Origin of the sequence: Rahnella bonaserana, assembly GCF_019049675.1 — a bacterium.
Lineage (GTDB): Bacteria > Pseudomonadota > Gammaproteobacteria > Enterobacterales > Enterobacteriaceae > Rahnella > Rahnella bonaserana.
Genome location: NZ_JAFMOW010000063.1, coordinates 230,687 through 287,697, shown reverse-complemented (window position 1 = coordinate 287,697; position 57,011 = coordinate 230,687). Strand labels below are relative to the sequence as shown.

The window sequence follows — 57,011 nt, the reverse complement described above, 5'->3', positions numbered from 1 at the left end:
TTTGCTGATGCATTCAGCCAGGATCCTGACTTCTACGCATTCATCCGTAGCCTGCGTGCTTACGAGGCCAGCTTCAAGAGCGGTAACGACGTCATGGTGTTGAGCCCTGACAGCGATTTCTTCCGCTTCATGAAGTCTCCTGACCAAAAGACCAAATAATTGCTGATGCAATTTCCAAAAGGCCCTTCAGGGGCCTTTTGTCTTTTCTGAAACCGGTATAATTTTCCGCAAAGGAAGCACTGAGACACTCAACATGAATTCGACAATTTGGCTGGCACTGGCGTTAGTTTTGGTTCTTGAAGGTCTGGGGCCGATGCTTTATCCAAAAACATGGAGAAAAATGATCCTCTCACTGGCGAATCTTCCTGACCACATTTTACGGCGTTTTGGCGGGGGACTTGTGGTGGCGGGCTTCGTTATTTACTACATGTTGCGTAGTCGTCTGGGTGGCTGAGGTTTTGTTACAACCCTGGTGTCACGTCTTGCTGCGACGCGTAGCACGCAATTAAAATTTTTCCCGCAAACGTGTGCTAAAAGTGCTGGAAAGCACAGAATGAGATGTTAGAATCCTTTTTTAAGCAACCTGGTGATTCTTGAGATGGGTAAGAACGTCGTCGTACTCGGCACTCAATGGGGTGATGAAGGGAAAGGCAAGGTCGTAGACCTGCTTACTGAACGGGCTAAATATGTTGTGCGCTATCAGGGCGGTCACAACGCCGGTCACACTCTGGTTATCAACGGTGAAAAAACCGTTCTTCATTTAATTCCTTCTGGCATTCTGCGTGAAAACGTGACCAGCATCATCGGCAACGGTGTTGTTCTGGCGCCTGACGCGTTGATGAAAGAAATGGGCGAACTTGAAGCTCGTGGCATCCCTGTACGCGAACGTCTGTTACTGTCTGAAGCTTGCCCGCTGATCCTGCCTTACCATGTCGCTCTCGACATGGCGCGCGAAAAAGCGCGTGGTGATAAAGCCATTGGCACTACCGGTCGTGGTATCGGCCCGGCTTATGAAGATAAAGTTGCCCGCCGCGGTCTGCGCGTCGGCGATCTCTTCAACAAAGAAACTTTCGCTATCAAGCTGAAAGAAATCATCGATTACCATAACTTCCAGCTGGTTAACTACTACAAAGTAGAAGCCGTTGATTTCCAGAAAACGTTGGATGATGTCATGGCTATCGCCGACATCCTGACGGCTATGGTTGTTGACGTCTCTGAGCTGCTGGATGGCGCGCGCAAGCGTGGCGACCTGATCATGTTCGAAGGCGCACAAGGTACGCTTCTGGACATCGACCACGGGACTTATCCGTACGTGACCTCTTCCAACACCACTGCTGGCGGCGTCGCTACCGGTTCAGGTATTGGCCCACGTTATGTTGATTATGTTCTGGGTATCGTCAAAGCCTACTCTACCCGCGTGGGTGCAGGTCCGTTCCCGACTGAACTGTTCGACGAAACTGGCGAGTTCCTGCGTAAGCAAGGTAACGAGTTCGGCGCGACCACTGGCCGTAGCCGTCGTTGTGGCTGGCTGGATATCGTGGCTGTACGTCGTTCTGTGCAGATCAACTCCCTGTCTGGTTTCTGTCTGACCAAGCTGGACGTGCTGGACGGTCTGAAAGAAGTGAAGCTGTGTGTCGGTTACCGTATGCCTGATGGCCGCGAAATGACTACCACTCCGCTGGCTGCTGAAGGCTGGGAAGGTATCGAGCCAATCTACGAAATCATGCCTGGCTGGACCGAAACCACTTTCGGCGTGAAAGAAGTAGAAAACCTGCCACAGGCAGCGTTGAACTACATCAAGCGTATTGAAGAGCTGACAGAAGTGCCGGTTGATATTATCTCGACTGGCCCGGATCGTAGCGAAACCATGATCCTGCGCGACCCGTTTGACGCATAACAGCCTGAGCTGATTGCGTAAAACGTCATGACCGGGCAAAACTGCCCGGTTTATTTTTTTCTGAATCCCTTCTCTTGTTTACTTTCCATAAACCATCCACTATCTAAATGATTAGCTGCAAAGTTCGCGGCTGGTTTATCATCAAAGTGTCATAATAAACAATCATCTTCACCCTGTTGGCATTGCTGACGTGGAAAGACCGGGTAATAGCTACCCAGAGGTATGTGTGCAGTTAACGAGTTTTACTGATTATGGTTTAAGAGCGTTGATTTATATGGCTTCGTTGCCGGACGATCAGATGACCAACATTTCGCAGGTCACCGAGGTTTACGGTGTATCGCGTAACCACATGGTGAAAATCATTAATCAGTTGAGCCGTGCTGGCCTGGTGACTGCCGTTCGCGGAAAGAACGGAGGGATCAAACTGGGCAAGCCCGCAGAGACCATTCGCATTGGCGACGTGGTGCGCGAACTGGAACCTCTTTCGCTGGTCAATTGCGCCAGCGACTTTTGTCATATCACGCCTGCATGCCGGCTAAAACAAGTCCTGCACACTGCTGTAGAACATTTTCTTGATGAGCTGAATCAGTACACTCTGGCCGATATGGTTAAAGACAACTCAACGCTCTACAAATTATTGCTTGTTGAATGAAAGACTCTCAACAAACTGCTGATGACAACGGAGGAACCGCTATGTCACAAGATCCATTCCTGGAACGAGAAGCAGAGAAATACGAATCACCTATTCCCAGCCGTGAATTCATTCTGGAACACCTCGCGAAACGTGAAACCCCAGCCAGCCGGGAAGAAATCGGTAACGAACTGAATCTGTCCGGAGAAGAAGCGCTGGAAGCCCTGCGCCGTCGTCTGCGCGCGATGGAACGTGATGGCCAGTTAGTCTTCACCCGCCGCCAGTGCTACGCGCTGCCGGAGCGTCTGGACTTGCTGAAAGGCACGGTTATCGGCCATCGCGATGGTTATGGTTTCCTGCGTCTTGAAGGCGTGAAGAAAGACGATGTCTATCTTTCTGCTGAACAAATGAAAATGTGCATCCACGGTGACGTGGTACTGGCACAGCCGGTCGGCACCGATCGTAAGGGCCGCCGTGAAGCGCGCATCGTGCGTGTTCTGGTGCCGAAAACCAGCCAGATCGTTGGCCGTTACTTCACCGATGCCGGTGCGGGTTTCGTGGTGCCTGATGACAGCCGTCTGAGCTTTGACATCCTGATCCCGGCCGATGCCATTAACGGCGCGCGCATGGGCTACATGGTCGTTGTTGAACTGACTCAGCGTCCGACGCGCCGCACGAAAGCCGTCGGTAAAATTGTTGAAGTTCTCGGCGATAAAATGGGTACCAGCATGGCGGTGGACATCGCGCTGCGCACCCATGAAATCCCGCACGTCTGGCCGCCACAGGTTCTGAAACAGGTCGAAGACCTGAGCGAACAGGTGCCGGAAGAAGCGAAAAAAGGCCGTGTCGATTTACGCAGCCTGCCCCTGGTCACCATTGATGGTGAGGATGCACGCGACTTCGATGATGCCGTGTACTGCGAGAAAAAACGCGGTGGTGGCTGGCGCCTGTGGGTCGCCATTGCCGACGTCAGTTATTACGTCCGTCACGGCACTGCGCTGGATGATGAAGCACGCAGCCGTGCAACGTCAGTTTACTTCCCGTCGCAGGTTGTCCCAATGCTGCCTGAAGTGCTGTCCAATGGCTTGTGTTCCCTGAACCCGCAGGTAGACCGCCTGTGTATGGTCTGTGAGATGACTATCTCCGCGCAGGGCAAACTGACCAGCTCTAAATTCTACGAAGCGGTGATGAGCTCCCACGCGCGTCTGACGTACAACAAAGTCTGGCGCATCATCGAAGGCGATCCGGAACTGCGCGAGCAGTATTCGCCGCTGGTTAAGCATTTGCTTGAACTGCACACCATGTACAAAGTGCTGGATCAGGCGCGCGCCGAACGTGGCGGTATCGCGTTCGAAACCGAAGAAGCTAAATTTATCTTCAATGCCGAGCGCCGTATCGAACGTGTCGAACCGACCGTGCGTAACGACGCTCACAAACTGATTGAAGAGTGCATGATCCTGGCGAACATCGCTGCGGCGCGTTTTGTTGAAAAACATAACGAACCGGCGCTGTTCCGCGTGCATGACCGTCCAAGCGATGACCATATCTCTGCGCTGAAAAGCGTGCTGGGTGAACTGGGTCTGGTGATGGGCGGCGGCATGAAACCTGAGCCAAAAGATTACGCTCAGATTATGGATGAACTGGCCGATCGTCCTGACCGCGAAATGCTGCAAACTATGCTGCTGCGTTCGATGAAACAGGCGATTTACGATCCGGAAAACCGCGGCCACTTTGGTCTGGCGTTACAGTCTTACGGTCACTTTACCTCACCAATCCGCCGCTATCCGGATCTGGCGTTGCACCGTGCGATCAAGTACCTGCTGGCGAAAGAGCACGGCACGCTGAAAGATCGCTGGACGCCAACCGGTGGCTGGCACAGTGATTACGAAGACATGTTGCAGTTAGGCGAGCATTGTTCGATGGCAGAACGCCGTGCGGACGAAGCTACCCGTAACGTCGCTGACTGGCTGAAGTGCGACTTCATGCAGGATCACGTGGGTGAAGTCTTCACCGGCATCATCGCCAGCGTGACCGGCTTCGGCTTCTTCGTGCGCCTCAACGATCTGTTCATCGACGGGCTGGTGCATGTGTCCTCGCTCGACAACGATTATTACCGTTACGATAACATCGGCCAGCGTCTGGTCGGCGAGTCTTCCGGTGCGGTCTACCGCCTCGGCGATACCGTCGAAATCCGCGTTGAAGCCGTGCATATGGACGAGCGTAAAATCGATTTCGCGCTGGTTTCCAGCACCCGCAAAGCGCGTGGTGAAGGTAAAACCGCACGTGATCGCGCAAAAAAAGGCGGCGAGCGTACAATGCGTTCCGCAGCGCCGGCCAACGCCGGCCGTCGTCGCACCGGTAAGAAAAACGTGAACTTTGAGCCGGACAGCGCCTTCCGCAAAGATGACGCGAAACCCGCCAAGCCGAAGAAAGAGAAAGCGGTAAGCGCGGTCGGTAAAGACGGCAAGCCGAAGAAAGCTAAAAAGCCTTCTGATAAAACAGCAAAAATTGCTGCGGCCACCAGAGCCAAACGCGCGAAGAAAAAGTCAGCAGAAAGCTAAGTCAGACGGGCTGGTATTCTACCCGAAAGCATTCAGGTTGCAGGAAGGCGGCAAACGAAGGAATCCCGATGAGCTTACTCAGGTAAGTGATTCGGGTGACTGAGTGCCGCCAACGCATCTGCAGCATGAATGATGAAGGGTATGATAGAATCGCCCGCAATCCCTGTTAAATTGCGGACAGCTTGCTGTCCGCAAGTCTATTTTAAAGAGCATCATGAGCGAAATTATCTACGGTATTCATTCCGTTAAAGCCTTACTCGATAACGATCCGCAACGCTTTCTGGAAGTCTTCATCCTGAAAGGCCGCGACGATAAACGTCTGAAACCGCTGATCGACGAGCTGGAAGCCAGCGGCATCGTGATCCAGGTGGCGAGCCGCCAGTGGCTGGATGATAAATCCGAAGGCGCTGTGCATCAGGGCATTATTGCGCGTGTGCGTGAAGGCCGTCAGTATCAGGAAAATGACCTGCCTGCGTTGCTGGAAAGCCTCGAATGTCCGTTCCTGCTGGTGCTGGACGGCGTCACCGATCCGCATAACCTGGGCGCTTGTCTGCGTACTGCTGATGCAGCCGGTGTTCACGCGGTGATCGTTCCCCGCGACCGTTCTGCCAAACTGAATGCGACCGCCAAAAAAGTCGCCAGCGGCGCTGCTGAAAATGTGCCGTTGATCAACGTGACCAATCTGGCGCGTACATTGCGTGTATTGCAGGAACACAATGTCTGGATCGTTGGTACGGCAGGTGAAGCCGATCACGACCTGTTCCAGAGTAAAATGACCGGCCCGATGGCGCTGGTGATGGGCGCAGAAGGCGAAGGTATGCGCCGTCTGACCCGCGAACATTGCGACGAGCTGATCAGCATCCCGATGGCGGGCAGCGTGTCTTCCCTGAACGTTTCCGTCGCGACCGGCGTTTGCCTTTTCGAAGCGGTACGCCAGCGTGGTCTGAAGAAAAGCTGATTTCTGCTTTCTCTACTGTTGATTAAACGGGAGCCTTTGGGCTCCCGTTTGCATTTCTGCCTTTGTGATCTGTCTGCCTGTTAATTCCCCGATTTTTACCATACTTAGGCCATGTCCTTTTAACAGGGAGCAGGCGATGAACTGGGAAACACATCGGGTTTTTAATCAACCCAATCCACTGAGTAACAGTAACTTATTCCTTTCTGACACACCGCTGCGCGAAGCGGTTTCCCGCCAGCAGGCTGGCTGGGATGCCGATGTGCTGGCGTCGCTCGGGCAACAGTTAGGCTCTGCAGAATCGCTGGAGCTGGGAAGGCTGGCGAATACTAATCCACCCGAGCTTTTGCGCTATGACCCTTGCGGCGAACGCCTCGACGATGTGCGTTTTCATCCGGCGTGGCATCTGCTGATGCAGGGGCTGATCGCTAACCGTGTGCATAATTTGCCGTGGCAGGAAGATGCGCGTATCGGTTCGGCAGTGGCGCGAGCGGCACGTTTTATTCTTCACGGTCAGGTCGAAGCAGGAACGCTATGCCCGGTGACCATGACCTTTGGCGCGATCCCCTTGCTGCAAAAAACGCTGCCGCCGGAATTCAGCGGCTGGCTGAAACCTCTGTTATCCGACCGTTATGACCCCCATCTGCAATCCGGCGACCAGAAGAAAGGCGTGCTGATCGGCATGGGCATGACCGAGAAGCAGGGCGGCTCTGATGTGCTCAGTAACACCACCCGGGCGACGGCGCTGGAAGGGCGTGGCAGCGGAAAGCCTTATCATCTGGTCGGGCATAAATGGTTTTTCTCTGTACCACAAAGCGATGCACATCTGGTGCTGGCGCAGACTGACGGCGGGCTTTCTTGCTTCTTTATGCCGAGGGTTTTACCTGATGGTACCCGTAATGCCATCCGCATCGAGCGGCTGAAAGACAAACTGGGTAACCGTTCTAACGCCAGCAGCGAAGTGGAGTTTCACAATGCTACCGGCTGGCTGCTGGGCGAAGAAGGCGAGGGCGTCCGCCATATCCTGAAAATGGGCGGTCATACGCGCTTTGACTGCGCGCTGGGCAGCCACGCTATGATGCGCCGGGCGCTGTCGGTTGCACTTTACCACGCCTTCCAGCGGCAGGTTTTTGGTAAACCTCTTATCGAACAACCGCTGATGCGTCAGACACTGAGCCGCATGGCGCTGTTGCTGGAAGGGCAGACGATGCTGCTGATGCGTATGGCTGCGGCATCCGGTGCACAGGATAATCCTGCGGAACAATTGCTGTGCCGTCTGCTGACACCCGCTGCCAAGTTTGAAGTGTGCCGCCGGGGGATGCCTTTTGTGGCTGAGGCGATGGAAGTGCTGGGCGGTATTGGATATTGCGAAGACAGTGAATTGCCACGTTTGTACCGGGAAATGCCGGTCAACAGCATCTGGGAAGGCTCAGGGAATGTGATGTGTCTGGATGTGCTGCGCACGCTCAAAAAACTGCCCGCCAGCGGAGAAATGCTGCAACAAGTCTTGTATCAGGCGCGCGGCCAAAATCGCATATTCGACCGCGCCTTCCGTCAGTTTTTACAACGGCTGCGTACAACGGAAGAAGCGCACGGACGCTGGCTGACAGGTCAGCTGTTCAACCTGATGACGGCAATGCAGATGCTGGAATTTGCTTCGCCACCGGTGGCGGATGCCTGGTGCAGAATGGTGCTCGATCCGCGCGGCGAAACGCTGTTGCCGGAACGTTTGTGCCAGCTGTTGCTTAACCGCGCGATTGGGGCTGAATAATCAGCGGTAAAGTGTCGCCTGGGAATACCAGCGGCCGGGAATGATGGTTTCGCTGTTAAACATGATCACGTAGTAATGCGCCCCCGCAGCATCGGCGCGGCGCTGAACTTCTGCTTCTGCGTCCATCGGACTGCCAATCACATCCACCGAGATACTGCCAATTTTGGTGAGTGTGGAAGTCTGCGCACGGGTAATTTCCTGCGCTTTGACTGTCACGGATGGCGGCGGAACTGGCGTGGTGTGCATCAGATTACTGCAACCGCTTAGTGCAGCGAGTAACAATAGGGCAGCGGAGATTCGGAGGGATTTCATCGTGATATCCGGTAAAAGGGCGATACCCTGAAGTGTAGCCCTTTCACCGGCCTGCTGGCGAGTCCGCGCGGTGTTTATTGCCGCGCGAACCGCATCCTATCGTTCGGAAATTTTAAAGACGCTGACCAGCTGTGAGAGATGCCGCCCTTGCTCGCTGAGCGCCGCTGCGGTTTGCTGTGAGTTTTCCACCAGCGTGGCGTTTTCCTGCGTTGCTTTCCCAATCTGCATAATGGCGATATTCACCTGCGAAATGCCGGAAGATTGTTCGTGTGACGCCACGTCGATATCGCTCATCAGCACTTTCACCTGACGGATCCCCTGCAAAATACCGCTCATATTCGCCTGCGTTTTGGCGGCACTCTGATGGCCGTCTTCGACTTTGCTCAGAGAATCTGCGACCAGATTTTCAATCTCTTTGACCGCATTAGAACTACGCTGCGCCAGCGCGCGGACTTCCGAGGCGACCACCGCAAAGCCACGGCCATGTTCCCCGGCTCTGGCTGCTTCTACGGCGGCGTTAAGCGCCAGAATATTGGTCTGGAAGGCGATGCCTTCGATAACGGTGGTGATATCAGCAATGCGCGTTGAGGCGTGTTTAATGGCCTCCATGCTTTCAACTGACTGATTTACCGCATCAGCGCCGACGGTGGCAGCTTTGTCGGTCTGTTGCACCAGTTGGGTCGCCTGTGTGGCGTTATCCGCCGTATTTTGCACGGTAGCGGTGATCTGCTCCATGCTGGCGGACGTTTCTTCCAGACTGCTGGCCTGCGTGCCAATTTGCTGATTAATCTGCTCGCTGTCGTGCGCCAGCCCTTGCGTGTTGAGCATGATTTCAGACGAAACCTGCCGTACCTCGCCGACAATTTTCTCCAGGCCGTGGCCGATGCCGTCGATGGCGTGCATCAGCGCGCCAATTTCATCCACGCGTTGCGTTTGTGCCCGCGCGCGCAGGTCGCCGCTGGCATATTGCTGCGCGATACTCACAACGTCGCTGAGCGGGCGGCTGACCAGCTTGCGCGTCAGCCAGATGAACAGCGCGGCGAAACAGGCCAGCGCCAGCAGGCTGATCAGCAGGAAGTGATTACGCGTACTGTTCACCTGCTCCATCAGGCTGTCTTTATCCGTGCTGCCGACCACAACCCAGTGCCATGCGGGAACATTCGCATAAACTATAAATTGCTGGTGATGACTGGCTGTGTCTGTGTATTCACGCTGACCTTTCGCTTGCGCCATCACCTGCTGCAGTTCACCTTCAGGCCATGCTGGCGTTTTGCCTTCATCAGCAGAGTGAACCAGATATTTTCCGAGATCTTTCCCCGGCGCGCTGTTGAGCACAAAGAAATAGCCTTTCTCGCCAATGCGTTTGGACAGGATTTTCTGACGCATGTCGGCATATTCCTGCGTGATATCCACACCCACGAACAAAATCCCAATGACACTGCCCTGTGCATCGCGCACCGGCTGATATTTGGTGATGTATTTTTTACCGAACAGCGTTGCCAGCCCGCTGAAAGATTGCCCTGCCATAATTTGCGTATAAGCGGGACTGGTATTGTCCAGCAGCGTGCCAATAGCGCGGTTGCCGTCTTGTTTTTTCAGCGATGTCGTCACGCGAATAAAGTCATCGCCGCGGCGGGCGAACACGGTGGAAATTGCGCCGGTGCGGGCCAGAAAGTCATCGGGAATTTTGCTGTCGAGATTCAGCGGTATACCCCCGGCTTTAATGACCGGTGCCGATTGTTCGCCGATCATTACCGGGTTGGTGGTATCCAGCTCGAAATCTGAGGGCAGGAAATGGCTGAACAACCGCGTGTAACTGTCCACTTCCGCATTCAGGCTGGCGTTGTACATTTCAATCATATCCACCACACCGGTGACCTGCTCTGAAATGGCATTGACGGCAAGTGTATTCACCTGCCTTCCGGCGGAGTGAGTCAGTGACAAAGTGAAAATAATAAATAACGAGCCGACCAGCAAAGAGGCAATGCTGGCCAGTTTTGCGCCAATGCTCCAGCTGCGAAATGAGCGTTTTGATGACGTTTTCATGGATTTTTTCCGTTAGCTTCTGATAGCGCACTAACGGCGGAAAACGGCAAAGGATTAATGATCAAATGTAACGGGTTATTTCAATAAAAATTGATCTGAATCAATGAAATAATTATGAATATATGAATTTGAATTAAGGCCAGTGGTACTGAAAATCAGAATTGAACATAACGGGTTATAAATTATACGAAAAAGGGAGTGGTCGCCGGTTTACAGACCCGTAGAATGTCAGAACACAGTAACGCCCTAATTTTTTCTAAATGCGCAGGGGAATTCACGATGGTAGAGATGTACGAAGAAACTGTTGAAGGGATCCAGGTGATCCACGCAGTACCCGCCGGGCAGTATCAGCAACAGCTCCCGACGATTTTTTTCTATCACGGTTTTCTGTCATCCAAAGAAATTTATTCCTATTTTGGTTACACGCTGGCAAAAGCGGGTTTTCGCGTGATATTGCCTGATGCATTAATGCACGGTGCCCGCGCAGAAAAAGATGAGGCCAGAACCGTGGCGAATTTCTGGGGCATTTTGCAAAACAACATCGATGAGCTGGCAATACTGAAAGATGTGTTTGTCGGGCGCGGTCTGGCGGATCCGCAGCGTTTAGGCGTCGGCGGTGTCTCAATGGGCGGAATGACCACCATGGCGGCGCTGGTGAAATTCCCGTGGGTGAAAGTGGCGGCGAACCTGATGGGCTCGGGCTATTTCACCCGTTTATCTCACCATCTTTTCCCTGCTTACAACGCCAGTGACATCGTATCGCGCGACGTATTTGAACGTGAAGTCGCCCCTTTACTCAGTCTGGATATCGGCGGAAAAGCGGCATTAATCGCAGATGTTCCGTTGTTTGTCTGGCATGGCGAAGAAGATGATGTCGTGCCCTTTGCTGAAAGCCAGCGGTTGCGGCAGGAACTGGCTGAAAGCGGTGCGGATGCCAATCTGACCTTTATTTCGGAGGCGGGCGCGAAGCATAAAGTCTCTGTTCATGCGCTGGCAGAAGCCACGGCATTCTTCGCGGCAAAGCTGTAGAGAAATTAATCTGCCTTTCTCCTTGAGTTTCCCACAGGCTGTACATATAATTGCGCGTCATTTTTTCGACCGCACACAAACACGTTCCTTGCTTCCATGGGCCGCGGTTGACCCTGACAGGAGGCTGAATAATCCGTAAGGAGCAATTCGATGCGTCATTACGAAATCGTTTTTATGGTTCACCCTGACCAAAGCGAACAGGTTCCGGGCATGATCGAGCGTTACAGTGCAGTAATCACTAACGCTGCTGGTCAGATTCACCGTCTGGAAGACTGGGGCCGCCGTCAACTGGCTTACCCGATCAACAAACTGCACAAAGCTCACTACGTTCTGCTGAACGTTGAAGCTCCGCAGGAAGCGATCGATGAGCTGGAAACTAACTTCCGCTTCAACGACGCCGTTATCCGTAGCATGGTTATGCGTACTAAACACGCGGTAACTGAAGCATCTCCAATGGTTAAAGCAAAAGACGAGCGTCGTGATCGCCGCGAAGACTTTGCTGAAGCTAACGATGATGCTGAAGCTGGGGATTCTGAAGAGTAATTGCCGTGACGGCGAATCGTCTGGTGTTGTCCGGCACAGTGTGCAAGACCCCCATTCGTAAAGTCAGTCCTTCGGGCATTCCACACTGCCAGTTTGTGCTAGAACACAAATCCTCGCAGCAGGAAGCCGGATTTAACCGACAAGCATGGTGCAGAATGCCCGTGGTTGTCAGTGGACAAGCGTCACAAGCATTAACTCACAGTTTAACGGTCGGCACGCAACTCACTGTTACCGGATTCATTAGCTGCCATCAAGGGCGCAATGGACTGAATAAAGTGGTGTTACATGCCGAGCAGATTGATTTGATAGATACTGGAGACTAGCCTAATGGCACGTTATTTCCGTCGTCGCAAGTTCTGCCGTTTCACCGCGGAAGGCGTTGTAGAGATTGATTACAAAGACATCGCTACACTGAAAAACTACATTACCGAAAGCGGTAAAATTGTCCCGAGCCGTATTACCGGTACTCGTGCAAAATACCAGCGTCAGCTCGCTCGTTGCATCAAGCGCGCTCGCTACCTTTCATTGTTGCCATACACTGATCGTCATCAGTAATCGGCACTGTCTATTAACGACTTTGAGAGGATAAAGTAATGCAAGTTATTCTGCTTGATAAAGTAGCAAACCTGGGCAGCCTGGGTGATCAAGTTAACGTTAAAGCGGGCTACGCTCGTAACTTCCTGGTACCACAGGGCAAAGCTGTTCCTGCTACCAAGAAAAACGTTGAGTTCTTCGAAGCACGTCGTGCAGAACTGGAAGCCAAACTGGCTGACGTTCTGAACGCTGCTGAAGCTCGCGCAACTAAAATCAACGAACTGGGTTCAGTAACCATCGCGTCTAAATCAGGCGACGAAGGCAAACTGTTCGGCTCTATCGGTACTCGCGATATCGCTGATGCAGTAACTGCTGCTGGCGTTGAAGTTGCTAAAAGCGAAGTTCGTTTGCCGAATGGCGTTCTGCGTACCACTGGTGAACACGAAGTTGAGTTCCAGGTACACAGCGACGTATTCGCTAAACTGAACGTAGTTGTGGTTGCTGAAGCGTAATAGCGCTGAAGTTAACCTGTGAAACGCCGGCCATGTGCCGGCGTTTTGCTTTTCTGCGTTCGGGAAAGCAGAAAGATAAGGTGTTGCCTGAAAATCGTGATCAGTTACTGCGCTGGAAACTGCCGTCCGGCTGGCGGACAAATGTCACCGTAACGTTTTGATCGCTTGTCACCTGCAAAGCAGTGACCACGCCCTGTGCGTCACGTTGGATTTTCACTTCCTGACCGGTTTTTAGCGTACTCAGCGGTTTGTCCGCGCCTTCAACCCTTGCCATCGAAAACACATCATTGACCGCCATATTGTTATCGCGGAACAACTGCGCCAGCGTCTGACCGGATTGCACCTGATAACTCCGCCATGCACCGCTGTTGTCATTACTTTGCGGCGAAACAGGATCCGGCTGTGCCATCTGCGTGGTACGACCCTGATCGTTACGCAAATCCGCCTGCATCGGAATGCTGGTCGGTTGTTGCGGCTGCGAAGGGGCATAGGTATTTTCAGGCGTGTAAGGCCACAGGAGTGCCAGAAGGACCACCAGTACCGCAAGAATAATGCCGCGACGATGCGCATAAGGCAGTGGCGACATCCAGTGGAAATCGTCGCTCAGATGCCAGATTTTATGGAGCAGTGTTTTGCTCCGGCTAACCACCGGCTTTTCAGTTTCAGCGGTGACGCTGTCCTGAATGTCGCTTTCACTTTCGCTCTGTGCTGACGTGTCTCGCAATGGCCTTTTCATAATGGCAATCCAGGATCTCAACATGGGTTGATAAATACGGATGGCTTTCCTTCTCCTGGGCGGGATTCTGCCCATGACGACCTCTCTTGTTAACTGTCGCAATGTCTACTGGCTGTTGCTGCCTAGTATAGCTGTTTAACTGCTTGATGCGGAAAGGGACAAAGCACAAATATCACCCAAACGATGTGCTAACTGGCGTCAAATGCGAAAAATTTCCCGAAAAGAGGAAGGAACTGCGCCTGCCGTCATGTTGCCTCACAGAGGATTTTACCCAAAAGCCTTGCGCTGCTATGCTGCGCCTTCGACATTTTAAGAGCTAAGGAAATTTCATGACTACCCCTTCATTTGACAGCGTAGAAGCGCAGGCAAGTTACGGTATCGGCCTGCAGGTCGGTCAACAGTTGCAGGAATCAGGTTTGCAGGGCTTAGAGCCTGACGCACTGCTGGCAGGCTTACGCGACGCGCTGGAAGGGAATACGCCAGCCGTTCCTGTTGATGTGGTTCACCGCGCACTGCGTGAAGTCCACGAACGTGCTGATGCTGTCCGTCGTGAACGTCAGGAAGCTCTGGCTGTTCAGGGTCAGGAATTCCTGGCTGCAAATGCACAGCGCGAAGGCGTGAGCAGCACCGAGTCCGGTCTGCAATTCTCTGTTATTACTCAGGGCGAAGGCACCATCCCGGGCCGTCAGGACCGTGTACGCGTTCATTACACCGGTAAACTGATCGACGGTACTGTGTTCGACAGCTCCGTACAGCGTGGCGAGCCAGCGGAATTCCCGGTTAACGGCGTGATCGCTGGCTGGATCGAAGCACTGACCCTGATGCCTGTCGGTTCTAAGTGGGAGCTGTACATCCCTCATAACCTCGCTTATGGCGAACGTGGTGCGGGTGCTTCCATCCCTCCATACAGCGCGCTTATCTTCGAAGTTGAGCTGCTGGAAATTCTGTAATTCCTGACGGATAGCAGAAACAGGAAAGGGCGCACAGGCGCCCTTTCTCATTTCTGAAACCTGAATTATTCACCACGCAGCGCGCGTGGAAACAGCAGGTTATTCTCCAGATGGATGTGCTCCATCAAGTCGGTGATGAATTCGTTGATCCCGGCGTACAAAGCTCGCCACGTCACACAGGCACCTTCGGGTGGCGTCACGTTGTTGGTCAGGCGTTTAATCTCTTCCAGAATTTGCCCCGCATCATCATGCTCACGTTCCATGACGGAAATCGGACCTGCAGCCTGACGGCCCATACCGCTGCTGATCATCGGGAACAGGATCTGTTCTTCTTTCATCATGTGACTGGTTAGTTCTTCCAGGATCCTTTGCAACTGAACCGCCAGACCGTGCGGGCAAGGCAATTTGTCACCATGTACCCGTTCGACTTTTTCGGCCATCAGCACCAGCTCAGGTAATTCCTGACGATGACGATCGTGATAACGCGGAATAATGAAATCAATAATTTGTGCCAGCGGGGCAGTTTTCCAGTCTGTTGAGGTGTCTGGCTGCTTTGCGATCTCCGCAATCTGCAATTCAATAAGATCAATATCCAGATTTTTTTTAGTGACGGCGCGCTGCAGAGTTTGTTTACCGCCACAGCAGAAATCCAGATCGTACTGACGGAACAAACGGGTAGCGCGCGGAATGGCAACAGCCAGAGCGCCAAGGGGTTGGTCGCGATAGTCCATGATGAAGCCTCGTTAAGTGAAAGAATCTATAACATGTATTATAAATACATGTTTAAGGTGAGGCTATAGCTCAAAGGAAGTACAGAAAGAAAAAACGCCCCGGCAGGGGCGTCTGAGGGAGACATTATTTTTGTAAATCGACCTGATAAATCTCGAAACCCACAGCGTCCGGACCTTTGGCTGTCATCGGATACTGAGCGTGGGATTTGATGAAGTTTGCCGCTTTCTCGCCAGGCGACGTTTCGAAACGAATATCCAGAGGCTGCGAGGCTTTAATTGGTGCCAGCTTCCAGTTGTTGTCAGCCGTTGGCGTGACTGCGCCCGCTTTTTTCGTTTCGGCGCTGATATACGCCGCGACGACGGAACGGTTTTCATCCGGTGAAGCAAAGGCGATGTGCTTATCGCCGGTGCCTGCGAATTTTCCACCGTACGCGCGGTAGTTATTCGTGGCCACCAGGAAGGTCGCTTTCAGGTCAATCGGCTTACCGTTGTAAGTCAGGTTTTTGATACGTTCGGCGTCTTTATTGATCAGCGTACATTCACCGTCGAATTTTGCAGGCTGGCTGACATCAATCTGATAATTCACGCCGTCGATGACGTCAAAATTATAGGTACGGAAACCATCCCAGTTAATCAGTGACTGCGGTTTGGTGCTGTTGACGTCAATCTGATTAAACTGACCGGCGGAGCATTCCAGCCAGTCTTTGACTTCCTGACCGGTGACTTTCATCACCACCAGCGTGTTCGGATACAAATACAAATCTGCCGCATTACGGAAAGTCAGTTCGCCTTTTTCCACTTCCACAAAGCTGGCCGGATCGTTTTTACGACCGCCGACTTTAAACGGCGCGGCCGCTGAAAGCACCGGCAGATCGGCTAAATCCGGATCACCCTGAATGAAATGCTCGGTATAGGCCTTCTGGGCGTTATTGACGATTTGCACCGTCGGGTCATCCTGAACCAGCGCCAGATAGCTGTACATGTTGTCGTTAGATTTACCAATCGGCTTGCTGACAAATTCGCGTGTGGCGTCATGTGACGGCGCCAGAACGCTGACTAAATCCTGATCTTCCGCCGCCAGCGATTTCTTCTGTTCCTTGTCGTAAATCGGACGCGCTTCGGCTTTGGCTGTTTCCACTTGCCAGCTGCCACCGTCGTTATTGAGCACCATATCGACGACGCCCAGATGGTCGCCCCACATGCCGGGCATCACGGCAGGTACACCATTCAGCGTACCTTGTTTGATGTCCGCGCCTTTGATACTGGCAAATTCTTCACTTGGGAAAACGGCGTGCGCATGGCCGAACATAATGGCGTCGATGCCTTTTACCTGGCTCAGGTAATAGACCGAGTTTTCCGCCATGGTTTTGTACGGATCGCCCGACAGGCCGGAGTGCGGAATGGCGACAATAATGTCGGCACCTTGTTTACGCATTTCAGGGATCCACTTTTTCGCCGTTTCGGTGATATCAGCGACGGTCACTTTGCCCTGCAAATTGGCTTTGTCCCAGACCATGATTTGCGGCGGCACGAAACCGATATAACCGATGCGCAGATTATGAGTTTTACCGTCGCGGTCTTTGACTGCGTTATCGGTTATCAGGAAAGGCGTGAACAGGGGTTTACCAGTTTTATCATCAATTACGTTGGCATTCACGTAAGGGAATTTCGCCCCGGCCAGCGCTTTTTTCAGGTAATCCAGGCCGTAGTTAAACTCGTGATTACCCAGGTTTCCGACCGCGTAATGTAGCGTGTTCATCGCCAGATACACCGGATGAACGTCGCCCTGTTTCAGGCCTTTCGCCGCCATGTAATCGCCCAGCGGGCTGCCCTGAATGATATCGCCGTTATCGACTAATACGGAGTTAGTGACTTCGTTACGCGCCGCATGGATCAGGCTGGCGGTGCGTACCAGACCGAATTTATCAGTCGGTTTATCTTTGTAGTAATCGAAGTCCATCATGTTGCTGTGAAGATCCGTGGTTTCCATGATGCGCAGATCCACCTGTGACGCCTGAACGGATGTCGCCGTCAGTGTCGCCAGCAGGGATAACGTCAGATGACGCTTATTCATTGCCTTGCCTCCAGAGAAAGGGATGATGCCCGGAACAGAAAAACCGGATATGTATCTCAAAATTTGCTGAGAATGTAATCAGTTGTCATAAATAAATGTGAGATGTAACGGCTTTATGACGCGTTAACATGACGGGATAGCTATTCGCGGCAAAAAAAACTAGGCTTGAGAAATGAGAATCAAAGCACTGAGGTAAAAGATGTTAGAGCAAATTTGTCAGTTAGCGCGCGATGCAGGCGATGCGATCATGGCCGTATACGACGGTGAACAGCCGCTGGATGCGCGACATAAACAGGACGATTCGCCGGTGACCGCCGCTGATATCGCGGCACATAACGTGATTAAAGCAGGCCTTAAAAAGCTGGATCCGCAAACGCCGATGCTGTCAGAAGAAGATCCGCAAAGCTGGAGCGAACGCCAGAACTGGACGCGCTACTGGCTGGTCGATCCGCTGGATGGCACCAAAGAATTCCTCAAAAGAAACGGAGAATTCACGGTGAATATCGCGCTGATTGAAGACGGCATTCCGGTGCTGGGCGTGGTGTACGTGCCGGTGACCAAAGTGATGTACAGCGCGGCAGAAGGCAAAGCCTGGAAGGAAGAGCAGGGCGTACGTCAGCAGATTGAAGTGAAAGAAGCACATCCGCCGCTGGTAGTGGTCAGCCGTTCTCATTTCAGCAATGACCCTGAATTGCAGGATTATCTGGCGCAACTGGGCGAGCATCAGACGGTGGCGATCGGTTCATCGCTGAAATTCTGTCTGGTCGCGGAAGGCGCTGCGCAGCTTTATCCGCGCTTCGGGCCAACCAACATCTGGGATACCGGAGCCGGGCACGCCGTTGCGCTGGCAGCTGGCGCACAGGTGCATGACTGGAAAGGTCAGACGCTGACATACGCACCGCGTGAATCTTTCCTGAATCCGGGCTTCCGGGTCTCTTTATTCTGATGTTATTCCCCGGTTTTGTGACCGGGTTTTTCACGCTTTATTCTTTGACCAGCTGATCCACCAGCGTAATCACCTGCTGAACTTCCTGCGGTGACAACTGGCCATCTTTGGCAAATTTGATGACCCCGTTTTTATCCAGCACGACCACCGCTGAACTTTCCGGTTGCAGTTCCCATGCCTTTTTTACCGTGCCGTTGCTGTCGACAATCACCTGCGACCACGGGAATTCACGTTTGCCGTTTTCAATGCTTTTACGCACAAACAGGCCGGTGCCGATAATGGCGTCGTCGGTATTGACGATTGTGGTCGTCTGATAACGGTCATGCGGTAAATTCGCCGCTCTGATGGCGGTGATCAGCGGTTCGTTCAATGCTTTGGCGCTGCTTCTGCCTGCCATATGCTGCACGATACGGACTTTACCCGGCAGCTTCGCGCTGTTCCATTTGTTGTAACTGAAGGTGTCATTGACGTCATTCAGCTCGCCTTTGTCGTCTACGCCAACCGGGGCCACGCGCTGGCCGACGGTAAAATTATGGGCAGAAGCAAAAAACGAAAATGTCACAAAAGTGATCACAAAAAGACTTCTTAAAAGCATAGATTCTCCGGGGCGCAAAAGGACGGTTCAGCCAATCATAGGATCGCTGAAGTGGTCTGTCCTGTTGTGATGTTAAAATTGTGTAGCTGGTTACAAAATTGCCACATAAAGCAGGGTTATACTGCCACAGAACGTCAAGACTTAAGACAATACTGAAAAGCAATGTAAAAGCAGTTAAATCCACTGGCAATACCTGACTGCCCTGCTATGTTATAAGTCTCTTCACTGCACTACACTTTTCGGTCCCGGTATCTGTCGCCTTGCGACGTGGCCGGTACATGCAGTGATTTAACGGAGTAAAAGAGAAAAATGAGAATCTTCCAGCGTTACAATCCGATGAAAGTCGCAAAGTACGTTAAGACACTGTTTCGTGGACGTTTGTATATCAAGGACGTCGGCGCATTCGAATTTGACCAAGGCAAGATCCTGTTGCCAAAGGTACGCGATAAGCGCCACTTTAGCGTGATGTCTGAAGTTAACCGTCAGGTTACGCATTTACAGGCAGAAATGGGTTAAACACCCTGCGCGTTGTCGCTGCCACTTTGCAGCTTGCGCAAAAAAAAACGGCCCCCGACGGGGCCGTTAGTGTTTTCAGAATCTGGGAATTTTTGCACAAGAGCTGTTTACTGAGGAAATGATTACTGAGCCTTGGCTTTCTGCTCATCTTTAATTTCCTGCGGCGTCTTCGGCAGCAGTGGTGCAGCGGGCTGATCGACAATTCGAGTGACCAGTAGCTGATCAATCTTGTAGCTGTCGATATCTACCACTTCAAATTTGTAGCCTGAGAATTTCACGAAGTCCGTACGTTTCGGGATTTTACGCAACATAAACATCATGAAGCCGCCGATGGTTTCATAGTTGCCCGACTGCGGGAATTCTTCGATATGCAGCACGCGCATCACGTCTTCGATTGGCGTACCCCCTTCAATCAGCCATGAATGCTCATCACGGGCCACAATCTGCTCTTCCATGCCCTGACCGACCAGGTCGCCCATCAGCGTCGTCATCACGTCATTGAGCGTGATAATACCGACCACCAGCGCATATTCATTCAGGATAACGGCAAAGTCTTCACCCGCGGCTTTGAAGCTTTCCAGCGCTTCAGAAAGGGTCAGTGTATCCGGCACGATCAGCGCATTGCGAATCTGGACGCCGCTGCTGAGCATTAAACTCTGATTGCCCAGCACCCGGTTCAGTAAGTCTTTGGAATCGACATACCCGACCACCTGATCAATATGACCGTCACACACCAGGAATTTCGAATGCGGATGGGTGGCGATTTTCTCTTTGATGCTTTCTTCGCTTTCCCGCAGGTCAAAATAAATCACGCTTTCACGCGAGGTCATGGAAGAAGGTACGGTACGTGATTCGAGTTCGAAGACGTTTTCAATCAGCTCATGTTCCTGCTTACGCAGGACACCCGCCAGTGCACCGGCTTCAAACACGGCGTAAATGTCATCTGACGTAATGTCGTCATTACGTACCATCGGCAGTTTGAACAAACGGAAAATCATGTTTGCCATGCCGTTGAAGAACCACACCATCGGGCGGCAAATCATCAGGCAGAAACGCATCGGGTTGACTATACGAACGGCAACCGTCTCAGGTGAAATCATACCGATGCGCTTCGGTGTGAGGTCAGCAAACAGAATGAACAGGCTGGTGACCAGAACGAAGGAACAAATAAAGCTGACTTGATCCGCCATTTCAGGCGACATAAAGCGAATAAAGAACGTCTGGAACGCAGGGGAGAATGCGGCATCACCTACGATACCCCCGAGGATGGCGACGGCATTCAGGCCAATCTGCACCACGGTAAAGAACAGGCCAGGCGTTTCCTGTAATTTCATTACGCGGGAGGCATTGACGTTTCCTTCGTCTGCCAACTGTTTAAGCTTTATTTTGCGGGAAGCGGCCAGCGATATCTCAGAAAGCGAGAAAAAGGCACTGATCGCGATAAGTAGAAGAATCAGTAAAATACTGTTTAACATAATCTATCCGTTTAACACCGGGCTGAACCGGCAGGGAAAGGCACTCATTATTTTTGTTGCTTAAATGAACATCATTTTATTAGAACGACTAAAAAGCTGTTCAGAAGAAAAAAGCGTAAGGATGAAAAACAAAGATAATTGCCAGAAAATAGTTTCAAAGGGTCACATTTGTGACCCGCATAGTATAGCAGCAGCACTGAGACTGCCGCCAGCGCTTAAAAATCCCGCATTATTGAGGGGGCAGACAGACGCCAATTCCACCTAATCCGCAGTATCCTTCCGGGTTTTTAAACAGGTATTGCTGATGTTCGTCTTCAGCATAATAGAACGGCAGGGCTTCGATGATTTCCGTAGTGATGACGCGCTTATCGTTCGCTTCGTCCATCGCCTGCTGGAAACCCGCCAGACTGGCCAGTGCCTGATCTTGCTGCTCTGCACTCAGGACGTATAACCCTGAGCGATACTGGGTGCCGATATCCCCGCCCTGACGCATGCCCTGAGCCGGATCGTGGTTTTCCCAAAAAATCTGCAACAGCTTCGCATAGCTGATCACTGCCGGATCAAACACCACGCGCACCACCTCCGCATGGCCGGTCTGGCCGGTACACACTTCGCGATAGGTTGGATTCGGAGTGAAACCGCCGCTGTAACCGGCTGCTGTGCTGTAAACCCCTTCCTGCTGCCAGAACAAACGCTCTACGCCCCAGAAGCAGCCCATCCCAAAAATCGCGACTTCCATGTTGTCAGGAACATGCGTCATTGAATGTTCATTCACCGCATGAATAGTTGCTACCGGCATCGGGGTTGTACGGCCTGGTAACGCGTCTGCCTGCGTGACAGGCTGCGTTTTATCGGAAAGTTGCACCACGGAAAACTCCAGTTGTTGCTTAAATGAACAAGGTTTGTAACAAATCGGCCTTAAGAATAACCATCACCAACAGGCCAGTGTTAGTTGTATCTGATTGCGTCTTTGCACACAATACGGGGAACGTTGCTTCGTCGTTGAACATTTTCAGGGGATTAGCACTAAAATGCTTTCATCTGAGTTTATAAGGATGAATCTGCCAAAGACGGGCGGATTATCTACGGCGGGCATCTGATATTTTAACAGGACAGTAAAATTAGCAGGAGTGCGTGTGCCACGATATCGTGAACTGGGTTTGTTATTGGTACTGCTGGCCCCCTCACTTTCCATGGCAGCGAAGGTGCGTTTGCAGCTGGAAGGCCTGGATGGCGATTTGGAAAAGAACGTCCGCGTTCGTTTATCAGCAATTCAAAGCGATGAAGTCGGGGCTAACGGACGGTTCCGTGCCCGCGTCAGTGCCGCCATTCAACAGGGTTTACGGCCGCTGGGCTACTATTCGCCGACCATCGATTTTGATTTCCGCGAAACACCGCCGCCGGGACGTCCGGTTCTGATTGCCAAAGTGACACCGGGAACACCGGTAAAAATCGCCGGTACCAGCGTGGTGATTGAAGGGCAGGCGGATAAAGATAACGAATTCGAACAGCTCAAAAAGCGTGATGTGCCTGCGATAGGGACGATTTTAAACCACGGAACGTACGACAATTTCAAAAGCTCTCTGACCGGCATTGCGCTGCGTAAAGGCTATTTTGATGCCAACATGCGCAAGAGCCAGCTGGGCGTCATTGAAGATGAACATAAAGCGTTCTGGGATATTCAGTTCGACAGCGGTGAGCGTTACCGCTTCGGCGACGTTCATTATCAGGGATCACAGATCCGCGACGAGTATCTGCAAAATCTGGTGCCATTCCATAAGGGTGATTATTACACCACGGCGCAACTGGCTGAGCTTAACCGCCGCCTGTCCGCGACCGGATGGTTCAACTCTGTGGTCGTGTCTCCAGATTTTACTGATGCCAAAGCCACAAAAACCTTGCCGCTCAACGCGGTGGTGTCGCCGCGTACCGAAAACACTATCGAAACCGGGGTCGGTTATTCGACGGATATTGGCCCGCGCGTAACGGCCAACTGGAAAAAACCATGGGTTAACGATCGCGGTCAGAGTTTTGAAACCTCGACCACGCTGTCTGGCCCCGAGCAGTCTTTAGATCTCAGTTATAAAATCCCGCTGCTTAAATCGCCGCTGGAACAATATTACCTGGTGCAGGGCGGCTTCAAACGCGAAGATCTCAACGATACCAACTCGGATTCTACTACGGTGAATGTGGCGCGTTATTGGGATCTCTCGAGCGGCTGGCAGCATGCAGTGAACCTGCGCTGGAGCCTCGACCACTTTACGCAGGGTAGCGTGACCAACACCACCATGCTGATTTATCCGGGTGTGAGCCTCAACCGTACGCGTCAGCGCGGCGGCCTGATGCCGACCTGGGGTGATTCCCAGCGCTATTCACTTGATGTGTCCAATACCACCTGGGGCTCCGACGTTGATTTCGCTGTGGTTCAGGCGCAAAACGTTTGGATCCGCACGCTGGCAGATAAACACCGGTTTGTGTTCCGCGGAAATCTCGGCTGGATTGAAACTAATGACTTCGAGCGCGTGCCGCCATCCCTGCGTTTCTTCGCCGGTGGTGACCGCAGTATTCGCGGCTACAAATACAAATCCATTTCTCCGCGTGATGACGATGGCAAACTGACCGGTGCGTCCTATCTGGGTACCGGTTCGGTGGAATACCAATACAACGTGACCGGAAAATGGTGGGGCGCGGTGTTTGTCGATTCCGGCGAAGCGGTTAACGACATCACACAAAACGATTTCAAAACCGGCGCGGGTGTGGGTGTGCGCTGGGCTTCACCGATAGGCCCGGTGAAATTAGATGTTGCCGCTCCGGTTGGCGACAAAGATGAGCATGGATTGCAGTTTTACATCGGCTTGGGTCCGGAATTATGAGTTTATTTAAGAAAATCTGTCTGGGTTTCCTGATCTTCCTGGTGCTGTTAATCAGCCTGGTGGCTTTTCTGGTCGGCACACAAACCGGCCTGCATCTGATGATCAATGGCGCGAACCGCTTTGTACCGGGACTGAATATCGCCAGTACTGAAGGCGGCTGGCGCGATCTGACGCTCAAAGGCGTGCATTACGAAATGCCGGGCGTGGATGTGAAAGCCGGAGAGTTCCATCTTTCACTCGATTTCTCGTGTCTGAAAAACAGTGCGCTGTGCGTTAATGCGCTGCGGGTAAAAGACGTCAACGTGGTGGTGAACACCAAAGAGATGACGCCAGCAGCGGCCCAACCGGAGCCGGAAACCAGCGAACCGCTGACTAATCTCAGCACGCCTTACCCGATCACACTGCGTTTGCTGACGCTGGATAACATTAATATCACGCTGGATGACCGCGCGATTTCGCTGGCGTCATTCCGCACGGGGGCCCACTGGGAAGGCCGCGCCATTCAGCTTATGCCAACGCGCATCGGCGGATTACTGATTGCGTTGCCGAAAACACCGGTTAATCCGCTGCCGGAAGTGGTGCAGGCCGCGCAGGACAAAGCCGTCGAGAAAGCGACGGGCAAACCGGCGGAACCGCCGGTAGTGGTGCCGGAGAAACCGCTGGGCGAAACATTGCAGGAGATGTTTGCCAAACCTCTGCTGCCTGAGTTACCGGATTTCCGTTTGCCGGTCGATCTGGATATTCAGCAAATCCTCGGTGAAAACCTGCGTCTGACCGGTGACACCGATGTGTTGATCACCCGTTTTGAGCTGAAAGCCAGTACGCAAAATCAGCGAGTGAAACTGGATAAACTGATGGTGCGTTCGCCGCAAGGTTCAGTGGACGGCCTGGGACAGGCGACGCTCAATCAAAACTGGCCGGTAGATCTGACGATTAACACCGCAGTGAATATTGATCCGGTGAAGGGTGAGAAGATCAAACTGAAAGTGGCTGGCGGATTACGCGACAAACTGGATGTCGGACTCAATCTTTCCGGCCCGGTTCGCGCGCAACTTGCGCTGCAAACTCAACTGGCTGAAGCCGGTCTGCCGCTGGATCTGAAACTGACCAGTGATGCGCTGCAATGGCCACTGACCGGTACGCCGCAATATCAGGTAAAAGGCTTCAAACTTAATTTCAGCGGTAAAGCGACAGATTATGCGCTTTCGCTGCGTTCAGATTTCAAGGGCGATCAGATCCCACCCGCCACGCTGACACTCGACGGTAAAGGTAACGTGGAGCAGTTTAAACTGACGTTGCTGCGCCTGGCTGCGCTGGAAGGGAATACCGATCTGACCGGTCTGGTGGACTGGAGCAAAGCCATCAGCTGGAACAGTGAACTGAAGCTGACCGGCATTAATACCGCAAAACAGTATCCTGACTGGCCAGCGAAGTTGCAGGGTAAGATCACCACGCGCGGCAGTCTGTACGGCGGCACGTGGCAGATACAGATGCCGGTGCTGGATCTGACAGGCAACGTGAAGCAAAACGCCGTCAAAGCGCAGGGGAATGTGCGCGGCAACAGTTACGGTCAGTGGGATATCCCGCAACTGCACCTTGAACTGGGTCGCAACAATCTGGATGTGAAGGGCACGCTCGGCGATACCTGGAACCTCGACGCCAAAGTGGATGCGCCACATCTTGACGGCGCATTGCCGGGGCTGGGCGGCGTGGTGAAAGGCATGTTGCAACTGCGCGGTGATCTTAAAGCGCCGAAGCTGCTGGCGGATCTGACCGCCACCGGCCTGAAGTGGCAGGCACTGACGGTGCGTCGCGTGGATATCAAAGGCGACGTCAGCTCAACCGATCAGATCCAGGGCAATCTTGCCGTGCGCGTTCAGCAACTTAAACAGGATGCGCTGGACATCACCGATATCAATCTCGATGCCAAAGGCAATGAGAAACAGCATCAGCTGACGCTTAAAGTCGACGGCAAACCGGTGTCCGGTCGTCTGGCGCTAAGTGGCAGTTTTGACCGTGCGACCGAAGAGTGGAAAGGCAGCATCAACAATACGTTGTTTGATACGCCGGTCGGTCAGTGGCGTCTCAATCGTTCCATTGCGCTGGATTACTTCAACAAAGAGCAACGCATCACCGTCGGCCCGCACTGCTGGCAAAACCCGAACGCGGATTTGTGTGTGCCGAAAACGATTGATGCCGGTGCCAGCGGACAGGCGAGTGTTGTGCTCAACCGCTTTGATCTGGCGATGATCAAACCATTCCTGACCGATGATACCCAACTGAGCGGTGTATTCAGCGGTAAAGCAGATGTGAGCTGGAAAGCCGAGGGCGGTCTGCCACAGGCCAGCGTCTCGCTGGTGGGTAAAGGCGTGAAAGTTCAGCAACTGGTGCAGGGCAGTCCGCTGCCCGTCGCCTTCGACACGCTGAACCTGAGTGCCGGGCTGAACAATGGCCGTGCAAATCTCGACTGGTTAATCAGAATAACCAATAACGGCCAGCTGGATGGCAGCATCCAGATTGCCGATCCGCAGGGCAAACGTAATCTCAGCGGTAACGTAAATATTGCCCGCATCTCCATGGCTTTGCTGCAACCGGCGCTGATGGAAGGCGAAAAAGCGTCGGGTATTCTCAACGCTAATCTGCGTCTCGGCGGTAACGCGCAGAAACCGCTGGTGTTTGGCAGGCTGGCACTGACCGGTGTCGATTTTGACGCGCAGTTTATGCCATTTGATATCACTGACGCCAATATCGGCATTAATTTCAACGGCATGTCATCCATCATGGAAGGGGTGATTAAAACCGCGCAGGGCCAGCTGGAACTGAACGGTAACGCCGACTGGAGTGAGATTAATGCCTGGCGGGCGCGTATTGCGGCCAAAGGCAACAAAGTGCGTGTTTCCGTGCCACCGATGGTGCGTCTGGACGTTTCACCGGATTTAGTGTTTGATGCCACACCGCAACTGTTCTCGCTTAACGGAACCGTCGATATTCCATGGGCACGCATTACGGTGCAGGAATTACCGGAAAGCGCCGTCGGGATTTCTTCGGACGAAGTGATGCTCAACGATCAGCGTCAGCCGATTGCGCCAAAGTCAGCGTCTATTCCGATCAACAGCAACCTGATGGTCAACATTGGCAAAGATGTTCGCCTCGATGCTTTCGGTCTGAAAGCCCGTCTTGAAGGCGCACTGAAAGTGGCGCAGGACAGCCGTGGTCTGGGGCTGAACGGGCAAATTAATATTCCGTCCGGGCGCTTCCATGCTTATGGTCAGGATTTGATTGTACGTAAAGGGCAGCTGTTGTTCTCTGGGCCGGCTGATCAGCCGTTGCTGAATCTGGAAGCCATCCGTAACCCGGATGCGACAGAAAATGACGTGGTGGCGGGCTTGAGAGTCACCGGTGAGGCCGATGCGCCTAAACTTGAAATATTCTCAGATCCGGCGATGTCGCAGCAGGAAGCCTTGTCCTACCTGCTTCGCGGGCAGGGATTAGACAATTCTGGTGGCGACAGTGGCGCAATGACATCCGCTCTTATCGGGTTAGGGGTTGCGCAAAGTGGTAAACTTGTGGGTAAAATCGGCGAGGCATTCGGTGTCAGCAATCTGGCGCTGGATACTCAGGGCGTGGGAGACAGTTCTCAGGTCGTGGTCAGTGGTTATGTTTTACCGGGATTACAGGTGAAATATGGTGTCGGGATATTCGACTCGCTGGCGACTCTGACGCTGCGCTACCGGTTGATGCCAAAGCTTTACCTGCAGGCAGTATCAGGCATCGATCAGGCATTGGATTTGCTCTATCAGTTTGAGTTTTAATTCATGTGACTTTTACTATACGAATATAAACATGCGAATAATTGTTTACGGTAGTCTGCGACGCAAGCAAGGCAACAGTCATTGGATGACGAATGCTCAATGGTTGGGTGACCATGAGCTGGAAGGGTATGCCCTGTATAATCTGGGCCACTATCCTGCTGTTATTCCAGGGGAAGGCAAAGTCTATTGCGAAGTTTACCGCATTACCTCGTCAATACTGGCGGAGTTGGATGAGCTGAAAAGTAACACCAAGGATTACCGTCGTGAACTGATTTCGACACCTTATGGCAGCGCCTGGATTTATCTCTACATTCGCTCACTGGATGGTGTGCCGAGAATAGAAGGTGGAGACTGGGTGAAGCGTAACGAAGCGGTCAGTGAGTGATCTGAGCAAGGTCGTCTAAAAATAATCGTTGTCTGACAACGCTTAATACATAAAAAAACACCGCCATGTGGCGGTGTTTTTTTTTATTCAAATGGCTGAAAACTTATTTGTTTTTAGCGCGTTCGAAAGAAGTCACGATTTCAGCTTTTGCTGCAGCAGCATCAGCCCAACCGTCAACTTTTACCCATTTGCCTTTTTCCAGCGCTTTGTATTGCTCGAAGAAGTGGGTGATCTGGCCGCGCAGCAGTTCAGGCAGATCGTTCACATCTTTGATGTGATCGTATTCTTTGCTCAGTTTGGTGTGCGGAACAGCAACCAGTTTCGCATCTTCACCGGCTTCGTCGGTCATTTTCAGCATACCGACAGGGCGGCAGCGGATCACAGAACCTGGTTGCAGCGGGTATGGTGTTGGAACCAGAACGTCAACCGGGTCGCCATCCAGAGACAGGGTGTGGTTGATGTAACCGTAGTTGCACGGATAGAACATCGCAGTAGACATGAAACGGTCTACAAACAGCGCGCCGGTATCTTTATCCACTTCGTACTTGATTGGATCCGCGTTTGCAGGGATTTCGATAACGACATAGATATCTTCTGGCAGTTCTTTGCCCGCCGGGACATTCAGTAAGCTCATTGTTGGTTTCCTTCGTTGAACCAGGAATAGAGTGCCGCACATTATAGCCAACTCTCCCGCGATTTCCCGCCCTTTTCGTCAGAACCTCTTAACACGTTTTCCGGCACGACCTGCTGCTGAAGGTCGGCAAAATCCTCTGTAGCGGCAGTAAAATTTACTCATCCGGCGCTTTGCCGTGTAACTGCCTGTTTTTACTTTTCTTATCAAGATATTCAGTCCGTTGCCGATAACAATATTCAAACAAAAAATCAGGAATCACCTGATCCCTACCTCACCGTAAGTATCTCTTTTCACCTGAATGGCTGGATAACATCGTATGTTGAATAAGTTGAGCGTAAAAGCCGGTCTGATCGGTTTGCTGGTATTTATGACGTTGATTTTACTGCTGGTTAGCGTGCTGGGTGCCAATGCGATCAGGCAGAGTGCGACTTCCCTGCAAAAGATTAATCAGCTTCAGGGCGATGAACTCGGTTCACTGGCCGACAGTTACAGTTTCTCGCTGCGCACGCGAGTTGCCAGCGGCGTGGCCGTACGTCAGCTGGAAATTGGCATGATGGATGATGCGAAAAGTACATCCGATCGTATTGCTGGTTATATCAAACAGGCCGATACCGATCTGGCAAAATTTGTCAGTATTCAGGACGAAACTCAGCAGGGCAGAGATTTATCCGACGCCGTGAAGAAAACCTACGACGCGTATAAAGCTAACGGTTTAGTACCGCTTCTGGCTGCGCTTCAGGCGCAAAGCGCAGACGGTTATTACGATGTGCTGGAAAATAAAATCACGCCTTACAGCAATGCTTATGACAAAGCCCTGGCCGATTTTCGTGCTTACGCGGTCGATAACACCAGCAAGCGCATCGAACAGGCTCGCGCCAATGCACGTATCCAGCTGACGGTGATCGTTGTGGCTTTCGCCATTGCGCTGACGATTGCGGTGCTGGCGTGGTTTGCCCTGCAGAAAATCATCATGCATCCGCTGAATTTCTCTATCGCTCAGCTGGAATATATCGCCAAAGGCGACCTGACTCATGAGATTGATGATTCACGCAATAATGAGATGGGGCGCTTGCTGAAAGCGATGAAACAAATGCAGGACTCGCTGGTTGAGTCGGTCGGACGCGTACGCGATGCCGGAAATCAGATTGATGTCGGTTCCCGCGAACTGGCTGCCGGTAACGTCCACCTGGCGCAGCGTACGGAAGAATCCGCCGCGTCGCTGGAAGAAACAGCGGCAAGCATGGAACAGCTGACATCTACCGTGCGTATGAACGCTGCGAATTCCGAACAGGCAAATCAGCTGGCGCAAAGCGTATCGGTTATTGCCGGTAAGGGCAGCGAAGTCGTGCATCAGGTCATGGATAAAATGCAGGGCATTACTGACAGCTCGAAACGCATTGGCGACATTATAACCGTTATTGACGGCATCGCATTCCAGACCAATATTCTGGCGCTGAATGCGGCTGTCGAAGCGGCGCGTGCCGGCGAACAGGGACGCGGTTTTGCCGTGGTAGCCGGTGAGGTGCGTAGTCTGGCGCAACGCAGCGCGCAGTCGGCCAAAGAAATCAAAGAGCTGATTGTTGATTCTGAAAGCCGCGTTTCCGAAGGTTCGGATATGGTGAAATCAGCCGCAGACACGATGCTGGAAATTTCCAGCGAAGTGACGCGTGTGACCAGCCTGATGCGCGAAATTTCTATTGCAACCACCGAGCAGACTCACGGCATCGAACAGGTGAACGTGGCGATTACCCAAATGGATCAGGTGGCGCAGCAGAATGCGGCACTGGTAGAGCAGGCGACGGCAGCCACGCGTTCTCTGGAAGAACAGGCGCAGTTGCTGGCTGAAAGCATGGCGGTATTTAAGCTGAACCGGGCAGGTCAGTTCTGATTTCGGACCCTCGGGCTGAATAAAGAAAAGGTGGCTGAAAAGCCACCTTTTTACGTTCTGGAGTATTGCTAAGTTACAGAGGTATCACGTTCATTCTTTGATGATTTTATTGAGGCAAGTTTGATTATTCATCCGGGAACTGAGCGATAAAGCGTTCTGCATCTTCCACCATGGAGCTGTTACCGACAAAGAACGGCGCACGTTCATGCAATTTTTGCGGGACGATATCCAGAATACGATTTTTACCGTCACTGGCTTTACCACCGGCCTGCTCCGCAAGGAAAGCCATCGGGTTGCATTCATACAGCAAACGCAGTTTTCCGTTCGGATGGCTGGCGGTGCTTGGATAAATATAAATGCCGCCTTTCAGCAGGTTACGATGGAAGTCTGCGACCAGCGAACCGATATAACGCGAGGTATAAGGGCGTTGCGTGGCTTCATCCTGCTCCTGGCAATACTTGATGTATTTTTTAACGCCGAGAGGAAACTTGATGTAGTTACCTTCGTTGATCGAGTACATGTTGCCCTTTGCAGGGAAACAGACTTTTTCGTGAGAAAGGCAGAACACACCGAGAGAAGGATCGTAAGTAAAGGCATGCACGCCAGCGCCGGTGGTGTACACCAGCATGGTTGAAGAACCATACACGACGTAACCTGCGGCAACCTGACGATTCCCCGGTTGCAGGAAATCAGCTTCAGTAACAGGCTGACCCAGCGGGGTGGTACGGCGGTAAATGGAGAAGATTGTGCCGACGGAGACGTTTACGTCGATGTTGGAGGAGCCATCCAGGGGATCCATCAAAATGACGTATTTTGCATTTTCAGCGCGTTCACCCTCGAAAATGACAATTTCATCTTCTTCTTCAGACGCGATACCGGCAATTTCACCGCGCGCCTTCATGGCTGCTTTTAGTTTTTCATTTGCGTACAGATCGAGTTTCATCTGCACTTCACCCTGCACGTTCTCTGCACCACTGGTGCCAAGAATATCAACCAGACCCGCTTTGTTGATGTCGCGGTGAATGATTTTGGCGCCGAGTTTTATCGCTGAAAGCAACGCTGTCAGTTCACCGGTTGCATGTGGAAAATCCTGCTGCTTTTCAACAATAAATTCGCCTAACGTTTTCATGACACTTTCCCTGAATCGAGGATAGATAACGGTACGTTAATAAAAATTTCACAAGAGCGAAGGCAGTTTAGCCCAAATATATGGACGAATCATAGGCAAATCCATTTCTTCTGGAGGAATCTGAGCGGTAGAATAGCGGCTGACTTAAAGGCATCAATGGAAAATATATGCGCATTCATATTCTTGGGATTTGCGGCACGTTTATGGGCGGGCTGGCGATGCTGGCACGTGCTCAGGGGCATCAGGTCACCGGTTCGGACGACAACGTTTATCCACCGATGAGTACGCTTCTGGAAAATCAGGGGATCGACCTGATCCAGGGCTACGATCCTGCACAGCTCGATCCGCACCCTGATCTGGTGATTATCGGCAACGCGATGACACGCGGTAACCCCTGCGTCGAAGCCGTGCTGGAACAGGGGATCCCTTATGTTTCAGGGCCACAATGGCTGCATGATCACGTCCTTCCGGGGCGCTGGGTTATTGCTGTGGCGGGTACGCATGGTAAAACGACGACGGCGGGAATGGTCACGTGGATCCTCGAAGCCTGTGGTTACGAGCCGGGTTATGTTATTGGCGGCGTGCCGGGCAATTTCGACGTATCTGCACGTCTGGGCAACAGTCCATTTATGGTGCTGGAAGCCGACGAATACGACTGCGCGTTCTTTGATAAACGCTCCAAATTCGTTCATTACAGCCCGCGTACGCTGGTGCTCAATAATCTCGAATTCGATCATGCTGATATCTTCGACGACCTCAAGGCCATTCAGAAACAGTTCCACCATCTGGTGCGACTGGTGCCGGGCAAAGGCAAAATCATTTTGCCAGAGCACGACACACCACTGAAACAGGTCATGGCGATGGGCTGCTGGAGTGAGCAGGAATTTGCCGGTGAAGCTGAAAATTGTACATGGGATGCGAAAAAACTGACGCCAGATGCCAGCACTTTCGAAGTATATCTGCACGGCGAAGTGGTCGGCCAGGTTAACTGGAATCTGGTCGGCGAACACAATATGCATAACGGACTGATGGCGATCGCCGCTGCCCGTCATGTCGGCGTTAAACCGGAAGATGCATGTAAAGCATTGGGTGAATTTATCAATGCCCGTCGTCGCCTGGAGCTTCGCGGTGTGGAAAACGGCGTCAGCGTATACGACGATTTCGCTCACCATCCGACAGCGATTCTGGCCACGCTTTCTGCTTTGCGCAGCAAAGTTGGCGGGACTGCGCGCATTCTTGCTGTTCTCGAACCTCGCTCAAATACCATGAAAATGGGGATGAGTAAGAATGAACTGGCCCCGTCACTGGGCCGTGCTGATGAGGTTTTCCTGTTACAACCACAGCATATTCCGTGGCAGGTGGCTGAAGTGGCTGAACATTGTGTTCAGCCAGCGCACTGGAGCGCAGATGTGGATTCGCTGGTTGATTTGGTGATCAAAGCTTCCCTGCCGGGCGACCATATTCTGGTGATGAGCAACGGAGGCTTCGGCGGCATTCACGGCAAACTGCTGACGGCACTGGCAGCCAAGGCGCAGGCTGTGCAAGAGCTGTAAAACCGTGAATTGATGAAACCAGGCACAGCTCCGGCTGTGCTTTTTTTTGCCTTTTACCGGCGGGCGGGCAGATTCAAGGCAAAAAAAAGCCCTCAAAAAATGAGGGCCAAAGGGTGTCGTCGGACAGGACGACGAGGGTATCGTTAGCCGGAGAGCAAGGCAGTGGCAGTGTCAGCTCTCCTTCCAGCCTCAACAGCGCAGTAGTTTTTCGCTGTATTTCTTCGAACAGTGGCTGTTGAAACCCGGTAACGCTAATTCAAAATACTCAAACAGTGGCTTTGTATCAGGGACTTACTCAGAAATCTTACTGATAGATTTCTGCGGTTGCATGATAAGCGCCGTCGTTATGGGCTTCTATCACGCGGAAAGATTTAGCGCCTTTGCTGTCGGCTTTATCAGACAGTTGCTGGCGGATATCGGTCGGAACACCATCGACGCCGCTGACGCTGATTGTTCCCATAGGCTGTAAATTTTCTGCCTGCTGATTAGTCACCAGCTGAGCGGCTGATGCACCGAAAGAAACAGCAGATAACAGGCTAAGGGCGGCAATAGTAGTAATGATTTTCATGATAATTTCCTGAATTCATTGACGTTGTTAGATTATTTCGAGAGCAACGTCGATTGAGGTCTGGATTCATCAGAACTGTGATATCGGGTTCAGGAGTGCGTAAAGCCTACGGGAACGCTGATGATGCAGTGACAAATCCGTCTAGATGCGCATTGCGCGGGCCCGAGTCATTCAGGCCCCTTCGCTTCGTTTACCCGAACTTATTGGTAAATTTCAGCGGTCGCGTGATAGTTACCTTCTTCACGAACTTCGATAACACGGAATGCTTTAGCGCCTTTGGCATCGGCTTTGTCTGACAGTGCCTGACGGATATCAGAAGGTGCGCCGGCCACGCCGCTTACGCTGATCATGCCGGTTGATTGCAGATTTGAAGCTTGTTCCTGTGTTACAGGTTGTGCTGCAAAAACGCCAAATGACAGAGCAGACAGAATGCTTAATGTTGCGATTGTAGTTTTAACTTTCATGATTTTGACCTCGTCGATTTTATTATGTTTTCAATATCCGGTGCTTCACACCACGGAAATGAGTATACATCTAATAACTGTAAACATTAATAGTTTGCTAATAGTTATTTGGGTGTCTATGTGCGGGCTATGCGTATTTTTAATAACTAAAAAGAATAAAAAGCGAGCAAAAAATAGACTTATTGTGTTAATTTTTCGTAAAATCAATAGATTGAGTGAATGTGGCTATTTGTGCTCATTTTTGCAGTGAATCACATCGTTGAAATGTTTCTGTGACGTGGTTGTGGTGCTTGTTAAGGGATTTAACAGAGGTGACTCCTCTCAGGAGCAAAATTGCGGTCGGATAATGGCCGTTTTTACCCATGACGGGTGGACTTAGAATGAGGGGAGTAAGAGAGAGTGAAGTAATGGTAAGGCCAGAAAAAGTCTTCTTCTGACCTCAGGCACAGAAATGGCGCTGCGACAGGTTCAAAATAAGCCGGATTTACAGTTCCTGCTCGAACAGACTGAGTATCGCATCATGGAGTTGCTTAACGCTAAAGCCGCGGGCCGGTGTCGTGAAGATGGTGTCATCGCCAGCAATCGTACCCAGGATCCCTTCAGATTTACCCAGGGAATCGAGCAAACGCGCGATAAGTTGTGCCGCGCCCGGACTGGTGCGGATTACGACAACAGCGTCATTATAATCTATATCTAATACCAGATTCTTCAGCGGGCTGGTGGTGGTTGGCACCCCAATCTCAGCAGGCAGACAGTACACCATTTCCATCTTCGCATTACGGGTTCTGACAGCACCAAACTTGGTCAGCATCCGGGAGACTTTTGACTGGTTGATATTTTCGAAACCGTCATCCTGAAGTGCGGCAACAATTTCGCCCTGAGAACTGAATTTCTCTTCCTTCAACAATGCTTTGAAGGCTTTGATCAAATCTTCCTGTTTAGCAGGATTACGCATTTTGCACCCTGGTCTCTGTATCATAGTTGTGTTGATTATGCAGATAATTGCATTTTTATGCAACATCACGACGAGATGCAGATCCCGAATTATGCATCCGGCAAGGAATGCTGGCGTGATGGGTATAAAGGAGAGGTAATGAATATGCCAAAATTGTGCATTAGGGTGAAGCCAGACCCTCAATCCGTCCTTAATGTGATGATCTCGATTCAGCTCTCAACATTGGAGCGAATTTAACCATTTATTAACCTGGTAGGTTTTGTGGTGCTACTTTTAATGATGTCGCTTTCCGATAAAAAGTCATAAAAGACCGGAAAAGGTCGTCGCAAAGGGTTTTTTTTACTTTCTAAACGACCAACCTCAGTTTCTCTGCAGGTGAGCAATTGTTTTTAACAGCGTAAGTGATTAAGGTCACACTAAAATAATTCCACGACACTTATAAGTTAATGATAAAAAAGGAGTATAGGATGAAAGTTGCAGTTCTCGGTGCTGCGGGCGGTATCGGTCAAGCCCTCGCGCTTCTGCTCAAGACCCAGCTACCTTCCGGTTCCGAACTCTCATTATATGATATCGCTCCGGTTACTCCGGGTGTCGCTGTCGATCTCAGTCATATCCCCACAGCAGTCAAAATCAAAGGTTTTTGCGGTGAAGATGCGAAGCCGGCTCTGGTTGGCGCAGACATCGTCCTGATCTCTGCGGGTGTCGCCCGTAAACCGGGGATGGACCGATCTGATTTGTTCAACGTGAATGCGGGCATTGTTCGCAATCTGATCCAGCAAGTGGCCAGTACATGCCCGAAAGCCTGCATCGGGATCATCACCAATCCCGTCAATACCACCGTTGCGATTGCGGCTGAAGTATTGAAAAATGCAGGCGTATACGACAAGAACAAACTGTTTGGTGTGACAACGCTGGATACTATTCGCTCCAACACTTTTGTCGCTGAACTCAAAGGTAAGCAGCCAGAAGACATCGAAGTGCCGGTTATTGGCGGGCATTCAGGGGTGACTATCCTTCCTTTATTATCTCAGCTTTCTGAAATCACCTTCAGTGACAGCGAAGTTGAAGCACTGACGAAGCGTATTCAGAATGCCGGTACGGAAGTTGTAGAAGCTAAAGCGGGGGGGGGTTCTGCCACGCTTTCCATGGGGCAAGCCGCAGCACGTTTCGGGCTTTCTCTGGTTCGTGCCTTACAAGGTGAAAGCAATGTCGTTGAATGTGCTTATGTTGAAGGAAAGGGTGAACATGCCCGTTTCTTTGCGCAGCCTGTTCTTCTGGGTAAAGAAGGGGTCGCTGAGCTTATCAACATCGGCAAGCTCAGCACTTTTGAGCAACAATCCCTGGACTCAATGTTAGATATCCTGCGTAAAGATATTGAGTTAGGTGAGCAGTTTATCAATAAGTAAGTCCTCATTAAGTAAGGCATTAACAAGCAGATTGTTGAGTCAAAGAGCCGCCAGAGAAATCTGGCGGTTTTTTGTTTTCTGAATATTTGATTTTATGCGAGCTTATCAGGAGCCGGCCGGCATCGGCGCTCAATGATCTTTAATGTCTTCGCATCAAAGTAACGGCTGGGCCAGATGAGCGACGGATGAACGCCCAGCGCACTGGCAATCAGCAATTCCCCCTTTGGCCACGGTCTTGATAACGCGTTTGAGAGCGTGGAAGAGCTTAGCCCTGCGGAACGCGACACTGCAGCCAGTGTTGTTCCTTTTTTACGAAGCGCTGCAATGATATCTGCCTGATGCCAGTCTTTATTATTTGCCGTCATGATCTTTCCTTATGGGTTAAACAGATTATAAGAAGCTATAAGAGGCTATTGCCAAAAATATATATTCTCCGAGTGCTTATTGTAATTTTTAGTTAGCCTCATCAATGTTTCCGAATAATAAGTTATTCTCTTATTTCGAAAATACATTCTTATTATAATTAAAACAAACAAGTAATTTAAATTTGCTTTTTGTGATTTATCTCGATTTTTATTGAATTTGTTGAATACATTTTATTAGGATGAGTTATTGGAATGTTGTTATTTTTAGCAGTTACATAAATATTGGTGATGTTTGAATTTTTTTTGTGTGGCGAAAGTGATCGATGAAACAATGGTTAGTATAGGTTTATAAATGAGTTTTTATGCAACAATATGTTATCAAAGGATTTTGTTTTAGTTTTTTCTTTTCCTGAAAGAGATTGCTTTCATAACTTTCTGAAAAAGTCCTTTTTAGGGTGTTGAACAACTTTTGATGAAATTAATTCATGGAAACTTTTTAAAGCAGCAGTAGACGCATTCTGAAAAATTGAATATCTTCTTTTCGTTAAATACCTGTATTCCTAAATGACACGTGTTAATACCATCTTTAAAAAAACGCTCACCAGCCAGGAAGGACATCATGATTAATTGCATGTCATGAATCTATAACAACAACCTTTCTTATTCTTATATAAGAAATACAAGGAATGTTATGAAAAAAGAGTGGTTTGCAGCAAAGGAATTGACCGGAAAAGAAGGCCTTCCAACGTCAACACAGGGTGTGCATGGAATGGCCCGCAGATTAGGCTGGGTAAAGCGTCGCAGGCGAGGTGTGCAGGGGCGGGCGGTGGAATATCACATCGACAGTTTACCGGGCAGTGCGGTGGCGAGTCTGGCCATGAACGAACACTCTGCGGAATATGTGTATACCTCTCATCAGGACCCTCTGGCGATTTGGATTGAAAGTTATAAACAACTCAGGGAGCCGGAACGGGAAACAATGATTTCTTTTATCGTGCGGGAGGGTGTAGCGGAAATGCTTAACAGGTTACGCAAACCGGGGGAGGCTTAATCGGACAATACCGTCGTACCTGCCTGCCGGCGGGTACGACGGAGTAGATTCAGAAATCGCGTTTTACAGACATATGTGCCAGACCTTCGAGCGCAGCCCGATATTCGGAATCAGGAAGAACCTGCAGTGCCTGAATGGCTTTATCTGCTTCTTCTTCAGCACGCTGACGGGTATAGGTCAGTGAGCCCCATTGATGCATCGCGGCAAGAACAGGTTCAAGTAAATGACGTCCGTTGCCTTCTTCGATAGCTTTTCGAATCATGGCCGATTGTTCAGCATCGCCGTGCTTCATGGCGTGAAGAAGCGGCAACGTCGGTTTACCTTCATCGAGATCATCACCGGTGTTTTTGCCCAGTGTTTCACCGTCAGCATCATAATCGAGCAAATCGTCTATCAGCTGGAATGCTGTACCGAGGTAACGGCCGTAATCCTGCAATGCTTTAATTTGCTCATCATTCCCGCCAGCCAGCATGGCAGAGGATTGTGATGCCGCTTCAAACAGGCGCGCAGTTTTGCTGTAGATAACCTGCATGTAGCTTTCTTCAGTGATGTCCGGATCATTACAGTTAATCAGTTGCTGAACTTCACCTTCAGCAATCACATTGACCGCTTTTGCCATCAGCGCAAGAACCGGGAGCGATTCCAGATCCGTCATCATTTGAAATGCCCGGGTGTAGATGAAATCACCGACAAGCACGCTGGCTGCGTTACCAAACGCGGCATTAGCAGTCGCTTTACCTCGACGCATATCAGACTCATCAACGACGTCGTCATGCAACAGCGTGGCGGTATGGATAAACTCAATCAGAGCGGCCACTTTTACGTGTTTATCGCCCTGGTAGGATAGTGCTTTGGCTGCCAGTACTGCTATCATCGGGCGGATACGTTTGCCGCCGCCACTAATGATGTAATATCCCAGTTGATTGATGAGAGAAACCTCTGAATTCAACTGTTCAAGGATGGATGCGTTGACTGCAGCCATGTCGTCCTGGGTAAGATCAATAATCTGTTCTAGGTTCATTGTGTTTTTTCGGCTGTTGTTCTCTTCACCGCAATGAGATCTGGCTCACATTGGCACATGGCGCTAACTGTAAAGGGGATTGTACTTGAAAAACAGTGTAGATAAATGCTATCGAAAGAACTGCGCTTTTTTTCTTCTTTTGTAGGCATTGTGCTCTTGTCTTATGCTGATTTTTTGCGTAGAATTCGCGCCCTATTGTGAATATTTATAGCGCCCTCTGGACTATACAAAGTTGAGTGCGCGGAAAGCGGAGTTTTATATGTACGCGGTTTTCCAAAGTGGTGGTAAACAACACCGTGTCAGCGAAGGCCAGACTATTCGTCTGGAGAAGCTGGACGTTGCAACTGGCGAAGCTATCGAATTCGATCAGGTTCTGATGATTGCAAACGGTGAAGAAATTAACATCGGCCTGCCTTTAGTTGCTGGCGGTGTAATTAAAGCTGAAGTCGTTGCTCACGGTCGTGGCGAAAAGGTCAAAATCGTTAAGTTTCGTCGTCGTAAACACTATCGTAAGCAGCAGGGCCACCGTCAGTGGTTCACTGACGTTAAAATCACCGGCATCAGCGCTTAAGATTAGGAGAGCGGAACAATGGCACACAAAAAGGCTGGCGGCTCCACACGTAACGGTCGCGATTCAGAAGCTAAACGTCTGGGCGTAAAACGCTTTGGCGGCGAAGCAGTACTGGCAGGCAGCATCATCGTTCGTCAGCGCGGCACTAAATTCCACGCTGGTATCAACGTGGGTTGCGGCAAGGACCACACTCTGTTTGCTTTGGCTGACGGTAAAGTCAAGTTCGAAGTTAAAGGCCCGAAAAACCGTAAGTACATCAGCATCGAAGCTGAATAAGTTTTTCGCGTCTTAGTAAATAGATGTAAGCCCCGCAATTCGTTGCGGGGCTTTTTACATTCTGGTTAGCCCATTCTGGCGGGATATGGACACGAAATCGCAGGCCCCTGTTGGGATTATGTTGGCACTGATCACTGCTATGAGTTGGGGATCTTTGCCCATCGCCATGAAGCAGGTTTTAGTGGTGATGGATCCCTTCACTGTAGTCTGGTATCGATTTTCGATGGCTGCCATTGTGTTGGGTTGTATTCTTGCTGCCAGACACAGATTACCGCCGAAAGCGATTTTTAGCCGGCCTCGCTGGCTGGTTTTAGTCCTGATTGCCACCTGCGGATTGCTGGGGAACTTTGTCCTTTTTAGTTCGTCCCTGCAATTTCTCAGTCCAACGGCCTCTCAGGTAATTGGTCAGCTTTCTCCTGTCGGGATAATGGTGGCCAGCGTGATTATCCTGAAAGAAAGGATGCGTGTTACGCAGGTCATTGGCGCCAGTATGTTAATATTCGGGCTGATATTATTTTTTAATACCAGCCTGATTGAAATCTTTACCCGTCTGACGGATTACACCTTGGGTGTGATTTTTGGCGTCGGGGCAGCAACGGTTTGGGTGATATACGGCGTGGCGCAAAAGGTATTACTGCGCCAACTGGCTTCACCGCAAATCCTGTTTTTGCTGTACACTTTATGTTCTATCGCATTGCTCCCGCTGGCCAGCCCGGCGGTGCTTTCACAGCTCAGCGGCTGGCAGTTTGCCTGTCTGTTGTTTTGCGGCGCGAATACCTTAGTAGGATATGGCGCCTTAGCGGAAGCGATGGCGAGATGGCAGGCTGCTCAGGTCAGTGCTCTTGTGACACTGACCCCGTTGTTTACCCTGCTATTTTCAGATTTATTGGCACTTGCCTGGCCTGACTTTTTTGCTGCACCAGTGCTTAATTTCATTGGTTATCTTGGGGCATTTGTGGTGGTGGCGGGTGCAATGTTTTCCGCAATTGGCCATCGTTGGTGGCCACGTCGGACAGAGCAAAACCTGGTAGCTAAACTTTAGCTGCCCGGCGAATGATTTACGGAGACGGTACAAATGAAGTTTGTTGATGAAGCCACGATTCTGGTTGTGGCCGGTGATGGCGGTAACGGGTGCGTCAGCTTCCGCCGCGAAAAATACATTCCACGTGGCGGCCCTGACGGCGGTGACGGTGGTGATGGCGGCGATGTTTACCTGGTTGCTGATGAGAACCTCAATACGCTGATCGATTTCCGCTTTGTGAAATCTTATCGTGCTGAGCGCGGTACTAACGGTCAGAGCAGCGACTGTACCGGTAAGCGCGGTAAAGATATCACCATTAAAGTGCCTGTCGGAACCCGCGTTCTCGACCAAAGCACGGGTGAAGTCCTGGCCGACATGACCCAAAATGGTCAGGTTAATATGGTCGCGAAAGGCGGTTTCCACGGGCTGGGTAACACCCGCTTTAAATCTTCCGTGAACCGTTCACCGCGTCAGAAAACCATGGGCACCAAAGGTGAAGAGCGCGATATCGCACTCGAACTGATGCTGCTGGCTGACGTAGGTATGTTGGGTCTGCCAAATGCGGGTAAATCTACTTTTATTCGTTCAGTGTCTGCGGCGAAACCTAAAGTTGCTGATTATCCGTTTACCACGCTGGTTCCGAGCCTGGGCGTTGTCCGTATGGATCACGAGCAGAGCTTTGTGGTTGCAGATATCCCAGGTCTGATTGAAGGGGCATCTGAAGGCGCAGGTCTGGGTATTCGTTTCCTGAAGCATCTCGAGCGTTGCCGGGTTCTCTTGCATCTGATCGACATCGCGCCGATTGATGAATCTGATCCAATCGAAAACGCGAAAGTCATCATCAATGAGTTGAAGCAATACAACGCCAAGCTGGCTGAAAAGCCGCGCTGGTTAGTATTCAACAAAGTTGATCTGATTGAAAAAGAAGAAGCGGAAGCACGTGCAAAAGCTATCGCCGATGCGTTGGGTTGGGAAGGTAATTACTATCTGATTTCCGCCGCAAACCGCGAAGGCGTGAATGCGTTGTGCTGGGACGTGATGAAATTCATCAATGAAAATCCTAAGCACATGGCAATTGAAGAAGCTGCGCCAGAGAAAGTTGAGTTCATGTGGGATGACTATCACCGTGAGCAACTGGCTGAAGTGGAAGCTGAAGCTGACGACGACTGGGATGATGACTGGGATGAAGATGACGACGAAGGCGTAGAAATCATTTACGAACGTTAATCCTCAAGAGTTGTTGTGAATAAAGACGGAAAAGTTGCCTTAGGCAGCTTTTCCGAAAACCACTCTTATGCCATTTTTAGGCACGTGCCGTCTACTTTTTGAGTTCATTTATCCTGTCATTTTGCCTTTCTCATTGTCCTCAAGCCTGCCTTGCAACTGACTTATGTTTCAGTGTCTTGTTAAAACAGGACTGATAATTTATCAGCTATAACATTTCTTTTTTACAGAAAGAAGAAGTAACATAAACTTAACTTTGTATCGCCTCCAATAACAACTCTTATCGTCACCCAAAATATCATTCATAGTAGTTATATATCTATACGGATTTTTCCATTTAAAATAATGCTTTAATTTCTTTATTTTATCGAGGTGGAGGACTAGTGTTATAATAGTCCCATATATTAAAATTAATTTTCTTTCTTCATCGAATTATATTTTAATTAAAAACAAGGAGCGTTATATGCCTCATCCTAAACCTAAGCAAGGTGATCTGATGTATGGTGTCCATTCCGATTATGCCCGTAAGTGGTACATAGCAAACGCTAAAGATTTTAAAGGAAAAGTAATCACAGCCGATAGCTATCATGTAGTCAAAATTGACCCTTTTTCAGCCAATTGCGATCAGTCCCTGCTTGAGAGTTTTATCCGTAAACATCCGAAATACTCTTCTGCATGGGGGGGCTCTGGCAGCAACCAGGATTTACGTAGAAAATGTAAAGCTGTTGTTGAGTGGGGGATATCAGTAGGAAAAAATATCCACTTTGCTCTTGATGCGTTGGATGTCACAGCAGTTGCCAATAAGAACTTTAGAGTTGGGAAAAATAGAGACACAGTGGAAGGTAACCGCTCTATTACAGGTTCAGAATTACGTCATATATACCGAAACTGGCATAGGTTTAAAAATAATGTTTATTTCTGGCATTTAGGTGAGGCAGTATCTCCACCTTGGGAACAAGATATCCAAACTTATGTGGGCGAACGTAAACTAAAAAAACATTCCAAAGAAGTATGGGCGAAATATAACGCAAAATTCACTGGTCGGTGAAACTAACTTTTGCCGGTTATTGTTGATGATGATCATTGCGCAGCTCTTCATGGGCTGCTATTTCGTTATTATAAATTTTTATTTTAAATCATAATCATTTATCCAGGTGTACACTAATTCTGTAAACATAATGATTAATTCAAAGGTTGCATAAAAATAGCAATGTAACCTTCTGAATATAGATACGCATTAGCATCGTAAACAGTCTTTTAATATGCAATGTTTGAAATATCCGTGGATGGGATAAGTGAACTTTGTAGCGCGACATCCGGTAACCAGCACTGTGCACTGAGCCCCGCGTTATCGATACGGTTTCTTAAGGTCAATATGCCTGCGTGCAGATGCGTGATCCGTACCACAATATTTAAGCCCAGGCCGCTGCCGCCATATCGTTGATCGCTGCGTTTAAACGCCTGTGTCAGTTCGCTGGTTTTGTTCTCATCAATGCCCGGACCCGCATCATCAATCTGTATCAGGAAGCCGTTATTTTTGGGCACAATCGTAATTGTGATATCGCTATTTTCCGGACTGTAACGGTGGGCGTTTTCGACAAGATTGCGCACCATCAAACGCAGCAGCACGGCATCTCCCTGAATTTCAGCAAACGCCGGTAAGTGCATTTTCAGCTTCTGTCCCCGTTCATCAAGCATCTCGCGCAACTCTTCTTCGAGTGGCGTCATGACGTTACTGATGAGATCGACTTGCTGGTATTCGCCTTTCGCGAAATTTTGTCCTGCGCGGGCAAGCATGAGCAATTGTTCTATGGTGTGTATCAGCAGGTCGATACGCGTTATCAACATATCGCTGCCTTCCACGCCATTTTTTTGCATGATTTCTAAATGCAACCGCACGCCAGCGAGAGGAGTACGCAACTCATGCGCCGCATCTGCAGTGAACAATCGTTCCTGCTGGATAGTGCTGGAGAGACGGGAAAACAGCTGATTGAGTGCATTGGTCACGGCAACCACCTCCCTGATTTCACTGTTAAGCGGCAGGGGAGAAAGGTTATCAGCCGAGCGGGTTTCAAGACGTTTCTGCAACTGATTGAGAGGGCGAATGATCCAGCTGATGGCCCAAAAGGACAGTATCAGAGTAATACTCATCATCAGTAAGGAAGGAGCAATCAGTGAAGCAATGGCTTCTGCAATTTCCTTCTCAACATGTGCGTTACGGACTTTGGCTGACAGAGTGTCATTGACCAGCAGATTAATTTGTTCCTGGCTCTCGTGCCAGAGCCAGAAAACACTGGTGAGCTGAGTGACGAATAAAATCAATGCCAGCATAACCAGCAGACGGCGACGCATACTGGTCATTGTAGAATTTCCAGCCGGTAGCCAATGCCACGTACGGTACGGATGACTTCTTTACCGAGCTTACGACGCAGGTTATGGACATGGACTTCGAGTGTGTTGGAACCGAGATCATCCTGCCAGGTGTAAAGATCTTGCTGAAGTAATTCCCTGTTCACGGTTTGACCGGCACGCATCATCAGGCGCGACAAAATCGCGAACTCTTTCGGAGTGACTTCTACCGGATTGTTGTCGAGATAAGCCTGTTGCGAGGACAAGTTGATTTTAAGATTACCCACTGAAATTTGATTGTCGCTTTGTCCCTGATAACGGCGGATAAGCGCCCTCACGCGGGCCTGTAATTCGACCAGAGCAAAAGGTTTGATCAGGTAATCATCAGCGCCGGCATCAAGACCATCGACGCGGTCTTCTAACGCATCCCGGGCGGTAAGGATAAGGACGGGGAGAGCGATGTTCTGGCGTCGCCACTCGCGCAGTAACGTTGCCCCGTCTTTGTCTGGCAATCCTAAATCCAGGATCACCAGACTGTACTGGCTGGTTTGAATCAGGCTGTGCGCCTCGGCCGCCGTTGAAGCGCAGTCGCAGGCATAATTTTCACTGGTAAGTGCCAGCATCAACCCCTGCCGTAAAAGTTCATCATCTTCAACGATCAGTAGTTTCATTGTCTGGCACTTCTCCGTGGTTAATTATTTTGGTAGATATCCCTGTAGAGACGGCTTTCAAAACGTACCAGCGGAGCCCGTCGCGTGCGTTGATCTTCAGGCGGAACCGCATATCCTGAAAGGAACTGGACAAAGGCCATTCGTTGTCCGCTGGCCGTCGTAATAAAGCCTGCAAGGTTGTATACACCAGACAGTGAGCCGGTTTTCGCCGATACTTTGCCGTCAACGCCCGCTTCATGCAAACCGCCGCGATATTGCAAGGTTCCGTCATGACCGGCTAATGGCAGCATTGAGATAAAGTCTAACTCTTTATCATGCTGCGCGATGTATTGAAGGACCTGCATCATGGTGGCCGGTGACAGCAAGTCATGGCGGGAAAGACCGGAACCATCAACCTGAATAGAGTTTCCTAAATCCACGCCTGCTTTCTGACGCAAAATCTGACGGACAGCATCTGAACCTGCACGCCACGTTCCCGGCACGCCAAAACGCTGATGGCCAATAGTACGAAATACCGTATCGGCGATCATGTTGTCTGATTTCTTCAGCATCTGATGCAACAGATCATGCAACGGCGCCGACTGGGTTTGCGCCAGAACGGTACCCGCCGGTGTTGGCTTAGTCTGCCGCTTTAACGTGCCATCGATCTGAATATCAGCCTGCAACAGCTCATCTTTTAAAATCGCACCGGCATAACTGGCGCCATCCTGAATAGCGAATGCCAGCGGCAAAGGTTCGCTGCGTTGGGTCAGACAGCCGGTGAGGGTATAGCGATTGAATTCACCGGGGACGACGTCCAGTTCACAATATTGTGCATCCGGAGAGCCTTTCGCCAGAGTGCGCACTTCGCTAAACATATGTACCGGATAGTAAGACGCGACGCGAATAAATGCGTTTTCATCAGGTTTCGGCGCACTGTAAAGTGAGACGGAGAAACAGTTTCTGTCGACAATGGCGGCAGCTGGCGGTGCGCTAAAGCATTGGGTAATGTCGTTCCATGGCCATCCCGGCGCTTTGTCATGGCTGGCAAAAACCGAAGTATCGATAACCACATCGCCGGTGATTTCTTTGACGCCCTGTTTTTTCAAAACAGCGACCATATTCCGAATATTCTGACGTTTTAGGGTCGGATCGCCGGAAAAACGAGCGACCAAATCACCTTTTAATATGCCATCTGAAACGGAACCTGGTGTTTCAAGAGTGGTGGTGAAACGAAAATCAGGCCCAAGCTGCAACAGGGCCGCCAGCGCGGTCAGAATCTTCATGGTACTGGCGGGCAATGCCATCTGAGTACCGTGATAGTCTATAGCCGGCGCAGGCGCGCCAATTTTCTGTACCAGCACAGCCAGATTCGTGCCGTCAGGCAGATATTCTGTGTAATTTTCGATCTGAGCCGCATTTGTATTCAGTACAAACGCGCATGCTAATCCACTGACAATTCGTAAAAAACGCATTATTTTGAGTAAAGGCTCTGGGTAACGGCAGGATAATGTGGTGCCATACTACGATGCTACGAACCAAGGCGCAACGTGGCTGAAAGTAAACGATGATCCTCAAGGAACTCTACGTTAAAATACGAATCAAAATGCAAAATGAATCCTGGCCTGGTGGCAACTCCGGGTGAGGTTTTTTTTGTTTTTCGCCAGAGAGTCGGTCAGAAGAGCTGGCTTAATTTCTTACCTGATTCAATCAGGACGGTGTTTACCGAAAGGACCAAGTTAGAGGTAATAAATATATGAAACCGATTCCGATGACATTGCGTGGCGCAGAAAGATTACGTGAAGAACTGGACCATCTGAAAAGTGTCCGTCGCCCGAAAATCATTTCTGATATCGCGACCGCACGTGAACACGGCGATTTGAAAGAGAATGCTGAATACCATGCTGCGCGTGAGCAGCAGGGTTTTTGTGAAGGCCGTATTCAGGAAATCGAAGCCAAGCTTTCGAACGCTCAGGTTATCGATGTGACAAAAATGCCTGCGACGGGTCGCGTGATTTTTGGTGCCACAGTAACCGTGCTGAATCTGGATACTGAAGAAGAACAAAAATACCGCATTGTGGGCGATGACGAAGCTGATTTTAAACAGAACCTCATTTCTGTAAACTCACCGATTGCACGTGGTTTAATCGGTAAAGAACAGGATGACGTTGTGGTCATCAAAACACCTGGCGGTGATGTTGAATTTGAAGTATTGAAGGTCGAATACCTCTAAAATCTGCATTAAAAAGGGCGAAACGTGATGTTTCGCCCTGTAATTCTCACATTCATGCAGTGAATTACTTCACAGTAAATTGAAAACTAAAGTAAAAAGGCCCGCTAAGACCTTCCCCTGAACGTGATTTCGTGGCACCTTTCCGAAAATCTACAGCGCTTTTCGTTAAACCTTAATGGATTAACGCGGTAAGATAATTTTGCGGTCTTCGGTGGAAGGGCGATAAAGTACCAGCATATTGCCGATGACTTGCACATTACACGCCTTGGTTTCACGCACAATCGCGTCTACGATCAAGGTCTTCGTCTCACGTTCTTCTGCCGCGACTTTTACCTTGATCAGTTCGTGATGTTGCAGTGCCTGTTCGATTTCGGCCAACACACCTTCTGTCAGGCCGTTGTTGCCCAGCATAACAACCGGTTTCAGTGGATGTGCCAGACCTTTCAGGTACTGTTTTTGTTTATTGTTAAGATTCATCGTCTTTTTTGCTTAAGTTGGGATTGAAAACGGTTCATTCTACCGCCATCTCATGTATATGACCAACCCGGACTGCTTCGGGAGGTCAATTATACTGACTTAGCCATAGACGCCATGATGCTAACGGCTTGTTCCAAAGGCTCTAACTCAGGGTGGTTGGAAAACTATATGGTTACTAAATAATGTCTAATAAAAAGCGTTCTGCAAGTTCCAGTCGCTGGTTGCAGGAACACTTTAGCGATAAATATGTGCTACAAGCACAGAAAAAAGGGCTGCGTTCCCGTGCCTGGTTTAAACTTGATGAAATACAGCAAGGCGATAAGCTGTTTAAACCGGGTATGACGGTGGTTGATTTAGGTGCAGCACCTGGCGGTTGGTCACAGTATGTGGCTACGCAGATCGGTAACAAAGGGCGAATTATTGCTCTTGACCTTTTACCTATGGATCCTATTGTTGGAGTCGACTTCCTTCAGGGGGATTTTCGTGATGAATTAGTTCTCAAAGCGCTGCTCGAACGCGTGGGAGAAAGCAAAGTTCAGGTGGTCATGTCTGACATGGCGCCTAATATGAGCGGTACTCCGGCAGTCGATATTCCAAAATCGATGTATCTGGTTGAATTAGCATTGGATATGTGTCGGGATGTATTAGCACCAGGTGGAAGTTTCCTGGTGAAGGTGTTTCAGGGAGATGGCTTTGATGAATACCTGCGGGAAATTCGCTCCCTGTTTACGAAGGTGAAGATTCGTAAGCCAGACGCTTCCCGAGCACGTTCGCGAGAAGTGTACATCGTAGCGACAGGGCGGAAACTGTAGTTCCCTAACGCTGTTTGTTAACACAGTTGTAATATGAGGTTAATCCCTTGAGTGACATGGCGAAGAACCTGATCCTCTGGTTAGTCATCGCAGTTGTATTGATGTCTGTATTTCAGAGTTTTGGTCCCAGCGAATCTAATGGCAGTAAGGTAGATTACACTACCTTTACAACCGAAGTGGCCCAAGACCAGGTCCGTGAAGTACGTATCAATGGACGTGCGATTGACGTTATCAAAAAAGACAGCAGCAAATACACAACCTATATTCCGGTTAATGATCCTAAATTACTGGATACGCTGCTGAGCAAAAACGTGAAAGTTGTTGGTGAACCGCCTGAACAGCAGAGTTTCCTGGCGACTATCTTCATTTCATGGTTCCCGATGCTGCTTCTGATTGGCGTCTGGATATTCTTTATGCGACAGATGCAGGGCGGCGGTGGCAAAGGCGCAATGTCCTTTGGTAAAAGCAAAGCCCGCATGCTGACGGAAGACCAAATCAAAACGACGTTTGCTGACGTTGCAGGTTGTGACGAAGCGAAGGAAGAGGTGAGCGAGCTGGTAGATTACCTGCGCGAGCCAAGCCGTTTCCAGAAACTGGGCGGTAAGATTCCTAAAGGCGTTCTGATGGTTGGTCCTCCGGGTACCGGTAAAACCTTGCTGGCGAAAGCAATTGCCGGCGAAGCCAAAGTGCCATTCTTTACGATTTCCGGTTCTGACTTCGTAGAAATGTTCGTGGGTGTTGGTGCATCTCGTGTGCGTGACATGTTCGAACAAGCGAAGAAAGCTGCCCCATGTATCATCTTTATCGATGAAATCGACGCCGTTGGCCGTCAGCGTGGTGCAGGTTTAGGTGGTGGTCACGATGAACGTGAACAGACACTGAACCAGATGTTGGTTGAGATGGATGGCTTTGAAGGTAACGAAGGTATCATCGTTATTGCTGCAACCAACCGTCCTGATGTTCTGGACCCTGCGTTGCTGCGTCCGGGCCGTTTTGACCGTCAGGTTGTTGTCGGTTTGCCAGACGTTCGTGGTCGTGAACAGATCCTGAAAGTTCACATGCGTCGCGTTCCGCTGGCTACTGATGTGGATGCGTCTGTGATTGCCCGTGGTACACCTGGTTTCTCGGGTGCTGACCTGGCTAACCTGGTTAACGAAGCTGCATTGTTCTCTGCACGTGGCAACAAACGTGTGGTGTCGATGGTTGAGTTCGAAAAAGCCAAAGACAAAATCATGATGGGTGCTGAGCGCCGTTCCATGGTGATGACTGAATCGCAGAAAGAGTCCACCGCCTATCACGAAGCAGGCCACGCCATTATTGGTCGTCTGGTTCCTGAACATGACCCGGTGCATAAAGTGACCATTATTCCTCGTGGCCGTGCATTAGGTGTGACCTTCTTCCTGCCTGAAGGCGATGCTATCAGTGCCAGCCGTCAGAAACTCGAAAGCCAGATTTCTACCTTGTACGGTGGCCGTCTTGCTGAAGAGATCATCTACGGTGTGGAAAAAGTGTCTACCGGTGCGTCCAACGACATTAAGGTTGCCACCTCTATTGCCCGTAATATGGTTACGCAGTGGGGCTTCTCAGAGAAATTAGGTCCGTTGCTGTATGCGGAAGAAGAAGGCGAAGTCTTCCTCGGTCGTTCAGTTGCGAAAGCTAAACATATGTCTGATGAAACGGCCCGCATCATCGATCAGGAAGTTAAGTCTCTGGTTGAACGTAACTACATTCGTGCGCGTACGTTGCTGATGGAAAACATGGATATCCTTCATTCAATGAAAGATGCCCTGATGAAGTACGAAACCATCGATGCACCGCAAATTGATGACCTGATGAACCGCACAGAAGTTCGCCCGCCTGCTGGCTGGGATGATGCTAACGGTAAAAACGGCAACAATAATTCTAACGACGGCGGTGCCCCAAAAGCGCCAACGCCAGTTGACGAACCTCGCACGCCAAATCCTGGTAACACGATGTTTGAGCAATTCAGCGGCAAATAAGCAGCTGGTTGGAAAATAACGCAGATAACACTCAACCCCGGGCTTGCCCGGGGTTTTTTATGCGTGCATTCTTTGTCTCGGAATTTGAAACTGCCTCACGAACGACCAGAAGGGACATGATTTATGCACCTCACAGCCAGAGAGTCGATACTGGATCTCACTTTTCCCCAGGTGATGGGGATCCTGAATGTTACCCCGGATTCTTTTTCAGATGGCGGACGCCACAACACGCTTGACCTTGCACTTCGACACGCTCAGGCGATGGTCGATGCCGGGGCGACAATCCTTGATATCGGCGGCGAATCAACGCGTCCCGGCGCTGCTGAAGTCAGTGAAGAGGAAGAGCTGGCCCGTGTGGTGCCGGTCGTAGAAGCTATTGCCCGACGTTTTGATGTCTGGATTTCGGTGGATACCTCGAAGGCGTCGGTTATCCGCGAAGCAGCAAGTGCCGGTATGCATCTGATTAACGATATTCGCTCACTTCAGGAACCTGGGGCATTGCAGGCTGCGGCAGAAACGGGTTTACCCGTTTGTCTGATGCACATGCAGGGTGACCCGAAAACGATGCAACATGCCCCGCGATACGACAACGTCGTTGCGCAGGTAGATCAGTATTTTGTCGAGCAAATTGCACGTTGTGTGAATGCTGGCATTCCGAAAAGCAAATTGTTGCTCGACCCGGGCTTCGGTTTCGGTAAAAATTTAGAACATAACTACCAGTTACTCGCCAGACTGGCTGAGTTCCATCACTTCGGGTTGCCACTTCTGGTGGGGATGTCGAGGAAATCTATGGTAGGGCAGTTGCTGCATGTGTCACCGGAGAAACGAGTGACGGGCAGTATTGCCTGTGCCGTGATCGCTGCCATGCAGGGAGCTCAGATAGTTCGCGTACATGATGTTAAAGAAACCGTCGAAGCGATGCGTATCGTGGAAGCGACACTTTCTGCAAGGGATAAAAATTAATTATGAGCAACCGTAAATACTTTGGTACTGATGGCATACGTGGAAAAGTAGGCGACAGCCCGATCACCCCTGATTTCGTTCTCAAACTGGGCTGGGCAGCAGGCAAAGTATTAGCGCGTCATGGTTCGGGTAAAGTGATTATCGGTAAAGATACCCGTATTTCCGGCTACATGCTGGAATCTGCACTTGAAGCCGGTCTGGCTGCTGCGGGGCTGTCGGCTTCCTTTACCGGTCCGATGCCTACACCTGCGGTTGCGTATCTGACCCGTACCTTCCGTGCTGAAGCCGGGATTGTGATTTCTGCTTCGCATAACCCATTTTACGATAACGGAATAAAATTCTTCACTATTGACGGCACTAAGTTGCCAGACGAAGTGGAAGAAGCCATTGAAGCTGAGCTGGAAAAACCGCTGACCTGCGTAGAATCCGCCGCTTTGGGTAAAGCCAGCCGTATTGTGGATGCTGCCGGTCGCTATATCGAATTCTGCAAAGGGACATTCCCGAGCGAACTGAGCCTGAACGGCCTGAAAATCGTTGTGGATTGTGCCAATGGCGCGACCTACCACATTGCGCCAAGTGTTCTGCGTGAACTGGGCGCTAAAGTGATTACCATCGGCTGCGACCCGGACGGGATGAATATCAATGAAGAGTGCGGTGCGACAGACGTCCGTCAGTTACAGCAACGCGTTCTGGCTGAAAAAGCCCATGTCGGACTGGCATTTGACGGTGACGGCGATCGTCTGATTATGGTCGACCATGAAGGCAATAAGGTCGATGGTGACCAGATCCTTTACATCATTGCCCGTGAAGGTCTGCGTCAGGGCCAGTTGAAAGGTGGCGCTGTCGGCACCCTGATGAGCAATATGGGCCTGGAACTGGCATTAAAACAACTCGGTATTCCGTTTACCCGCGCGAAAGTGGGCGACCGCTACGTGCTGGAAAAAATGCAGGAAAAAGGCTGGCGTATTGGTGCTGAGAACTCCGGTCATATCATTCTGCTGGATAAAACTACCACCGGTGACGGCATCGTGGCCGGTTTGCAAGTGCTTACCGCCATGGTTCGTAATCACATGAGTCTGCATGATTTGTGCAGCGGCATGAAATTGCTGCCACAAATCCTGGTTAACGTCCGGTTTGCCGGTGAACATGATCCGCTGGAATCCGACGAAGTTAAGCAGGTTACGGCCGAAGTTGAAAAACAGTTAGCGGGCCGCGGCCGGGTACTGTTGCGTAAATCAGGCACCGAGCCTTTGCTGCGTGTAATGGTTGAAGGCGAAGATGCAGAACTGGTTGAAAAACTGGCTAACCGCATCGCTGATGCTGTAAAAGCGGTCAAGGCGTAACCTGATAAAAAACGGTGAATTTTCGAGATATGGGTGGCTGCACAACGTCCTGTTAGCCATTTTTCTTACAATTTGCCGTTTTTTTCCGCAAACGAACATTTTGGTGAAGATTGCCCTTGCACGGCAATACGGCTTTGGTTAGTATTCACACCCGCTTCAGTGGGTCCTTGAATGACCTGCTAAATGGTGAGAAGCAATTGGCATGCGGTGAACCCGCGAGGATACAGGTACTACTATGTACGACGCTCTTCTGGTGATTTTCCTTATCGTGGCAATCGGGCTTGTTGCTCTGGTTATGCTGCAACAAGGTAAAGGCGCTGATATGGGAGCCTCTTTCGGAGCAGGTGCTTCTGGCACATTGTTCGGTTCGAGTGGTTCCGGTAACTTCATGACCCGTATGACCGGCATTTTGGCAGCACTGTTCTTTATCATTAGTTTGATTCTCGGGAACATGAGCACCAATAAAAGCCAAAAAGGTAGTGAGTGGGAAAACTTGAGTCAGCCAGCGAAAACTGAGCAGACTACTGCACCGGCAGCTCCAGCAGCGCCTAACAGTGACGTTCCTCACTAAGCAGTAACCTTCTTATCACAAGAAGTGAAAAGTTTTAAACAGTGGCTTGTACTTGGACAGTAGAAGCGATTGTGAAAAAAAAGAGTGCCGAGGTGGTGGAATTGGTAGACACGCTACCTTGAGGTGGTAGTGCCCGAATGGGCTTACGGGTTCAAGTCCCGTCCTCGGTACCAATCTTTATGATAATTTGCTTTTTAGCGATTATCGGCGTAGTATTTGCCACGTTTTCGGACGCGGGGTGGAGCAGCCTGGTAGCTCGTCGGGCTCATAACCCGAAGGTCGTCGGTTCAAATCCGGCCCCCGCAACCACTTTCCCTAAGTGTTTATTTCAAATAGACTTTCAGTGTCTTCCTGTGATGTTCTGCAGTTCCAATTTGAAAGCGTCTATTTGAAATAACACTTCGCGAAAGTTGTACCGAAGCCGCTATGCGGCGAATAGGGTCCAGTTGCATAAAGCCCCGATTTATCGGGGTTTTTTGTTATTTGGCAACAGAATCACTGGGCTATTTAGCCCTTTTTTTATGTCTTGGGGGTGGGCTTGTCCACATTAGAACAAAAATTAACAGAGCTGATTACAGCACCAGTCGAGGCACTTGGCTTTGAGCTGGTGGGCATCGAGTTCGTTCGGGCTCGCCAATCGACGTTGCGTATCTATATTGATAGTGACGCCGGGATCAATGTTGATGATTGTGCTGATGTCAGCCACCAGGTGAGCGCTGTGCTGGACGTTGAAGATCCAGTTACCGTCGCCTACAACCTGGAAGTTTCCTCTCCAGGCCTTGATCGTCCTATGTTCACCGCTGAACATTATCAACGTTTCCTGGGTGACGAAGTCAGCATTGTTCTGCGTATGGCAGTGCAGAATCGTCGCAAATGGCAGGGCATAATTAAGGCTGTCGAAGGCGAAATGATCACGGTGACAGTGGAAGGGAAAGATGAAGTGTTCGCACTGAGCAACATCCAGAAAGCGAACCTGGTACCCCACTTTTAAAGAGTTTGGAAGAGGCAACTAGGATGAACAAAGAGATTCTGGCTGTTGTAGAAGCAGTTTCTAATGAAAAATCCCTCCCGCGCGAGAAGATTTTTGAAGCGCTGGAAATTGCATTATCAACGGCGACCAAGAAAAAATACGAGCAGGAAATCGAAGTCCGCGTCAGCATTGACCGCAAAACAGGTGACTTCGATACTTTCCGTCGCTGGGTGGCAGTCAATGAAGTGACTCAGCCGACCCGCGAAATCACCCTCGAAGCTGCACAATACGAAGATCCGTCAATCGAGCTCGGCGGATATATTGAAGATCAAATCGAGTCGGTCACTTTCGACCGCATCACCACGCAAACTGCTAAGCAAGTTATCGTACAGAAAGTACGCGAAGCAGAGCGCGCGATGGTCGTTGATCAATTCCGTGAGCAGCAGGGTGAGATCGTCACCGGCGTGGTTAAGAAAGTTAACCGTGACAGCATCGCTCTGGATTTAGGCAGCAACGCTGAAGCCGTTATTCTGCGCGAAGACATGCTTCCGCGTGAAAACTTCCGCTCTGGCGACCGTATTCGTGGCGTTCTGTATGATGTGCGCCCTGAAGCTCGCGGTGCCCAGCTGTTTGTCAGCCGTTCACGTAACGAGATGCTGATTGAGCTGTTCCGCATTGAAGTGCCGGAAATTGGCGAAGAGCTGATTGAAATTAAAGCGGCGGCCCGTGATCCTGGCTCCCGTGCGAAAATTGCAGTAAAAACCAACGACAAACGTATCGACCCGGTCGGTGCTTGTGTCGGCATGCGTGGTGCACGCGTTCAGGCTGTTTCCAGTGAACTGGGCGGTGAACGTATTGATATCATCCTTTGGGATGATAATCCTGCGCAATTCGTTATCAACGCAATGGCACCGGCAGATGTCGCTTCCATCGTGGTTGATGAAGATAAATGCACCATGGATATCGCCGTTGAAGCCAGCAATCTGGCACAGGCGATTGGCCGTAATGGCCAGAACGTGCGTTTGGCCTCCCAATTGTTGAAACAGCATCGTGGTGATGACAAGTGGGAACTGAACGTGATGACAGCAGACGACCTGCAAGCCAAACATCAGGCTGAGGCACACGCTGCGATTGATACCTTTACCAAATACCTGGCCATCGATGAAGATTTCGCCACGGTTCTGGTAGAAGAAGGTTTCTCAACGCTTGAAGAACTGGCTTACGTGCCAGTCAACGAACTGCTTGAAATCGACGGCCTGGATGAAGACACCGTGGATGCGCTGCGCGAACGTGCGAAAGAAGCGCTGACCACACTGGCTTTAGCTCAGGAAGAAAGTCTCGGTGACAAAAAGCCTGCTGACGATCTGCTTAACCTGGCGGGTCTGGAACGTAGCATGGCATTTAAACTGGCTGCACAAGGGGTTTGTACGCTGGAAGATCTTGCCGAGCAGGGTGTCGACGATCTGGCTGATATTGAAGGTCTTAGTGACGAGCAGGCTGGTGAACTTATCATGGCCGCGCGCAATATCTGCTGGTTTGGCGACAACGCGTAATAAACTGTAGCAGGAAGGAACAGCATGACAGATGTAACTGTAAAATCGCTGGCGGCAGAGATTCAGACACCGGTAGATCGCCTGGTACAGCAATTTGCTGATGCAGGGATCTCAAAGTCCGAAGCTGACTCTGTGACCCAGCAAGAAAAAGAAATTTTATTGGCGCACCTGAATGGCGGAAATGCCGGTGCGACAAACAAACTGACGTTACAACGCAAAACGCGTAGTACACTGAATATTCCGAGCACCGGCGGGAAGAGTAAATCGGTGCAAATCGAGGTCCGCAAGAAACGCACTTATGTTAAACGTGATATGACCGAGGCAGAAGTTGCCCAGGCCGAAGCGGAAGAGCAGGCGAAGCGTGACGCGGAAGAACAGGCACAGCGTGAAGCAGCAGAGCAAGCCCAGCGCGAAGCTCAGGAAAAAGCCAAACGCGCCGCCGAAGAGCAAGCTAAACGTGAGGCCGCTGATAAAGCTAAGCGTGATGCAGCGGAAAAAGATAAAGTGACCAACCAAAATACCGATGAAGTAACCAAACCAGCTCAGGCAGAAAAAGCACGCCGTGAAGCTGAAGCCGCAGAGCTGAAACGCAAAACGGAAGAAGAAGCCCAGCGTAAGATTGAAGAAAACGCCAAGCGCATCGCAGAAGAGGCCCGTAAAATGGCTGACTCTGGTGTCTGGACTGAAGCGACCGCTCCAAGCGAATCAGAATCTGCTGACTATCATGTCACCACTTCTACCCATGCTCGTGCCGCTGAAGACGAAAATGACGCCAAAGTTGAAGGCGAACGTCGCAGCCGTACCCGCGGTGGCAAAGCAACAAAACAGAAAAAAGGCAACAAGCTGTCCGAATCTAAAGCGGATCGCGAAGAAGCCCGTGCTGTTGGCCGTAACGGTAAAGGTAAGCGTAAGCCAAGCACCTTACAGCAGAGCTTTAACAAGCCTGTCGTTGCCGTGAACCGTGATGTTGTAGTGGGTGAAACCATTACTGTTGCTGAGCTGGCAAACAAAATGGCAGTTAAAGGTTCTCAGGTCATCAAAACCATGATGAAACTGGGCGCCATGGCCACCATCAACCAG

Annotated in this window: 55 protein-coding genes and 2 tRNA genes (2 of these 57 running past the window's edge); 38 read left to right on the top strand and 19 right to left on the bottom strand. The window is 50.6% G+C overall.

Annotation, left to right across the window (positions count from 1 at the left end):
• The 7 genes from hflC to J1778_RS13865 form a co-directional block, all read left to right on the top strand.
• Positions 1–159 carry the 3' portion of a protease modulator HflC gene (gene hflC, locus J1778_RS13895; RefSeq protein WP_217173656.1) on the top strand. Its footprint begins 843 nt before the window's first position, so the window shows 159 of its 1,002 coding nt (coding positions 844–1,002); its start codon lies off the left edge, out of view; the stop codon is at positions 157–159.
• Between the two features lie 94 nt (positions 160–253).
• Positions 254–454, top strand: a complete 201-nt coding sequence (locus J1778_RS13890) for a DUF2065 domain-containing protein (RefSeq protein WP_120162421.1) — start codon at positions 254–256, stop codon at positions 452–454.
• A 144-nt stretch (positions 455–598) separates the two neighbouring features.
• On the top strand, positions 599–1,897 hold the full coding sequence (locus tag J1778_RS13885; RefSeq protein ID WP_112286826.1) for an adenylosuccinate synthase: 1,299 nt from the start codon (positions 599–601) through the stop codon (positions 1,895–1,897).
• Between the two features lie 226 nt (positions 1,898–2,123).
• Positions 2,124–2,549, top strand: coding sequence for a nitric oxide-sensing transcriptional repressor NsrR (gene nsrR / locus J1778_RS13880; protein WP_013573769.1), 426 nt, complete (start codon positions 2,124–2,126; stop codon positions 2,547–2,549).
• A gap of 41 nt (positions 2,550–2,590) precedes the next feature.
• Complete coding sequence (gene rnr / locus J1778_RS13875; RefSeq protein ID WP_217173655.1) at positions 2,591–5,089, top strand: ribonuclease R; 2,499 nt, start codon at positions 2,591–2,593, stop codon at positions 5,087–5,089.
• Between the two features lie 214 nt (positions 5,090–5,303).
• Positions 5,304–6,047, top strand: a complete 744-nt coding sequence (gene rlmB, locus J1778_RS13870; RefSeq protein ID WP_217173654.1) for a 23S rRNA (guanosine(2251)-2'-O)-methyltransferase RlmB — start codon at positions 5,304–5,306, stop codon at positions 6,045–6,047.
• A gap of 136 nt (positions 6,048–6,183) precedes the next feature.
• The gene (locus tag J1778_RS13865; protein ID WP_217173653.1) at positions 6,184–7,815 is read left to right on the top strand and encodes an isovaleryl-CoA dehydrogenase; all 1,632 of its coding nucleotides are present in this window, start codon (positions 6,184–6,186) and stop codon (positions 7,813–7,815) included.
• Here J1778_RS13865 and bsmA read toward each other — a convergent pair whose 3' ends face one another.
• Positions 7,816–8,127 carry a biofilm peroxide resistance protein BsmA gene (bsmA, locus tag J1778_RS13860; protein WP_217173652.1) on the bottom strand — a complete coding sequence of 104 codons (312 nt, stop codon included), beginning with the start codon at positions 8,125–8,127 and terminating at the stop codon, positions 7,816–7,818. It abuts the gene before it with no gap.
• Between the two features lie 96 nt (positions 8,128–8,223).
• A complete protein-coding gene (locus J1778_RS13855; RefSeq protein ID WP_217173651.1) occupies positions 8,224–10,173 on the bottom strand; it encodes a methyl-accepting chemotaxis protein in 1,950 nt (649 codons plus the stop codon).
• 279 nt (positions 10,174–10,452) lie between these two features.
• Between J1778_RS13855 and yjfP the strand changes: the two genes are divergently transcribed.
• From yjfP to rplI, 5 genes are all read left to right on the top strand, one after another.
• On the top strand, positions 10,453–11,202 hold the full coding sequence (yjfP, locus tag J1778_RS13850) for an esterase (RefSeq protein ID WP_217173650.1): 750 nt from the start codon (positions 10,453–10,455) through the stop codon (positions 11,200–11,202).
• A 150-nt stretch (positions 11,203–11,352) separates the two neighbouring features.
• Complete coding sequence (gene rpsF / locus J1778_RS13845; protein ID WP_013573776.1) at positions 11,353–11,745, top strand: 30S ribosomal protein S6; 393 nt, start codon at positions 11,353–11,355, stop codon at positions 11,743–11,745.
• Positions 11,746–11,750: 5 nt separating this feature from the next.
• The gene (gene priB, locus J1778_RS13840; protein WP_095923688.1) at positions 11,751–12,068 is read left to right on the top strand and encodes a primosomal replication protein N; all 318 of its coding nucleotides are present in this window, start codon (positions 11,751–11,753) and stop codon (positions 12,066–12,068) included.
• A 4-nt stretch (positions 12,069–12,072) separates the two neighbouring features.
• Positions 12,073–12,300, top strand: coding sequence for a 30S ribosomal protein S18 (rpsR, locus tag J1778_RS13835; protein ID WP_002210155.1), 228 nt, complete (start codon positions 12,073–12,075; stop codon positions 12,298–12,300).
• A 38-nt stretch (positions 12,301–12,338) separates the two neighbouring features.
• Positions 12,339–12,791, top strand: coding sequence for a 50S ribosomal protein L9 (rplI, locus tag J1778_RS13830; protein WP_013573778.1), 453 nt, complete (start codon positions 12,339–12,341; stop codon positions 12,789–12,791).
• Between the two features lie 100 nt (positions 12,792–12,891).
• Here rplI and J1778_RS13825 read toward each other — a convergent pair whose 3' ends face one another.
• Positions 12,892–13,602: a LysM-like peptidoglycan-binding domain-containing protein gene (locus J1778_RS13825; RefSeq protein ID WP_217173649.1), complete on the bottom strand. Its 711-nt coding sequence runs from the start codon at positions 13,600–13,602 to the stop codon at positions 12,892–12,894.
• Between the two features lie 254 nt (positions 13,603–13,856).
• On the opposite strand from J1778_RS13825, the gene fklB reads away from it, so the two are divergent.
• Positions 13,857–14,477 carry a BamJ family beta-barrel-assembly machinery protein gene (gene fklB / locus J1778_RS13820; protein WP_037034256.1) on the top strand — a complete coding sequence of 207 codons (621 nt, stop codon included), beginning with the start codon at positions 13,857–13,859 and terminating at the stop codon, positions 14,475–14,477.
• Positions 14,478–14,542: 65 nt separating this feature from the next.
• Here the strand turns inward: fklB and ytfE are convergent, their stop codons facing one another.
• Both ytfE and J1778_RS13810 read right to left on the bottom strand, forming a co-directional pair.
• Positions 14,543–15,208: an iron-sulfur cluster repair protein YtfE gene (ytfE, locus tag J1778_RS13815; protein WP_217173648.1), complete on the bottom strand. Its 666-nt coding sequence runs from the start codon at positions 15,206–15,208 to the stop codon at positions 14,543–14,545.
• A 124-nt stretch (positions 15,209–15,332) separates the two neighbouring features.
• A complete protein-coding gene (locus J1778_RS13810; protein WP_217173647.1) occupies positions 15,333–17,282 on the bottom strand; it encodes a bifunctional 2',3'-cyclic-nucleotide 2'-phosphodiesterase/3'-nucleotidase in 1,950 nt (649 codons plus the stop codon).
• Positions 17,283–17,481: 199 nt separating this feature from the next.
• Here J1778_RS13810 and cysQ point away from each other — a divergent pair, with 199 nt between their 5' ends.
• The gene (gene cysQ / locus J1778_RS13805) at positions 17,482–18,228 is read left to right on the top strand and encodes a 3'(2'),5'-bisphosphate nucleotidase CysQ (protein ID WP_217173646.1); all 747 of its coding nucleotides are present in this window, start codon (positions 17,482–17,484) and stop codon (positions 18,226–18,228) included.
• Between the two features lie 37 nt (positions 18,229–18,265).
• On the opposite strand, the gene J1778_RS13800 is transcribed toward cysQ, so the two are convergent.
• Positions 18,266–18,823: a YtfJ family protein gene (locus tag J1778_RS13800; protein ID WP_217173645.1), complete on the bottom strand. Its 558-nt coding sequence runs from the start codon at positions 18,821–18,823 to the stop codon at positions 18,266–18,268.
• Between the two features lie 309 nt (positions 18,824–19,132).
• Between J1778_RS13800 and J1778_RS13795 the strand changes: the two genes are divergently transcribed.
• Entirely contained in the window at positions 19,133–19,339 is a 207-nt protein-coding gene (locus tag J1778_RS13795; protein WP_013573785.1) for a DUF1107 domain-containing protein, read from the top strand.
• A 122-nt stretch (positions 19,340–19,461) separates the two neighbouring features.
• Here J1778_RS13795 and paeA read toward each other — a convergent pair whose 3' ends face one another.
• Both paeA and msrA read right to left on the bottom strand, forming a co-directional pair.
• The gene (gene paeA / locus J1778_RS13790) at positions 19,462–20,814 is read right to left on the bottom strand and encodes a polyamine export protein PaeA (protein ID WP_217173644.1); all 1,353 of its coding nucleotides are present in this window, start codon (positions 20,812–20,814) and stop codon (positions 19,462–19,464) included.
• 229 nt (positions 20,815–21,043) lie between these two features.
• Positions 21,044–21,679 carry a peptide-methionine (S)-S-oxide reductase MsrA gene (gene msrA, locus J1778_RS13785; protein WP_217173702.1) on the bottom strand — a complete coding sequence of 212 codons (636 nt, stop codon included), beginning with the start codon at positions 21,677–21,679 and terminating at the stop codon, positions 21,044–21,046.
• Between the two features lie 328 nt (positions 21,680–22,007).
• On the opposite strand from msrA, the gene tamA reads away from it, so the two are divergent.
• Genes tamA through J1778_RS13770 form a run of 3 tightly spaced genes read left to right on the top strand, consistent with a single transcriptional unit; the run spans position 22,008 to position 27,884 of the window.
• On the top strand, positions 22,008–23,687 hold the full coding sequence (gene tamA / locus J1778_RS13780) for an autotransporter assembly complex protein TamA (protein WP_238484721.1): 1,680 nt from the start codon (positions 22,008–22,010) through the stop codon (positions 23,685–23,687).
• Entirely contained in the window at positions 23,684–27,499 is a 3,816-nt protein-coding gene (tamB, locus tag J1778_RS13775) for an autotransporter assembly complex protein TamB (RefSeq protein ID WP_217173642.1), read from the top strand. Before tamA ends, tamB begins: the two co-directional genes overlap by 4 nt.
• Before the next feature lie 31 nt (positions 27,500–27,530).
• Positions 27,531–27,884: a gamma-glutamylcyclotransferase family protein gene (locus J1778_RS13770; protein WP_095923679.1), complete on the top strand. Its 354-nt coding sequence runs from the start codon at positions 27,531–27,533 to the stop codon at positions 27,882–27,884.
• A 103-nt stretch (positions 27,885–27,987) separates the two neighbouring features.
• Here J1778_RS13770 and ppa read toward each other — a convergent pair whose 3' ends face one another.
• Positions 27,988–28,518: an inorganic diphosphatase gene (ppa, locus tag J1778_RS13765; RefSeq protein WP_013573791.1), complete on the bottom strand. Its 531-nt coding sequence runs from the start codon at positions 28,516–28,518 to the stop codon at positions 27,988–27,990.
• 316 nt (positions 28,519–28,834) lie between these two features.
• Here ppa and J1778_RS13760 point away from each other — a divergent pair, with 316 nt between their 5' ends.
• The gene (locus J1778_RS13760; protein WP_217173641.1) at positions 28,835–30,406 is read left to right on the top strand and encodes a methyl-accepting chemotaxis protein; all 1,572 of its coding nucleotides are present in this window, start codon (positions 28,835–28,837) and stop codon (positions 30,404–30,406) included.
• Between the two features lie 124 nt (positions 30,407–30,530).
• Here J1778_RS13760 and fbp read toward each other — a convergent pair whose 3' ends face one another.
• Entirely contained in the window at positions 30,531–31,535 is a 1,005-nt protein-coding gene (gene fbp, locus J1778_RS13755; RefSeq protein WP_217173640.1) for a class 1 fructose-bisphosphatase, read from the bottom strand.
• A gap of 167 nt (positions 31,536–31,702) precedes the next feature.
• On the opposite strand from fbp, the gene mpl reads away from it, so the two are divergent.
• Positions 31,703–33,088 carry a UDP-N-acetylmuramate:L-alanyl-gamma-D-glutamyl-meso-diaminopimelate ligase gene (mpl, locus tag J1778_RS13750; RefSeq protein ID WP_217173639.1) on the top strand — a complete coding sequence of 462 codons (1,386 nt, stop codon included), beginning with the start codon at positions 31,703–31,705 and terminating at the stop codon, positions 33,086–33,088.
• Between the two features lie 304 nt (positions 33,089–33,392).
• Here the strand turns inward: mpl and yhcN (J1778_RS13745) are convergent, their stop codons facing one another.
• The 3 genes from yhcN (J1778_RS13745) to argR form a co-directional block, all read right to left on the bottom strand.
• Positions 33,393–33,656: a peroxide/acid stress response protein YhcN gene (yhcN, locus tag J1778_RS13745; protein WP_112286809.1), complete on the bottom strand. Its 264-nt coding sequence runs from the start codon at positions 33,654–33,656 to the stop codon at positions 33,393–33,395.
• A 200-nt stretch (positions 33,657–33,856) separates the two neighbouring features.
• Positions 33,857–34,120 carry a peroxide/acid stress response protein YhcN gene (gene yhcN / locus J1778_RS13740; protein WP_112286808.1) on the bottom strand — a complete coding sequence of 88 codons (264 nt, stop codon included), beginning with the start codon at positions 34,118–34,120 and terminating at the stop codon, positions 33,857–33,859.
• A 484-nt stretch (positions 34,121–34,604) separates the two neighbouring features.
• Positions 34,605–35,075: a transcriptional regulator ArgR gene (gene argR / locus J1778_RS13735; protein WP_217173638.1), complete on the bottom strand. Its 471-nt coding sequence runs from the start codon at positions 35,073–35,075 to the stop codon at positions 34,605–34,607.
• Between the two features lie 467 nt (positions 35,076–35,542).
• On the opposite strand from argR, the gene mdh reads away from it, so the two are divergent.
• Entirely contained in the window at positions 35,543–36,481 is a 939-nt protein-coding gene (gene mdh / locus J1778_RS13730; protein ID WP_217173637.1) for a malate dehydrogenase, read from the top strand.
• Positions 36,482–36,573: 92 nt separating this feature from the next.
• On the opposite strand, the gene J1778_RS13725 is transcribed toward mdh, so the two are convergent.
• Positions 36,574–36,846: a helix-turn-helix domain-containing protein gene (locus J1778_RS13725; RefSeq protein ID WP_217173636.1), complete on the bottom strand. Its 273-nt coding sequence runs from the start codon at positions 36,844–36,846 to the stop codon at positions 36,574–36,576.
• Between the two features lie 691 nt (positions 36,847–37,537).
• Between J1778_RS13725 and J1778_RS13720 the strand changes: the two genes are divergently transcribed.
• Positions 37,538–37,897 carry a DNA-binding protein gene (locus J1778_RS13720; RefSeq protein ID WP_112286804.1) on the top strand — a complete coding sequence of 120 codons (360 nt, stop codon included), beginning with the start codon at positions 37,538–37,540 and terminating at the stop codon, positions 37,895–37,897.
• Positions 37,898–37,946: 49 nt separating this feature from the next.
• Here J1778_RS13720 and ispB read toward each other — a convergent pair whose 3' ends face one another.
• Complete coding sequence (ispB, locus tag J1778_RS13715; RefSeq protein WP_217173635.1) at positions 37,947–38,918, bottom strand: octaprenyl diphosphate synthase; 972 nt, start codon at positions 38,916–38,918, stop codon at positions 37,947–37,949.
• 259 nt (positions 38,919–39,177) lie between these two features.
• Here ispB and rplU point away from each other — a divergent pair, with 259 nt between their 5' ends.
• The 5 genes from rplU (at position 39,178) to J1778_RS13690 (ending at position 43,058) form a co-directional block, all read left to right on the top strand.
• Positions 39,178–39,489 (top strand): 50S ribosomal protein L21, encoded by a 312-nt coding sequence (gene rplU, locus J1778_RS13710; RefSeq protein WP_013573804.1) that lies wholly within the window; start codon positions 39,178–39,180, stop codon positions 39,487–39,489.
• A gap of 18 nt (positions 39,490–39,507) precedes the next feature.
• Positions 39,508–39,765, top strand: coding sequence for a 50S ribosomal protein L27 (gene rpmA / locus J1778_RS13705; protein ID WP_013573805.1), 258 nt, complete (start codon positions 39,508–39,510; stop codon positions 39,763–39,765).
• Positions 39,766–39,850: 85 nt separating this feature from the next.
• Positions 39,851–40,807, top strand: a complete 957-nt coding sequence (locus J1778_RS13700) for a DMT family transporter (RefSeq protein ID WP_217173634.1) — start codon at positions 39,851–39,853, stop codon at positions 40,805–40,807.
• Positions 40,808–40,840: 33 nt separating this feature from the next.
• A complete protein-coding gene (gene cgtA / locus J1778_RS13695) occupies positions 40,841–42,013 on the top strand; it encodes an Obg family GTPase CgtA (protein WP_217173633.1) in 1,173 nt (390 codons plus the stop codon).
• A gap of 460 nt (positions 42,014–42,473) precedes the next feature.
• Entirely contained in the window at positions 42,474–43,058 is a 585-nt protein-coding gene (locus J1778_RS13690) for a hypothetical protein (protein WP_217173632.1), read from the top strand.
• Positions 43,059–43,267: 209 nt separating this feature from the next.
• Here J1778_RS13690 and pmrB read toward each other — a convergent pair whose 3' ends face one another.
• The 3 genes from pmrB to dacB are packed head-to-tail and all read right to left on the bottom strand — an operon-like array spanning position 43,268 to position 46,484.
• Entirely contained in the window at positions 43,268–44,371 is a 1,104-nt protein-coding gene (pmrB, locus tag J1778_RS13685; RefSeq protein WP_217173631.1) for a two-component system sensor histidine kinase PmrB, read from the bottom strand.
• Complete coding sequence (gene pmrA / locus J1778_RS13680) at positions 44,368–45,030, bottom strand: two-component system response regulator PmrA (protein ID WP_113877107.1); 663 nt, start codon at positions 45,028–45,030, stop codon at positions 44,368–44,370. The genes pmrB and pmrA overlap by 4 nt, the downstream gene beginning before the upstream one ends.
• 20 nt (positions 45,031–45,050) lie before the next feature.
• Positions 45,051–46,484: a serine-type D-Ala-D-Ala carboxypeptidase gene (gene dacB / locus J1778_RS13675; RefSeq protein ID WP_217173630.1), complete on the bottom strand. Its 1,434-nt coding sequence runs from the start codon at positions 46,482–46,484 to the stop codon at positions 45,051–45,053.
• 281 nt (positions 46,485–46,765) lie between these two features.
• On the opposite strand from dacB, the gene greA reads away from it, so the two are divergent.
• Positions 46,766–47,242, top strand: coding sequence for a transcription elongation factor GreA (gene greA, locus J1778_RS13670; RefSeq protein ID WP_217173629.1), 477 nt, complete (start codon positions 46,766–46,768; stop codon positions 47,240–47,242).
• A 180-nt stretch (positions 47,243–47,422) separates the two neighbouring features.
• Here greA and yhbY read toward each other — a convergent pair whose 3' ends face one another.
• On the bottom strand, positions 47,423–47,719 hold the full coding sequence (gene yhbY, locus J1778_RS13665) for a ribosome assembly RNA-binding protein YhbY (protein WP_095923662.1): 297 nt from the start codon (positions 47,717–47,719) through the stop codon (positions 47,423–47,425).
• Positions 47,720–47,901: 182 nt separating this feature from the next.
• Here yhbY and rlmE point away from each other — a divergent pair, with 182 nt between their 5' ends.
• From rlmE to infB, 10 genes are all read left to right on the top strand, one after another.
• The gene (gene rlmE / locus J1778_RS13660; protein WP_013573814.1) at positions 47,902–48,531 is read left to right on the top strand and encodes a 23S rRNA (uridine(2552)-2'-O)-methyltransferase RlmE; all 630 of its coding nucleotides are present in this window, start codon (positions 47,902–47,904) and stop codon (positions 48,529–48,531) included.
• 56 nt (positions 48,532–48,587) lie between these two features.
• Complete coding sequence (ftsH, locus tag J1778_RS13655; protein WP_112286795.1) at positions 48,588–50,531, top strand: ATP-dependent zinc metalloprotease FtsH; 1,944 nt, start codon at positions 48,588–48,590, stop codon at positions 50,529–50,531.
• Between the two features lie 123 nt (positions 50,532–50,654).
• On the top strand, positions 50,655–51,494 hold the full coding sequence (folP, locus tag J1778_RS13650) for a dihydropteroate synthase (protein WP_217173628.1): 840 nt from the start codon (positions 50,655–50,657) through the stop codon (positions 51,492–51,494).
• A gap of 2 nt (positions 51,495–51,496) precedes the next feature.
• Positions 51,497–52,837 (top strand): phosphoglucosamine mutase, encoded by a 1,341-nt coding sequence (gene glmM, locus J1778_RS13645; RefSeq protein ID WP_217173627.1) that lies wholly within the window; start codon positions 51,497–51,499, stop codon positions 52,835–52,837.
• Between the two features lie 235 nt (positions 52,838–53,072).
• Positions 53,073–53,408, top strand: coding sequence for a preprotein translocase subunit SecG (secG, locus tag J1778_RS13640; protein WP_113877110.1), 336 nt, complete (start codon positions 53,073–53,075; stop codon positions 53,406–53,408).
• An 86-nt stretch (positions 53,409–53,494) separates the two neighbouring features.
• Positions 53,495–53,581, top strand: a tRNA-Leu gene (locus tag J1778_RS13635).
• A gap of 59 nt (positions 53,582–53,640) precedes the next feature.
• Positions 53,641–53,717, top strand: a tRNA-Met gene (locus tag J1778_RS13630).
• 229 nt (positions 53,718–53,946) lie between these two features.
• Positions 53,947–54,399 (top strand): ribosome maturation factor RimP, encoded by a 453-nt coding sequence (gene rimP / locus J1778_RS13625; RefSeq protein WP_147243271.1) that lies wholly within the window; start codon positions 53,947–53,949, stop codon positions 54,397–54,399.
• Between the two features lie 23 nt (positions 54,400–54,422).
• Positions 54,423–55,931, top strand: a complete 1,509-nt coding sequence (gene nusA / locus J1778_RS13620) for a transcription termination factor NusA (protein WP_217173626.1) — start codon at positions 54,423–54,425, stop codon at positions 55,929–55,931.
• A gap of 24 nt (positions 55,932–55,955) precedes the next feature.
• Positions 55,956–57,011 carry the start of a translation initiation factor IF-2 gene (infB, locus tag J1778_RS13615; RefSeq protein ID WP_217173625.1) on the top strand. It continues 1,638 nt past the right edge of the window, so the window shows 1,056 of its 2,694 coding nt (coding positions 1–1,056); its start codon is at positions 55,956–55,958; the stop codon falls past the right edge of the window.

Excerpts from the sequence above, each read along its gene's own strand:
- J1778_RS13855 (WP_217173651.1), bottom strand. The coding sequence starts at position 10,173 with ATGAAAACGTCATCAAAACGCTCATTTCGCAGCTGGAGCATTGGCGCA.
- J1778_RS13890 (WP_120162421.1), top strand. The coding sequence starts at position 254 with ATGAATTCGACAATTTGGCTGGCACTGGCGTTAGTTTTGGTTCTTGAA.
- J1778_RS13770 (WP_095923679.1), top strand. The coding sequence starts at position 27,531 with ATGCGAATAATTGTTTACGGTAGTCTGCGACGCAAGCAAGGCAACAGT.
- mpl (WP_217173639.1), top strand. The coding sequence starts at position 31,703 with ATGCGCATTCATATTCTTGGGATTTGCGGCACGTTTATGGGCGGGCTG.
- yjfP (WP_217173650.1), top strand. The coding sequence starts at position 10,453 with ATGGTAGAGATGTACGAAGAAACTGTTGAAGGGATCCAGGTGATCCAC.
- yhcN (WP_112286808.1), bottom strand. The coding sequence starts at position 34,120 with ATGAAAGTTAAAACTACAATCGCAACATTAAGCATTCTGTCTGCTCTG.
- dacB (WP_217173630.1), bottom strand. The coding sequence starts at position 46,484 with ATGCGTTTTTTACGAATTGTCAGTGGATTAGCATGCGCGTTTGTACTG.
- J1778_RS13725 (WP_217173636.1), bottom strand. The coding sequence starts at position 36,846 with ATGACGGCAAATAATAAAGACTGGCATCAGGCAGATATCATTGCAGCG.
- J1778_RS13810 (WP_217173647.1), bottom strand. The coding sequence starts at position 17,282 with ATGAATAAGCGTCATCTGACGTTATCCCTGCTGGCGACACTGACGGCG.
- cysQ (WP_217173646.1), top strand. The coding sequence starts at position 17,482 with ATGTTAGAGCAAATTTGTCAGTTAGCGCGCGATGCAGGCGATGCGATC.
- fklB (WP_037034256.1), top strand. The coding sequence starts at position 13,857 with ATGACTACCCCTTCATTTGACAGCGTAGAAGCGCAGGCAAGTTACGGT.
- rlmB (WP_217173654.1), top strand. The coding sequence starts at position 5,304 with ATGAGCGAAATTATCTACGGTATTCATTCCGTTAAAGCCTTACTCGAT.
- J1778_RS13690 (WP_217173632.1), top strand. The coding sequence starts at position 42,474 with ATGCCTCATCCTAAACCTAAGCAAGGTGATCTGATGTATGGTGTCCAT.
- rlmE (WP_013573814.1), top strand. The coding sequence starts at position 47,902 with ATGTCTAATAAAAAGCGTTCTGCAAGTTCCAGTCGCTGGTTGCAGGAA.
- ytfE (WP_217173648.1), bottom strand. The coding sequence starts at position 15,208 with ATGGACTATCGCGACCAACCCCTTGGCGCTCTGGCTGTTGCCATTCCG.
- J1778_RS13885 (WP_112286826.1), top strand. The coding sequence starts at position 599 with ATGGGTAAGAACGTCGTCGTACTCGGCACTCAATGGGGTGATGAAGGG.
- rnr (WP_217173655.1), top strand. The coding sequence starts at position 2,591 with ATGTCACAAGATCCATTCCTGGAACGAGAAGCAGAGAAATACGAATCA.
- nusA (WP_217173626.1), top strand. The coding sequence starts at position 54,423 with ATGAACAAAGAGATTCTGGCTGTTGTAGAAGCAGTTTCTAATGAAAAA.
- tamB (WP_217173642.1), top strand. The coding sequence starts at position 23,684 with ATGAGTTTATTTAAGAAAATCTGTCTGGGTTTCCTGATCTTCCTGGTG.
- rpsF (WP_013573776.1), top strand. The coding sequence starts at position 11,353 with ATGCGTCATTACGAAATCGTTTTTATGGTTCACCCTGACCAAAGCGAA.
- greA (WP_217173629.1), top strand. The coding sequence starts at position 46,766 with ATGAAACCGATTCCGATGACATTGCGTGGCGCAGAAAGATTACGTGAA.
- J1778_RS13700 (WP_217173634.1), top strand. The coding sequence starts at position 39,851 with ATGGACACGAAATCGCAGGCCCCTGTTGGGATTATGTTGGCACTGATC.
- J1778_RS13800 (WP_217173645.1), bottom strand. The coding sequence starts at position 18,823 with ATGCTTTTAAGAAGTCTTTTTGTGATCACTTTTGTGACATTTTCGTTT.
- tamA (WP_238484721.1), top strand. The coding sequence starts at position 22,008 with ATGGCAGCGAAGGTGCGTTTGCAGCTGGAAGGCCTGGATGGCGATTTG.
- rpsR (WP_002210155.1), top strand. The coding sequence starts at position 12,073 with ATGGCACGTTATTTCCGTCGTCGCAAGTTCTGCCGTTTCACCGCGGAA.
- pmrA (WP_113877107.1), bottom strand. The coding sequence starts at position 45,030 with ATGAAACTACTGATCGTTGAAGATGATGAACTTTTACGGCAGGGGTTG.
- yhcN (WP_112286809.1), bottom strand. The coding sequence starts at position 33,656 with ATGAAAATCATTACTACTATTGCCGCCCTTAGCCTGTTATCTGCTGTT.
- J1778_RS13760 (WP_217173641.1), top strand. The coding sequence starts at position 28,835 with ATGTTGAATAAGTTGAGCGTAAAAGCCGGTCTGATCGGTTTGCTGGTA.
- mdh (WP_217173637.1), top strand. The coding sequence starts at position 35,543 with ATGAAAGTTGCAGTTCTCGGTGCTGCGGGCGGTATCGGTCAAGCCCTC.
- J1778_RS13825 (WP_217173649.1), bottom strand. The coding sequence starts at position 13,602 with ATGGGCAGAATCCCGCCCAGGAGAAGGAAAGCCATCCGTATTTATCAA.
- yhbY (WP_095923662.1), bottom strand. The coding sequence starts at position 47,719 with ATGAATCTTAACAATAAACAAAAACAGTACCTGAAAGGTCTGGCACAT.
- cgtA (WP_217173633.1), top strand. The coding sequence starts at position 40,841 with ATGAAGTTTGTTGATGAAGCCACGATTCTGGTTGTGGCCGGTGATGGC.
- ftsH (WP_112286795.1), top strand. The coding sequence starts at position 48,588 with ATGGCGAAGAACCTGATCCTCTGGTTAGTCATCGCAGTTGTATTGATG.
- paeA (WP_217173644.1), bottom strand. The coding sequence starts at position 20,814 with ATGTTAAACAGTATTTTACTGATTCTTCTACTTATCGCGATCAGTGCC.
- fbp (WP_217173640.1), bottom strand. The coding sequence starts at position 31,535 with ATGAAAACGTTAGGCGAATTTATTGTTGAAAAGCAGCAGGATTTTCCA.
- J1778_RS13795 (WP_013573785.1), top strand. The coding sequence starts at position 19,133 with ATGAGAATCTTCCAGCGTTACAATCCGATGAAAGTCGCAAAGTACGTT.
- ppa (WP_013573791.1), bottom strand. The coding sequence starts at position 28,518 with ATGAGCTTACTGAATGTCCCGGCGGGCAAAGAACTGCCAGAAGATATC.
- J1778_RS13865 (WP_217173653.1), top strand. The coding sequence starts at position 6,184 with ATGAACTGGGAAACACATCGGGTTTTTAATCAACCCAATCCACTGAGT.
- folP (WP_217173628.1), top strand. The coding sequence starts at position 50,655 with ATGCACCTCACAGCCAGAGAGTCGATACTGGATCTCACTTTTCCCCAG.
- rpmA (WP_013573805.1), top strand. The coding sequence starts at position 39,508 with ATGGCACACAAAAAGGCTGGCGGCTCCACACGTAACGGTCGCGATTCA.
- J1778_RS13720 (WP_112286804.1), top strand. The coding sequence starts at position 37,538 with ATGAAAAAAGAGTGGTTTGCAGCAAAGGAATTGACCGGAAAAGAAGGC.
- secG (WP_113877110.1), top strand. The coding sequence starts at position 53,073 with ATGTACGACGCTCTTCTGGTGATTTTCCTTATCGTGGCAATCGGGCTT.
- rplI (WP_013573778.1), top strand. The coding sequence starts at position 12,339 with ATGCAAGTTATTCTGCTTGATAAAGTAGCAAACCTGGGCAGCCTGGGT.
- bsmA (WP_217173652.1), bottom strand. The coding sequence starts at position 8,127 with ATGAAATCCCTCCGAATCTCCGCTGCCCTATTGTTACTCGCTGCACTA.
- pmrB (WP_217173631.1), bottom strand. The coding sequence starts at position 44,371 with ATGACCAGTATGCGTCGCCGTCTGCTGGTTATGCTGGCATTGATTTTA.
- glmM (WP_217173627.1), top strand. The coding sequence starts at position 51,497 with ATGAGCAACCGTAAATACTTTGGTACTGATGGCATACGTGGAAAAGTA.
- argR (WP_217173638.1), bottom strand. The coding sequence starts at position 35,075 with ATGCGTAATCCTGCTAAACAGGAAGATTTGATCAAAGCCTTCAAAGCA.
- rplU (WP_013573804.1), top strand. The coding sequence starts at position 39,178 with ATGTACGCGGTTTTCCAAAGTGGTGGTAAACAACACCGTGTCAGCGAA.
- ispB (WP_217173635.1), bottom strand. The coding sequence starts at position 38,918 with ATGAACCTAGAACAGATTATTGATCTTACCCAGGACGACATGGCTGCA.